The organism is Rhodococcus sp. NPDC003382 (assembly GCF_053589135.1).
In genome coordinates this window covers 55696-113366 of sequence record NZ_JBSFRH010000002.1, presented here as the reverse complement: position 1 = coordinate 113366, position 57671 = coordinate 55696, and the positions used below count along the sequence as shown (strand labels likewise).

Sequence of the window (57671 nt, the reverse complement as noted above, 5' to 3'; positions counted from 1 at the left end):
CCACTGCTGATCTACCGCAACGACGGGGCCTCGTCGCGCGTAGCGAAATCGGTTGCGCTCAAGACCTACTCGTCGGGACCGCGAGGCGGCTTGGAAGGCACCCGGGCGCTGGCCGAAGTCTACGGCCTCAAGCACGTCCTCATGATCGATGTCGGCGGCACGACCACCGACATCGGCACGGTCACCGGCGGCGAGATCCTCACGGACCGAAGAGGTTCCATCGCCGGGATCCCCATCTCCTTCCCGATGTCCAACGTCGAGTCCGCAGGCATCGGCGGCAGCTCCGTCATCGCCGTCACCGACGGTGTCATCACGGTCGGCCCCGAGAGCGTCGGCGCAGCACCGGGACCGGCCTGCTTCGGTTTCGGTGGTACCGCCGCCACCATCACCGACGTCAATTTGCTGCTCGGGGTACTCGATCCGTCCACCTACCTCGACGGCGGCTTCACCCTCGATGCGGACCGGGCCCGCGCGGTCGTCCGCGAGACCGTCGCCGAGCCGCTCGGCCTCACCCTCGACGAGGCGCTGATCGCGATGGAGCAGGCCTACTTCACAGCCATGGGGAGTGCCATCGCCCCGGCAGTCCAGGATGCCGACGAGACCACGATCGCCGCGTTCGGCGGTGCCGGTCCGATGAGTGCGTGTGGTGCTGCCCGGGACGCCGGTGTCCGCACCGTCCTGATCCCCAAGCTCGCCGCCGTCTTCTCGGCGTTCGGGATCGGATTCTCCGACATCGGGCAGAGCTACGAGACCGACCTCGTGGACACGAGCGACGCGACACTCGCCGATGCCACCGCCGACCTGCTCGCCAAGGCCGAACGCGACATGTTCCAGGAGGGGCATTCCCTCGACGAGTGCACTCTGTCGTGGACGGTTGCCTCGGAGGACGAGCACGGCGTCACCGTCGACGAAACCCCCTACCGGCCCGGCGAGCCGGTGGAACTCGTGGCCGGTGCCTCCAGCGCGCTGACCCTCGTCGTCACGCGCCGAATGAATCGAATCGCCCTGCCCGACAGCTCGTTCGCCGAACCCTGCGACCCGCAGGCGACCGGTGTCCGCACCGTGCTCGGTGCCGCGGGACGCGCCGAGGTGCCGGTGTACACGCTCACCGAGCAGCAGCCGGGTGCGACCGCCGAGGGACCTGCCATCGTCGAAGGCCCCTTCTTCACCGCCCGGGTGCAGGACGGCTGGACTTTCCACGTCACCGCCGGCGGCGACCTGCTGCTCACCGACACCCACTGACCGACAGGCGCGACGCCTGCTCCCACCGCTTCGAAGGATGCACGACATGCGAATTCCCATGACCGAATACCTGGTCATCGATCTCGACACCGAACTGTGGCTGTGCCGGGTGTGCCAACACGAATTCGGCAGCGCCCGTGGCAATTACAAGGAAGGGACCCTCGTCTACGACCGCGATCCGCGCGAGATCCATCAGCCGATCATCGACCCGGACCGCTACGAGTTCACATTCTCACCGGACCCGAACTACTGCCGGATCCTCGAGTACTACTGCCCGGGTTGCGGAACCCAGATCGAGACCGAGTACGTCCCGCCGGGCCATCCGCCGACCGTCGACATGGAGTGGGACATCGACGCCCTGCGTGCCCAGTGGCTCGAACGCGGCACCGATCCGGAAGAGGTCATCACCTACGGACCGGGGCAGGACGCCGAAGGCGAGTTCGAAGGCCGCCGCCACCAGCACTGAACATCTTCGACCGCAAGGAATCCGATACCATGAAACGCATCTCCGTCGACATCGGCGGCACCTTCACCGACTGCTTCTTCGCCTGGGACGACAAGTACGTCGAGGCCAAGGCCCTCACCACCCACCACAACCTCGCGCAGGGCTTCAACGAGGCCCTCGACCTTGCCTGCCGACGGGCCAACCTCGACCGCGACGACGTGCTGTCCCAGGTGGATTCGGTACGGTACGCCACCACTCTCGGTACCAATGCGCTCATCGAGCGCAAGGGGCCCCGCGTCGGTGCCATCGTCACCCACGGCTTCGAGGACACCATCCCGCTCTCGCGCGGCCGTGGCTACGGTGAGGGTCTGGACCCGTCGATGCAGCAGAATCTGCCCGCTGCCGAGCGTCCCGAACCACTGGTGCACCGCAGCCTGATCCGCTCGGTGAAGGAGCGCGTCAACTCCGCCGGCAAAATCGTCATCCCGCTCGTCGAACAGAACGTACGCGAGATGGTGCGCGAACTCGTCGACGCCGGCGTCCAGGCGCTGGTGGTGTCGCTGGTCAACTCGACCGAGAATCCGGCGCACGAGCTGCGGATCATGGAGATCATCCAGGAGGAGTACCCCGAGCATCAGCTCGGCGCCATCCCGGTGCTGCTCGGCCACCAGGTGTCCGGCCGCAAGGGCGAGTACGTGCGGGCCACCTCCACCATCGTCGACGGCTTCCTGCACGACATCATGTTCCACGCGATGAGCCAGCTGGCGAACAACCTGCGCGATTCCGGCTACGACAAGCCGATGCTCATCATCCACAACTCCGGCGGCATGGCACAGATGAACTCGACCGATGCGCTGCAGACCATCCACTCGGGACCTGTCGCGGGAGTCAGTGCCGCAGAGCATCTTTCGGAGTCCTCGGGCATCGGCAACATCATCACCACCGACATGGGTGGCACCTCCTTCGACATCGGCCTGGTGCCCGCAGGTGGGGTCAAGCACTACGACTTCCAACCCACCATCGACCGGTGGCTGGTCTCGGTACCGATGATTCACCTCGAAACCCTCGGCGCCGGAGGCGGTTCCATCGCCAGCTACGACCGCATCCACCAGTCCGTGCGGCTCGGACCCGAGTCCGCGGGATCGGACCCCGGCCCGGCGTGCTACGACCGCGGCGGACTGCGCCCGACGGTGACCGACGCCGATCTGCTGCTCGGCTACCTCGACCCCGACAACTACGCGAACGGTTTCATCAAGCTCAACCCCAGGCGCGCGGTGTTCGCCATCGAGGAAAACCTCTGTGACGAACTGGATCTCGACGTCATCGACGTGGCCAAGGTCATCAAGAGTTCCGTCGACGAGCAGATGGCGATCGGCATCGCCAAGGAACTGCGGGTGCGCGGTTACCTGCCCGAGGACTTCACGATGCTCGCCTACGGCGGCAACGGCCCGCTGCACGCGTGCGGCATCGCCGACCACGCCGGTATCCGCCGGATCCTCGCGCCGCCGTTCTCGTCGGTGTTCTCCGCGTGCGGCGCCGGCAACATGAAGCAGCTGCACATCCACGAACGGGGCGTGCACGTGGTGCTCTACAACGCAACCACGCGAGCACTCTACGACCGTTACGAGGAGTTCAACGACATCGTGGCTGCCCTGGAAGCGAAGGGTGCGGAGGATCTGCGTCGGCAGGGCATCACCGACGACGTGATCGAGCATCGCCTCGAAATGGACCTGCGGTACGGCAACCAGCTGGTGACGACCGCGGTGTCCTTCGACATCAACCGGATTCACGGGGTCGGGGACGTCCTGCACCTGATCCGCACCTTCTCCGACATCTACTCGCAACGGTACGGGGAGGGGTCGGCCGCACCCGAGGCGGGGATCCGTGTGCAGACCATCCGTGTCGCGTCGTACGTCAACGGCGACACGGTGGAATTCGACTCGCTGCATCATGGCGGGGAACGAACGCTGCCTGTCCCGATCGGACATCGGGACGCGCACTTCGTCGGGCACCCGCGGGCGATCAGCACCGCGGTCTACGACGCGAAGGCCCTCGATGCCCGGCATGTGATCCCCGGCCCGGCGATCGTCACCACCGAGAACACGACCTATCTCGTCGAGCCGGGCTGGCGCCTCGAACCCTCCCCGCAGGGCGCCGTCTGGTTCCTCAAGGACTAGCGCAGAAACACCAGGAGACAATGTCATGACCGCAGTGCACGACGACCTCGCCAACGCCGCCGCCGAACGCCTCGCGTCGCTCGACGAGCAGGAACAGCAATGGGTCGACGAATTCATGGACGAGACCACGCTGTTCCTCGGCCCCGATCGGGAGATCATGCGTTCGCACCACATCGCCTCGCGCAGCGAGCTCGAGGAGGAATGCATCGCCAAGGGCATCGATCCGCTCGAGGTGGATCGCATCCGTAAACGCCTGGCCGGCGCCCTCGACGAGGGCTTCGAGATGTGCGAGGCGATGGGTGCGGCTCCCGGCGCCAAATGGGGCGACCTCACCACCGCCATCTACACCGCCGCCGGCGATGTGACCTACCTGTCCTGCCACGGCGTGATCGCGTTCTCCGCGATCTTGCACCACCCGATCCGGTACATCATGAAGTACTGGAAGGACGAGCCGACCGTAGGCATCCACCCGGGCGACGGCTTCATCCACAACGACGCCCGCTTCGGCAACGTCCACAACACCGACCAGTCGATGATCATGCCGATCATCCGTGACGACCGGATCATCGCGTGGATCGCGGCCACCATCCACGAGGGCGAGAACGGCGCGTGCGAGCCCGGCGGCATGCCCTCCGGCTCGGAGACGCCCTTCGACGACGGCCTGCGGATGAGCCCGTTCAAGATCGTCGAACGGGGCGAGCTGCGCCGCGACCTGCTCACCTTCCTGCAGCACTCGGTGCGCGACCCGAAGCTGCAGCTCGCCGATCTGAAGGTGAAGATCGGTGCGGTGCAACGTATCCAGGAACGAGTCGACGCGATCATCGACGAGGTCGGAGTGGAAACCTTCGTCGCTGCACTGCGCATCACCGTCGAGGACGTCGAGGCCGAGGTGCGCCGCCGGATCCGCGAGCTGCCCGACGGCACCGTCCGGTTCAACCAGTTCATGGACTCGACGCTCAAGGAGAACATCCTCATCAAGCTCGCCTGTGCGATCACCGTCAAGGGCGACAAGATGACGATCGATCTGCGCGGGAGCGGACCCGAGATTCTCAACCGGGCCATCAATTCGCCGCTGTGCTCGGTCAAGTCGATGATGATGCAGGCCATCCTCGCATTCTGGTGGCCGGATCTGCCGCGCTGCACGTCGGCGATGAGTCCGATCGAGATCATCTCCGATGAGCACACCTGGTCCGACGCCGGCTACGACGCCCCGATGGGCCAGTCCCTGCAGGCCTCGTTCCGCGGGTTCTCGGCGTTGCAGAACCCCTGGGCGAAGCTGCAGTTCTCCAACCCGGAGAAGTTCTCCAACGTCATCGCCCCGTGGTTCAACCAGATCAACACCTTCCTGTGGGGCGGGGTCACCCAGCACGGTGATCAGGTCGGGAATCTGTGCGCCGACCTCAACGGCATGGGCGGTGGCGCGAAGGCGTTCCGCGACGGCGAGGACGCCGTATCGCCCCTGTTCTGCGCGATGGCCGACACCGCCGAACAGGAGGTCATGGAGGAGGAGGTGCCCTTCATGCAGCTGGTGAGCAAGCGGATCGTCCGCGACAATCAGGGCTTCGGCAAGTATCGCGGTGGCATGGGCTACGAGATGATCGTGGCGGCGGAAGGCACCCCGCTGTGGGGCTTCATGACCGTCACCTCGGGTGCGAAGTTCTCGTCCATCACCGGGCAGTTCGGTGGCTACGGCTGCAACACCTATCCGCTCGCGATGGTCAAGGGCGTCAACGTCTACGACGAACTGCGGCGCAACCCGGAACGTTTCGACCTGTCCATCGAGAAGGTGATGAACGAGCAGCCGTTCGAAGGCGCCGAGTACACCACCAGCCACATGGGCCTGCAGTTCGACGTCGCCAAGGACGGTGAGCTGTACATGATTTCGCAGGGCACCGGCGGCGGCTACGGAGACCCGCTCGAACGAGCCCCCGAGGACGTGGTCGCGGATCTCGAGATCGACCGCATCTCACCGAAGGTCGCGCACGACATCTACGGCGTCGTGTACGAGCCGGAGACGTTCGTCGTCGACACCGAAGCCACCGACGAACTGCGCGCGTCGATGCGCCGAGCCCGGATCGCCCGCGGCGTTCCCTACGCGCAGTTCGTCGAGCAGTTCGTCACCCCCGAACCTCCGAAGGACCTCCTCTACTACGGGTCCTGGGGTGACACCCAGGAACTGACCGCCACCCACTTCACCGTCCACGGTGCACAGCGGGTCACCACGACGATCGACAAGATGCCGATCATCATGATGCCCGACCGACGCGAATCGAAGATCGCCGAGCTGACCGCGCGGGTGAAGGAACTCGAGGCCAAGCACGGTGAGGTGGTCCACCGCAAGTCCTGACCACCGTCCGCCCCGTCCACCGGGTGCCCGCACGACGTGCGTGCGGGCACCCCTTCACCCCCCGGAGACCACGATGACCACTTCGAAGCCCGAGTTCCTCGCTGCACCGGCCTCGGGGCGCCGCACCCCCTTGATCATCGACCATCTCGACTACAGTCAGCGGGTCCTGTTGCGCGGCAATCCGATTCCCTGGGGCGACCCGACCGCGCTGTCGAACCTGTTCAACCAGGCACACGGGCTGCTGCGCCCGGACGCCACGCTGCTCGACCTCGGTGCCTACTATCGGATCCTCGCCGGGGACCCCCGCCTGCAGGATGCGATGACCGCACGGTCGCGTCCCGGATACGCGCTGCGCACCCTGCTCGGAGACGCGGAGGCCGGCCGGGCCGCGGTGACGCTGGTTGCCACCGTGGCCGGCACGACACGGCTGCCGCTCGTCCTGCAGATCCCGTCCCCGCGTGCGTGGCTGGCACAGACACACCCCGGAACGACGGACGATCTCGACGCCGACCGGGTGGAGAACGCGGCGATGTACGTCGCCGACTGGCTGCGAGGGTTCGCCGACGTGCCCGTCGCGGCGGTCCTGCTCGACGAGCGCGCGGCCGGAGATGTGCCTGCAGTACCCCCCGAGGCCTATGCGCCGATCGGCAACGTCGCCGTGCACTACCGATGGGAGCTGGGGCTGCGTGACCAGCGAAGCGTGTCGTTCGGTGAAGGCGACGGGGATGTGCTCGGCGACGACTTCTGGCTCGGCGACCGCGCCGCCGTGCCCGCGGAGGCCGGGGCGTTCCGGCTCACCCGGCTCCCCGAGGGTGCGGTGCCGGAAACAGTGCTGGCCCGGCTGGCCGACCTGGACCGAGAGAGCGTTCGCTCGGGGGCGAACTGACACTGGGCCCGGGCATCGCACGGAACCGACCGAACACTCGGTCCGGGCGTCGCACGGAACCGACCGGTAGCCTCGAGTGACGCAGATCACCGCGACGTGGTGGAAGGAACACGATGAAGAACGCAGACCGACGGCTGACGGTGGCGGTCGCCCGCGCCGGGTTCCTCGATTCCGGAGAGCCTGACGAATCCCTGGTGTCGCCGCTCGTGTCCGCCTCGTGGCAGCGGTCGCAGGCAGCGGGGGTGCAGCCTTCCGGTGGGGACGTCGGGTACGTCGGTGACGTGGATCGGGAATCCCGGCTGGTGCAATGCGCAATGTCCGTTTTCGACAGGCTCGCGGCGGACATGGTCGACGTTCCCGTCAGCATCGCACTGACCGACGCGAAGGCACAGGTGCTGATGAGGATCGACGGTGCCCGCGGCATCGGCCGGCTCCTCGACCGGGTCTCGCTCGCGCCCGGCTTCGACTACCGGGAGGCCGAGATCGGCACCAACGGCGTGGGGACCGTGCTCGAATCCGGACAGGCAGTCCAGATCGACGGCGCCGAGCACTTCCACGACCGGTTCCAACCGTTCGCGTGTTCCGGTGCCCCGATCCGCGACCCGTTCAGCGGCCACATCGCCGGTGTCGTCGACCTCAGCTGTCTCTCCGAGCATTCTTCCCCGTTGCTGGCGAGCGTGGCGCGCAGCGCAGCATCCGAGATCGAACTGAACCTGTTTCGCGATCGCAGCGCCCGTCAGCACGCGCTGTTCGACGCGTTCGTCCGCGCCGACGCACGTGGGGGGACGGCGCTGCTGGCCACCGGCAGCGCGATGTCGCTGGCGAATCCGCTCGCCCACGCCATCCTGGCGCCGGAAGATCAGCGCCGCGTCGGCGAGCATGTCGACTACATGATCGGCCATCGCGACCGCATCGACGAGCACGTCGAACTGCCCGACGGTGTCAGCGTCCGGGTGCGGGCCGTCCGGATCCGGGCGGGCGAGGACACTGCCGGGTACCTGATCGAAGTGTCCGAATCCGCCGCTGCGGCGGCCGCGATCCCGGCCGCGGTCCGGCCCACCGCTCCGCCCCGCGTGCCCTCGCATGGGGCGGGACTGGCTGCCGCAGGAACCGGGAAGTTGCGGGCCGGCGGTTCGCCCCTGTGGACCCGGACCTGCAACGAGATCGAGGACGCGGTGCGGACGGGGGAGCGGGTGCTGGTCACCGGCGAGCCGGGCACGGGCAAGGCCTCGCTGGCGTCCGAGATCTTCCACTCGGTGGTGCCCGGCGGGCGCAGCATCCTCGTCGACGGCAGTACCGACCTCTCGGGGCTTACCGACGATTCCCCGACTCCCACCCTGTACGTACTGCGCAACATTCGATCCATGCCCGAACCGGTGGTTGCAACCCTGGCGGCGGCGCTGGCGAAACCCTGTCCCGAGCACGTGTTCGTCGTCGCCACCATGCAGGATTCGGATGAACCGGCGCCGGAGTTCCTCGCTCCGTTGCTCGACGCGCTCGAGCGAACCGTGCACGTGCCCGCGCTGCGGCACCGCACCGACGACATCCCCGGAGTGGTGGCGCAGGTGCTTCGGACGATCACCGGCTCGTCGAGCCGCGAGCTCACGCCCGACGCGATGCGCCTCCTCGTGCGCTACCCGTGGCCGCGCAACATCCACGAGCTGGAGGATGCGCTGCGCAGCGCCGTCGCGCTGCGGCCGGCCGGGCGAATCACGCGCGAGGACCTGCCCGAATGGTGCCATCACGGGCCGGGCCGCAAACTGAGCGCCGTCGAGGCGGTCGAGCGCGACGTGGTGGCCAAAGCGTTGCGGGATGCCGGCGGGAACCGGGCGGAAACCGCTCGCGCACTGGGCATTTCACGGTCGTCGCTGTACCGGAAACTAGCCAAGTTCGGGCTCGCCGACGCTGCGGAGCCGGCCGGTTGACCGAGTGCGATCTTCGGACGGGCTCAGCGTCCCGGAACGGGTGCTTCGCTCAACGTCCGTCGGGTGACGAACCGTCGCGGCACCCCTGACAGTGGATCGGTGAATTCCAGTTCCCGCGCCAGTAATTGGAGGGGGAGGGAATAATCGTCGGGTTCCTCGGCCAAGAGGTCGGGATACCAACGGTCGCCCAGGATCCCGACGCCGAGCGCCGCCAGATGCACCCGCAGTTGGTGCATCCGTCCGGTGTGCGGCCGCAGGAGCGTGTGCAGCACCGCACGTCCCGAGGCGCTCACGCCGGTGCCGAGCACCTCGATCACCGTCTCGGAGTTGGGCTCTCGCGAATCGTCGACGACGACCCGCAGCTCGCCGCGGCGCGACTCGATGTGGTTGCGGTAGACGACGGGCACGGCGTGCCTGGCGAGCGCCGGTGCGGCAGGGTCCCATTCGGACGGAAGCGCCGACACCGCCTCGTAGACCTTCACGACCTGCCGCTTCTCGAACAGCGATTGGTAGGCGCCGCGCGTCTCGGGACGAGTCGAGAACATCACCAGACCTGCGGTTGCTCGATCGAGTCGATGGATCGGCGTCAGATCCGGATTGTCGAGGCGGGTCCGCAGTCGGACGAGCGCGGACTCGCGCAGGTACCGCCCGCCCGGGGTGGTCGGCAGGAAGTGCGGCTTGTCGATCACGACGAGGTCGTCGTCGACGTGGAGAATCTCCTCGTCGAACGGCACCGGTTCCTCGGTCGGCAGATCGCGGTAGTACCAGACGAACCGGTGCGCTCCCAGTTCCGTATCGCGGTCGATCGGACTGCCGTCGGCGCCCACGATCTCGTCGGCGTCGAACCGCCGGTACAGGTCGTCGGCGTCGAGGTGATCGAACCTGGCGACGACGTATTCGGCGATCGTCGACCAGGGGCCGGAGTTCGGGACGCGCAGTCGCGTCGGCCCGACGCCGTTCCTGACAGGTAGTGGTGAGGGCATGGGCACGCCCGTCATCATCTCATCGGCCGCCGGTTCGGCCGCGCATCGGGTCGCGCCGAGGCGCCGGTAGACGGTGATCAACGCCGATGGTCGTCGGGATGGGCTTACCGCACGAACTCGCCGCCCAACCCGAGGGCCCTGGCCTAGAATCGAATGCGCAGTCGGGGGACATTGTTGCACCGGTCGGAATGTGAATGGGTCGGTGTCGTGCAGTTCGGTCGTGGTTGTAGACGCAACGAAGCTCGCGCTACTCACGAAAGGCGGGGACTCGACACTTCTCGGGAGTTCGAAATCGCCCAAGAGGCACAAGGGTGTGTCGGAATATGCTGGGGCCGTTCTGATCTGGGTTCGGCCAATTCTTCATTGATGCCGGCTCGGCGGTGGCAGGTTCGGAAGTGTGATCTCGATCCGAGAATGCCTTCTGGACAAGTCTTTCGGTGAGCGCAGCGTATAGCGATCGGTTGTGGAACCGACAGGGAGGAGGCGGCGACCATGGCCGTGCCAGGTCCGTCGTCGGCGCTGAAACGACTCGATGAATTGCTCGCCGGTACTGAGTCGCGCAAGGTCTGGCAGCGCGACAAGCCGAATCCGAAGGGGCTCGAGCCGGCCGAGTCGCCACCGACGCCCGTGCCGGATCCCCCGGCGACGGGCTATCTCAACCCGAATACTTACTTCGAAAACGACCTGGGCAATCCTGATCTGAATCTCAGCCACGCGGAGGCGGCGGAGACGTTCGCGGACGAGGTCGATAAGTACGGGGACTATTGTCGGCGCAGCACGGATATCACCATGCGCGGCGGCACGACCTCGGGCATCGTCTACCCGCTCGCGGTGTGTGAGATCGCCCGCGCGTTCCGGCTGCGCAACATCGGTGGGACGTCGGCGGGTGCGATCGCCGCGGCCGCAGCTGCCGCCGCGGAGCTGGGGCGCATGCGCGGGGTCGAAGGAAAGAAACTGCCGACAGAGGATTCCTCCCCGGAGTCCGTGCAGCGAGGTTTCGCGGGTCTCGCCGAAGTTGTCCAATGGCTGACACAACTCGATGGACGCCGGCCCGACACGGAAGGTGGGTCGGACGACGAATTTCGGCTGGCCGAGCTCTTCCGTCCGAGCGATCCGGCGCCCGGTACTCCGGGGACTCGCGAGGCGAAGTCGGCGAAGCGCCGGGAGCGGCGACTGTTCGGGTTGCTCGAACCGATCATGCGGCGCCGCAACCGTTACCAGGCGGTCTGGCGGGCCGCGCTGGCGCTCGGATTGCGATGGTGCACCCTCGGCATGCTGATCAGCGCCGGGACCTTCGCACTCCTGGTCGTGGCGATGCGCCGGGCCGTCGACGAAGCGGCCGGTGACGCGCGGGGCCGGTGGGGCTCGGCGTTGGGACTGTCGGTGACCGGGATCCTCACGATCGTGTTGGTGGTCGTGAGCGCGGTCGGTGTATTCCGTCTCCAACGAGCGCGCGGCATGAAACGGGATCTGGATCGTGAGATCGAGAACTGGATCGCCGGCAAGGACGCGAAGGCAACCGCGCTCTACCAGGAGCTGCTGAAGAGCCACACCAGTGCCGAGGAGCCGCGTGCGACGACCGGGGTGCTCGCAGCGACCGTGATCGGGCTGGTGGCCTGCGTCTCGGCCGGTGCGGCATTCGTGTGGATCGCGACGGAACGCTCGACCATGGATTTCGCCGGAACTGCCTCGGCCGCATTGCTCGTACTGGCCTTCACCGGGTTGTGGGCGCTCGTATCCGCGGCGTTCCTGGGCGTCATAGCAATGGACATGAACGCGAAATTCCGGTCGCGGGATCAGTACGGGCTGTTCTCAGGGGATCGCCTGGTGGCATGGATCGACGCTCGGCTCCGGGATCTCGCCGGGCAGGAAAGGCCGTTGACGTTCGGTGACCTGTGGGGCGTCGACGAAAACGATGAGAACAGACGGGGGGAGAAGCTGGCACACCGTGCCCGCGCGCGCCGCGTCAATCTGCAACTGGTCACCACCGATCTGGCGCAGCAGCGGCCGTTCCTGTTTCCGTTCGTCGACAACGCGAGCATGAAGGACTCGCTGGGCAGCCAGTTCTATGTCGACCGTAAGGATCTCGAGGCGATCTTCCCACCGGAGGTCGTCGACTTGGTGGCGCCCGAGTCAGTCGAGGGCGAGCAGAATTCCAGTACGTACAAGTGCTGGGACGAGGAGAAGGGGAAGTGGGAACGGCGCGAACTCTGGGCGCTTCCCGAGCCGTGGGACCTTCCCGTCGTATTCGCGGTCCGGGCTAGCATGGCGCTACCGTTCCTCTTCAAGGCCGTCCGCGTCTACCGGTTGCGAAAGCCGACCACGGTGCGCGACGATATGGGTCGGCCGCTCGAGTTCGAGCCGAAGAAGGCGCTCGAGTCCCCGATGATGAATGCCGATAACGAAATCGCAGAGGAACTGTGGCTGTCGGACGGCGGTATCACTTCGAACTTCCCGGTGCACCTGTTCGACCAGTCTCTGCCGGAATGGCCGACGTTCGGTCTGAACCTGGGGCGGCATCCGCGGGGATTCGAGCATCAGGACGTGTGGTTTCCCGAGGACTGGCAGTCCAGCGTGCCGCCGTACAGCGTAGTTCGCGGGACCGCGGCCGGATTCGTCGCGGCGATCGTGTCCACCGCCCGGACCTGGCGGGATGTCATGCAGACGAACATGCCCAGCACCCGCGGCCGGGTCGCGTGGGTGCGGCAGCGTGCCGAGGAAGGCGGAACCAACCTGTTCATGAGGCGTGAGACGGTCGCGTCGATGGCGTTGCGCGGTGCGCTCGCCGGGGCCAGACTGCGGCACCGCTTCGCAGCCGACGAAAAGCGTTGGAAGCGCCACAAGTGGCTGCGTCTGCGCGCAGCGGTGAGCACCCTCGACGAGGTTTGTGAGACGACCGCGATCGCGCTTCCCGCGTATCGCGACCTGTTCCACGAGGCAGGTGCCACCGAGGCCGCGGGGAAGACGTGGCTGGAGGAAGAAGGCCTGACGGACGAGGTTCAGCTCTTCATTCCGAGTAACGGCCAGTTCTGGGACCCTGCGAAGACGCTGCTGCAGAACGTGGGGAAGGGGCCGGATGTGCCCGACGCCGACCTCCGCAGTGGTGCCCCGACCCCGGCCCCGGAGTTCCGCCAGTCGCCACGCATGTGACGACTCGCCCCGCCGCTACCCCTGCCGCGCCACGTCCGCGCACAGGATACTCGGCCAGCGGGCGAGGTCGTCCGGCGTGCGGGCCACCTCCAGAGTCGAGTCCGGGAGAAGATCCAGCAACGCCTCGGCCGTGGACACCGGGTGCCCGGGATCGTCGATCCAGGCGAGAATCGTTGCGGGAACGTCGATCTTGGCGACCTCGTCGGGGTCGGGCAGGTCGCTCAGCGCGGCTCCTCGGAACAGCGACGGAAGCAGGTGCTCGGCGACGTCCGGCACGGTCTCCGGGGTTCCCGCGGTTGCAGGCGGACGCGACTGCGACAGGTCCGCTCGGAGGAACGCGTCGAGTCCCTGCTCCTCGATGACCCGGGCATTCTGCCGGTAACTCTCTGCCTTGGCCGCGCGCGTTTCCCATGCGGTCGCCGGCACCATCAGGGTGAGGCCACTGAACCGCCCCGGATCCCGGACCGCCGCGTGCAGCAGTGTTCCGGTGCCCATCGACGGGCCGACGCCGTGGACCTGCTCGCCGGGGAACCAGTGGTCGAGCAGTCGCAGCAGGTCGTCGGCGAGGACCTCCCAGCGGTAGTCCTCCGGCACCGCGCGGCCGGTCGAACGGCCGTGCCCGCGCGCGTCGTACCTGAGGAGTCGGGTCCCGCTCAGTCCACGCCCGAGATCGAGATCCATCAGGCGGTCGCGATGGCGGCTGGAGGTGAGGCCGTGGAGTTGCACAACCGGGTGGCCACCCTCGTCGCTCAGCTCCACGTCCAGTTCGGCTCCCGGAACACTGAAGGTCGGCACGGCGGCTCCTTGGTCGGTCGTCGCTGAGGAAGGCGCCTAGGATACCGCCATGCGGCTCACGAACGTCGCGCACCTGCGCCTTCCCTTCGGTCGGCTGCTCGGCTACGACGTGACAGCCGGACAGCCGGGCCGACCCCTGCCCGTCTCCTTCGACCAGGGACGCCACGTCGGTGCGGGCGACCGTGCCGGATCCTGGATGGCCTTGTCCTTCAGGCTCTCCGAGCCGGTGTCACCCGACGATCTCGCGACCGCGTGGCTGGCGGTGATCGCGCGGCACGGCACGTTGCGGTCGGTCTTCGTGCCCGGAGACGACGGTGAGCCGAAGTTGTACGAGGTCGAAATCACACCCGGCCGGTGGGTCGAGCACTCGATCGCGCCCGGCCAGGCGGTCAACGATGCCCTGCGGGACGTGCTCGACCGCGCGTGCTCGCCGTACACCCGTCCGTCGCACCGGCTGTGCATGCTCGAGACAGCGGACGGACCGACGGTGGTGATCGCCGCCGACCACTCGCACGTCGACATGTGGTCGATGCTGGTGCTCGCCCGCGACCTGCTCGCCGCACTCGCAGCGGTCCACGAGGGCCGTGAACCGGCATTGCCGACGGCACCGGCGTTCGCCGAGCACACCAGCGCGCTTCGCGACCGCCCGACCGCACCCGACGACGTACGCCGCCGCTGGGCCGAGGTCCTCGCGGCCAGTGGCGACGTGATGCCGCGGTTCCCGCTGCCGCTGGGCGAGGAGACGCTGCATCGCGAACGCGTGGAGGTGCGCGACGTGCTCGACGTCGACGACAGCGCTGCCTTCGGGGCGCAGGCCAAAGACGACGGCGTCTCGACCCTCGCCCTGGTGGTGGCGGCGATGACCGACGTGACCCTCGAGCTGGCCGGCTCTCCGTTGCGGGCGGTGTTCCCGGTGCACAGCCGGTACGACGCCACGTGGCACGACTCCGTCGGCTGGTTCATCACCAATTCGGTGCTGGAATCGGCCGTCCCCGAGCCCCGCGCCGCCGCGGAGGCGGTCAAGGAAGCGGTGGGGATGGGGTCTTGGCCCCTCGAGGACGTGCTGCGTCCGTGGGGTGGGATGCCCGAGGCGCCGGGGATGTTCGCGATCTCGTGGCTGGATCTGCGCCGGTTACCGGTCCGGGTCGACGCGACCGGGCTGGAGGCGCAGTACGTCGGCGCGACGATCCGCACCGACGGCGTGATGCTGTGGTTCATCCTCGACGAGTCCGGCTTGCACCTGCGCTGCCGCTACCCCGACACCTCCGAGGCCCGGCTGAATGTCGGCAATTGGCTGGACACGCTCATCGCCCGCTTGCGGTCACGAGCGCGGGAATCGGTCGGGGGACGGCTGAGTGTCGGCGACCGGACGTACCGGGTGACGCGCGCCGCCCGCGTGGACGTGCCGGCGCTGGTCGCGCTCCTGTCCGGCGACACCGGCCGTGAAGGCGCCGAGATCGCGCGGTACGAGGAGGCGTACGACGCGGTGACCCGGGACTCCGCGCACTACCTGGCCGCGGTGCGCGACGAGGACGATCGGATCGTCGGCACCATGCAGCTCTCCATCGTTCCGGGGCTTTCCCGCGGCGGTGTCACGCGGATGCAGATCGAAGGGGTCAGAGTGGCGCCGTCCGAACGTTCCCGGGGTGTCGGCACCGCGATGCTCGAGTGGGCGCACGGGCACGGCCGACAGCGTGGGGCGTCGCTCGCTCAGGTCACCGCGGACCGGGTCTGCGAGCGGGTCTGTACGTTCTTCGCGCGGCTCGGTTACGACAGCACTCACGTCGGGCTGACGCGGGAACTGTAGACGTCCGGACCGCGGCGGTACGGCCCCGAGTGAGCGCCGAGTGGCACTCTCGAATCATGTCCACGTCTGCCGCGCCCCCGTCGGTCCTGCTCGTCGAGGACGACGCGCGCCTCGCGGATCTGCTCGTCGAACTGCTCACGGACGAGGGCTACCGCGTCGATGTCGCCGGTGACGCCCAGGCCGGTCTGCAGCTGGGCTTGACCGGCCGGCACGACGTCGTCGTCCTCGACCGGGGCCTGCCGGGACGCGACGGTATCGAGGTGCTGCGTGCGCTGCGGCGGCGCGGGGTGGGCACACCGGTGCTCGTTCTGACCGCCCGGGGCACACTCGGGGATCGCGTCGAGGGACTCGACGCCGGTGCCGAGGACTACCTCGTCAAGCCGTTCGAGATCCCCGAGCTGCTCGCCCGGCTCCGGGCTCTGCGGCGTCGCCGGTTCGACGGGGCCGAACAGTTGCCGGTGGCAGGTCGTCGACTGGATCTCGCGAGCCGGACGGTGATCGGGGACGACGGGGTGGTCGAGCTATCGGCGAGCGAATGTGCGCTGCTGGCAGTGCTCGCCGCGGCTCCCGGTCAGGTCTTCACGCGAGGGCAACTCCTCGACGCCGCGTTCGGTGCCGCCGGTGCGCTGGGGACCGTCGACACCTACGTCCACTACCTGCGTCGCAAGCTCGGACCCGATGTCGTGCGAACCGTGCGCGGCGTCGGATACCGGCTCGGCTCCCGATGAGAACACGACGGCGCGGTCGCCCTCCGACCCTCGCGACGCGACCGGCCGCGGTGATCGGGGACGAGCACCTGCTGCGCCGCGCGGGTCGGCTCGCAGCGCTGCAGTCCGCGATCGCCCTCGCTCTCGTTCTGCTGGTTGTCGGCGTCGCCGTGTTCCTCGTCGACAGCCGCGTGCAATCGCGTCAGATCGACACTCAGCTGCGGTCGATCGTCGCGACCGCCGAGGACGTCGACGATCCTCCGCCCGGCACGGTGATCGTGCTCCGGGACCACGACGGAGCCACCGAGGCCGGCCCCGGCGCCCCGCCGCGGGCCCTGGAGTTGGTGGATGCCCCGAACGGTTTCGTCGAGTTCCGTGACGGCGACCGGCACTTCCGGGTGCTTGTCGCCGACAACTCGTACGGACGCGCCGTCGTCCTTCTCGACCTGGAACCGTTCGAGGCCGGGCGGGATCGACTGCTGACGGCGCTGGCCCTCGCCGAGTTCGCCGGCATCGCGGCCTCGACGCTGGTCGTCTTCCTGCTGACCCGAAGGTCCATCCGGCCGCTCTCGCAGGCGCTTTCGCTGCAGCGTCGATTCGTCGCCGACGCCTCCCACGAGCTGCGGGCGCCGCTCACCGTCCTGCACACCCGGGCGCAGCTGCTGGCGCGCCGGGCCGGCCGCCTCGAGCCGTCCGAGGTGTCCCGGCAGCTCGAGGGGCTGGTGGACGATACCCGAGCACTCTCCGAGCTCGTGGAGGATCTCCTGCTCTCGGCGTCGTTGGAGTCCGGCCCGGACGCCCGCGAACCGGTCGACACGGCGGACATGTGCGAAGAGATCCGCGACAGCGTCTCGGCGCACGCGCAATCCCTCGGTGTCACTGTCGACTTGGAACGAGACACCGCGACGGCAGTGGTGTCGGGATCCCGTCCGGCCCTGCGGCGTGCGGTGCACGGACTCGTCGACAATGCCGTCACTCACGTCCGGCCGGGCGGACGTGTCACCATCCGCGTCGCTGCCGATGCCGAGTATGCCCGAATTACGGTGACAGACACCGGCATCGGCATCCCTCCTCAGCAGATGCAGCGGCTGTTCACGCGGTTCGCGCACGGACCGGACCGGCCCGGGGGGCCGCGCCGATACGGTATCGGCCTCGCCCTCGTCCGAGAGGTGGCGGAGGCTCACGGCGGCCGGGTCCTGGTCGAATCGCGAGAAGGTCACGGAGCCGGCTTCACGCTCGAACTACCTGTCGATTCCCAGAAAGCTCCAAGAATTCGCCCCTAGTCTGGCGCCCGATCGCACACATCTCGACGAAGGCGAGTAAGCATGGGCCCCACAACGTTCAACGGAATGCCGATCCACCCGCTGCTGGTGCATTTCGTGGTGGTGCTGGTTCCGTTGTCGGCGCTGCTCCTGCTGTTGTCGGTATGCTGGCCGGCCGCCCGGCGCAGGCTCGGGGTCATCACGCCGACAGTTGCGTTCGTGTCCCTCGTCCTTGTCCCGCTGACAACTCAGGCGGGCGAGTGGCTCGAGCACCGGACGCCGCGCGATCCGCTGGTGGAGACCCACGCCGAGCTGGGCGACCAGCTCGTCTACTGGTCGGCCGGGCTGTTCCTGGTCTCGTTCGCGTGGTGGGCGATCCACCAGTCCCGGGTCCGCGCGTGGTGGGCGAAGCGCGCGGGTTCCGCACCGACACAGGTGTCCCGGGTGCTTGCGATCGGGTTCGCCGTCGTCGGGATCGTTCTCGCGGTTGGATCCGTCGTCCAGGTCTATCGGGTCGGTGACAGCGGCGCTGTCGCGGTCTGGAACAACCCGGAGGATGCCTCGGCGACGCAGGATCGGTGACCGCGGCGGTTCCACCCCCGTGACGCCGCTGGGCACCGGTTCCCGTTGTGGTCGGCTGCATGTTCGGTCCGGCCCATCTCGGGCGGGTCTTCGCGAAATCGACGCGGAACAGATTGTCGTGGACGGGGAGCATGGAAGTGGACGAACGGTCCCGCGGCGCCCCGAAGGAGCGTCGCCGAGCGGGAGGAGTGGATCTCGATGATGTTCTGGTACGGCGACGGCATGAGCGGCTGGGGCTATGTCCTCATGACCGTCGCGATGGTGCTGTTCTGGGCGCTCGTGATCGCGGGGATCGTCCTGTTGGTGCGAGCATTGAGTCCGGGTCCGCAAGTGGGACCGCCTCCGGTCCCGCCGCCTGTTCCGGAACCGACCCCGGAGAGCATCCTGGCAACACGCTTTGCGCACGGGGAGATCGACGAGGACGAGTTTCGGCGTTGTCTCGAGGTTCTGCACTCGCACCGGCCGGGGCACCCGTCCACGTGACAACCGCCGAGCAGTGTTCAGGGCGTCGACGAGCCGGTCGTTGTGCACGTGCCGGGCGCAGACCACACGCGTCTTGCCGGACGCTCGGGTGATCGGGCTGGTCCCGGCGTAGTTCTTCCGTGCCTTCGCACCGACGTAACGACCGGGGGCGTCCCCGAACTCGGTGAGCACCCGGGCACCGAGAACGACCCCGAGACCGGGCTGGCCGAGCAGGATCTCAGCGTCCGGGTGCCGGCCGAAATGAGTGGCCGCGCACTTCTCGAGGTTCGCGATCTCGCTGTTCAACGTGGCCGAGGTGGCGTACACCTCTCGCACGTGTTGCACGCGTGTTCGCTCGCGGTGCGCCGGATGAAGAACGGTGGCCGCGGCGGCAGCATCGTCAACCTCTCGACCATCGAAGCGCACCGGGCCGCATCGGGTTTCGCCGTCTACTCCGCTACGAAGGCCGCCGTCGAGCAGTTCGCCTGAACACTCGCGGTCGAGGTGGCGCCGGACCGCATCCGCGTGAACAACGTTGCGCCCGACTTCGTTCCGACACCGAACCTCGAGCGGCTCGCGGCGGGGGAGCACGCCCTGGCCGATCCGCGCAGTGCGGCGATCGCGATTCCGATGGGGCGCGTCGGACATGTCCACGACATCTCCAACTGCGTCGTGTTCCTCGCGTCGGGACTGTCGTCGTTCATCACGGCACGACGCTGCATCCGGACGGCGGAACCCTCGCGTCGTCCGGATGGTTCAACTGGCCCGGGCACGGCTGGGCGAACTATGCGCCCGCCGATGTCCTGGAACGGACCCTGGAAGGGGACAGTTAGGGCCGCATCCCGGCCAGCATGATCGACACCAGGCGGGGGACGAGGTCGGGTGCGACGGCGCGGATGGCCGCGGGCTGGGGGCGGGTGATCATGCCGATCCCGAGAACGAGTTCGAGCGCACCCAGATCCGCGCGGACCGCGCCCGCGGACCGGGCGGCGGCGAGCACGTCCTCGACCCCGGCGAGCGTGATTTGCTGCGCCCGGCGCACCGACTCCGGCAGTTCGTGCGCGACGTACTCCGTCAGAGCGCCCGACAACGCCCCGAGATCCAGTTCGACGAGTCGCTGCACGTAGTTCGTCCAGGCGGTGTCGGGCGCCGCATCGAACGCGTCGAGGGCATCGGCCGCCGCTGCTTGCATGTCGCCGAGGATCGCCAGCGCCACCTCGTGGGCAAGCGCGCTGCGTGATTCGAAGTTCCGGTACAGGGTGGCGATGCCGACGCCTGCGGCCTCGGCGATGGTCTCCAACGCGACGTCGCTGCCGTGGGCGGCGAACAACCGTCGTGCCTCCCGGACGATTGCCTGACGACGCTTCGCGGCATCGGAACGCATCTGTAACTCCTCGGGCGCTCGGTCCTGACGGGCGTTCTTGACATCCCATTCTAAACGGAGGATTATTCTCCACATAAGTGGAGGATCTTCATCCGGTTCAACACCGGGGCAGAAGGACGAGGGAATGACACAGATCGACACGGAGTCCCCGGCGGCAGCCGAGGAGGGCGCTTCCGGACGCACCCGAAACCCCGCCGCCATGCTGCTCGCCATGTGTGCCGGCCTCGGCGTGATCCTGGTTCTGCTCCTGATGGTCTTCATCCTGCCGTCGCTCGAGAGCGGCGCCCACGATCTGCAGGTGGGGGTGGTGGGAACCGATACCGCCCAATTCGAGCAGGCCCTCGGCGCGGCCGCCCCGGATGCATACGAGCCGCAGCGTTTCGAGTCGGACGAGGCTCTGCGCGACGCGATCCGCAATCGCGAGGTCGTCGGCGGGTTCGTCGTCGACGGCGGCAACGTCCACGCTCTGGTCGCCAGTGCCGGTTCGTCCGCCATCTCCGGATCGCTCACCGGCACCGCGCAGACCGTGGCCCGCGCGACCGGATCCGCAGTGACGGTCGAGGACGTCGTTCCGCTGCCCGCGTCCGATCCCACCGGCATCGGCATCGGCGGACTCGCGTTCCCGCTCGTCTTCGGCGGCATCGTCCCGGTCGTCGCGTTCCGGAAGATCTTCCCGCGTAGCAATGCGTGGTACCTCGCGGGCCTGATCGGCTTCGCCGCGCTCGGCGGTATCGCAGTTTCCGCCGTGCTCACCCACTGGTTCGGCAGCATCGAATCGAGCATGTGGCCGGTCGCGGCGGCCCTCACGCTGGGTATCGCAGGGCTCGCCCTTCCGCTGGCGGGTCTTCAGAAGGCGTTCGGTGCCAAGGGATTCACGCTCGGCGCCATGACGATGATGTTCCTCGGCAACCCCCTGGCCGGCATCGCCACCACCTCGGCGTGGCTGCCCAGCGGGCTCGGCACGTTCGGCCAGATCCTGCCGCCGGGTGCAGCCGGAACCCTGGTCCGCTCGGCCGCCTACTTCGACTGGGCCGGCGGGGCAACGGCCGCATTGACTCTCGTGACGTGGGTCGTCGTGGGCCTGGCGCTCTACGCCGTGGGCGCGCGTCGCGCACCCGCCGAGGCGCAGGCCTGACACCTGCCCGACCCGGATTCGGCCGGACGCCTCACGGGCGTCCGGCCGAATCCGTTCAGGTTGCGTTCGTCCGTTCGGGCGCTCGCCAGACGTCGCCGACGCCACGAGGTCCCACTCCTCGGTCGAGAGCGACGAGCAGAACCGCGCAGCCGAGACCCGACAGGGCGGCACCCGTGCCGAACAGAGCGGGATAACCGAGCAGTTCACCGACCGCGCCCGCCGTGAAACCGGCGATGCCCTGGACGACCACGATCGCGCACGCCATCAGCGTGTAGTCGCTGCCCGCGTGGTCGCGATCGGCGGCGTCCATCATGAGCGTGAACACCGCCACGGTCGCGGCGCCGCCGAGGACGTGCTCGGCCAGGCTCGCCGAGACGATCAATCCGAATCCGCCGACCCCGAGCGAGGCGACCAGATACAGCGCCACGCTCGCGGTCTGGGTGACGCCACCGATCAGCAGAGCCCTCCGCCGGCCCCACCGTGAGCACATCCACGCACCCAGTGCCGCACCCGCGAGTGCACCGACCGACGACAGGACGCCCTTGATCAGCGCGATCTGCCCGAGGGACAGACCCGCGTCCGACATGAAGGGGCCGACCATCGCCGACCCCATCGAGTCTCCGAACTTGAAGCCGCCGATGAGCAGGATGAAGACGATCATCCCGGGCCAGCGCAGACGCGTCCACCACCCGGCCGCCAGCCGTACCGGGGTCGCCGGCTCCTGAACGCTGCGTACCGACGCCTGCGGCATCGTCCACACGGGGATCGTCGTCAGAAGCAGCAGCACGGCCATCGTGACGAACAGCGCTCGCCATCCCGCGATGGAGAACAGCCACAGCAACGCACCGCCGCCCACGATCATCCCGATTCGGTAGGCGCCCGCCTGAATTCCGTTGCCGACACCGCGCTCTCGAGGGCTCAGCAGCTGCACTGCGAGCCCGTCGGTGGCGATGTCCTGGGTCGCCGACACCGCATTGACGACCGCGATCCCAACCAGGAGCCAGCGCAGCGACGACTCGAGGTCCAGTGCCGCCATCGAGAGGGTCACCGCCGCCGACAGCAACTGCAGCGTCAGCAGCCATCGGCGTCGAGTGCCGTAGTGGTCGACGTACGGCGCCCACAGGAACTTCAGCGCCCACGGTGCGAACAAAACTCCGGTCGCGCTGATCGCGATCAACGAGAATCCGGACTCCCGGAGCACCACGGGCAGAGCCTGGGTGAAGAACCCGAACGGCAGGCCCTGCGCGAAATACAGGGCAGCGAGCAGCACCATCGTGGACACAGGGATCGTGCCCAGCCGGGCCACTGATTTCATGGGCACATCCTGGCAGAGCCGTCGCCGCGGGCGACTCGACGGGCACGTCGCCGTCGCCGATTCGCCCGGGTTGCCAGGCAGTCGCAGCACCCGAGCCGCAAGGTTGCCTCGACGTTACGACTTTCGCCGACCTCCGGCGCGGCCGCAATCGGTCGGATACGGTCGGGGGCACACCGGATATGCGAAGAACGGATGCCGATGCCGCTGTACGAATTCCGATGCGCCGACTGCGGTTCCTTCGATCTCTCGATGTCGATGAGCGAGGTCGGGCCGGCCGCGCCCTGTCCCCGTTGTTCCCGATCGGCTCCGCGTCTGCTCGGCGCGCCGCGCCTCGGTCGTGGCGGATCGGCGGCGATGCGTGCACACGATGCGGCAGCGCGGACGGCGTCCGAACCCGGCGTCGTATCGGGTGCACTGCCGGGGAGCTCGCGGCGACCGCCGCGGCCCGTTACGACGGATCCCCGGCACCGCTTGCTTCCTCGCCCCTGAAGTCGCCGATCAAGGAGGTTTCGTGCCCGACGTCATCTTCCCCCTCGATTCGACCCGCCGCTTCACCGACCAGGACAAGATCGGTCACAACCGCTGGCACCCCGACATCCCGCCCGTCGCGACCGTGAAGCCGGGGGACTCGTTCCGGGTGCACTGCCGGGAATGGTTCGACGGGGCGATCCACAACGACGACTCGGCCGACGACATCCGCAACGCGCCGCTGCACACCGTGCACGCACTCTCGGGTCCGTTTGCCGTGGAGGGCGCGAAACCCGGCGATCTGCTGATCGTCGACATCCTCGACGTCGGCCCGATCCCGCAGGAGGACTCCGGCCCGCTCGCCGGTCAGGGCTGGGGCTACACCGGGATCTTCGCCAAGCCCAACGGCGGCGGCTTCCTCACCGATCAATTCCCGGACGCGTACAAGGCGATCTGGGACTTCTCCGGACAGAAGACGACGAGTCGCCACGTGCCGCACGTGTCGTTCACCGGCATCGTGCATCCCGGGCTGATGGGGACGGCCCCCTCGCACGATCTGCTCTCGACGTGGAACACGCGCGAAGCCGCGCTGATCGCCACGGATCCGGATCGGGTGCCGCCGCTGGCACTACCGCCCGAGCCGGACGCCGCGATCCTCGGCAGCCTCACCGGTGCGGATTTCGACCGGGTCGCAGCAGAGGCGGCACGGACCGCGCCGCCGCGCGAGAACGGCGGCAACCAGGACATCAAGAACCTCACCAAGGGGAGTCGGATCTTCTACCCGGTGTTCGTCGACGGCGCGAACCTGTCGGTCGGCGACCTGCACTTCTCCCAGGGCGACGGCGAGATCACGTTCTGCGGGGCCATCGAGATGGGCGGCTTCATCGATCTGCGCGTCGACCTCATCCGGGGAGGCATGGAGACCTACGGGGTGAGCGAGAATGCGATCTTCATGCCGGGCAACACCGACCCGCAGTTCTCGGAATGGCTCGCGTTCTCCGGCACCTCGGTCACCCTCGACGGCGAACAGCGCTACCTCGATTCCCAATTGGCATACCAGCGGGCATGCCTGCACGCGATCGACTACCTCACGAAATTCGGATACAGCCCGGAACAGGCATATCTGCTGCTCGGCGCGGCACCGATCGAGGGAAGATTGTCGGGGGTCGTCGACATCCCCAACTCCTGTGCGACGGTGTACATTCCGACGACGATCTTCGACTTCCCCGTGAAGCCGACGGCGGACGGCCCGGTGCGGATCGATCCGGGTGTGGGAGCACCGCATTCGCCCGCATGATCGGCGTCGCCGTGCCGGTCAGAGGAAGGCCGGCGGATCGTAGCGCGGTTGGAACAGCAGGATGTCGTCGGCCCCGGGTACCGCAACATCGACGGTGCGGCCGTAGCCGTCGTCGCGTACCTCACGGGTGAATCGTGCACCCTTCGAGGACAATTCGGCCATCGTCGCTTCGAGGTCGTCACACATCAGCGAGATCGAATGCTGCCGCGGCGAGGAGTACTCGACGCCTTCGTGGACGCCCGACGTCGGGTGGACGCCGAGTTCGGACGGTCCGGTGCGGAAGATGAGCCAGCCGCCACCGGTATCGACGGAGAGGAACCCGAGGATGTCGCGGAAGAACGCGCGGGTCGCGTCGGGGTCGTCGGAGTAGACCAGAGTGTGTACGCCGGTGATCATCGGTTCACGGTACGGCCGGAAGCGCGCTCTCGCTGCCGGAATCGTGTATCCGCAGGTCAGGTGTGCGGCGCGGTCAGGTGTGCAGCATGGTCAGTCGACCGGCGACGTGGACCGCGACTTCCACCACGACCACAGCGCGGTCACGATGATCGCGCCGGCGATGGAACCGATGATGCCGCTGGGGCGCAGCGCCAGACCGTCGCCGGCGAGCAGGCTGATGATCAGGCCACCGACGAACGAACCGCCGACACCGGCAACGAACGCCAGGGTCCAGTCGATTCCGGACTTGGACTTGCCCACGACGAGCTGTGCGACCGCGCCGACGAGCAATCCGAACAGGATGATCCCGATGATCAGCATGCCGGGAGTATAGGCAGCAAAACCCGCGCAGGCCCGGTATTGCGGGGCTCGCGGCGTTACTCAGCTTCCGCCCCAGATGTCCTCGAGGAAGCGGTGTTCTGCGCGCATACCGGACAGCCAGGTCTGCGCTTCGTCGACCGAGCAGCCGCGCTTACCTGCCACGATCTGGCTCAGGGCAGCACGAACCCCGGGAGCGAGCGTGCGGGCGTTGCCGCACACGAAGATCGACGCGCCCTGCCCGATCAGATCCCAGATTTCGTCCTGGTGGGCGAGCATCTCGTCCTGCGCGTACCGGCGGCCCTCGCGCGGTTGCCGTGAGTACGCGATGTGCACCCCGACGTCGGCGCTCGACGCGTAGGACTCCAGTTCGTCGGAGTAGATGTCGTCGTATCCGGGGCAGCGGCAACCGAAGAACAACAGCGAACGGGCCACCGAACCACTCCGTGTCTTCTGGGTCGCGCGTTCCTGAAGGAACCCGCGGAACGGTGCCAGCCCGGTCCCGGCCCCGATCATGATCATCGGCACACTCGGATCGGACGGCGGGTAGAACGGGATGGTCGGCCGACGGCGGAAGACGAAGATGGTGCTGTTGGGCGCCATGTCCGCCAGATAGTTCGAGCACACACCCGCGAACGGGCGACCATCACCGCGAGCCGGGGCACGCAGCACCCCGGTGGTGAGGCTGCACGTCTCCGGATCGGTCGCCGGCGACGACGAGATCGAGTAGTACCGCGGCTGCAGCGGTGGCAGCAGATCCAGGTACTTCTCGAATGGCACCGTGCAGGCGGGGAAGCGCTCGAGCAGGTCGAGAACCGACACGTTGGGCAGGGCGACTTCGTCGCGGTACTGCTCGTCGTCGAGGAGGTCCGTCAGTTCGGCGCGTTGTTCCGGATCCTCGGTGTGCTCGGCGAGCACCTCGATGTCGGCGCGGGTGGCGCAGGCCTGCAGTTCGACGCAACTGCCCAGGATTCCCAGCAGCGGGGTGGATTCGTCGACCGGCAGGTGGGTGTGGGTGCCGGGGTCCGCGACGATCGTGAGGTACATCCCGGCATCCAGGCCGAACCGCCACATCACCCGCCGGATCAAGTCGACGCTGTTGCGCGGCAGCACGCCCAGATGATCACCGGCGCGATAGTCCATGCCCTCGGGCAGCGCGACCTCGACGTGCCGGGTGGATCGAGGCTCGGGAACGGTGGCACCATCGCGCACGAGTTCCCGGTTCACACGGACCCGGGCGGGGACGGCTCGATAGGACAGGACGACTGGATTGGCGAGCTGACGGTTGACGATCGAGATCGACATGCCACCGCCGTCCGGAGGTGCGACGGCTGCCGAGGGCAGATCGAGCGCTGTTTCGAAGTCCGACCACAGCTCCGAATGCCACTGCCGGTACTGGGCGTCGAAGTCGCCGTGCGCGTCGCCCGCACCGCGCGGGCGGATGCGTTGCGCGCCGTGCCGTTCGAGTTCCGTGTCGATGAGGGTCGGGACCGCCTGATAGGTGGCGGCCCAGTCGGTGTCGCCGCAGCCGAACACGGTGTACCGCACGGCCGAGTACGCATCGTCGGGCAGCGACGGCTCGCGCAGCGCCGCGACGAATTGTTCGGCGTTCTCCGGTGGCATCCCGTTGTACGACGAGCACACCACGATCAGCGACGACGCCGTACGGGCGGCATCGATGTGGTCGTCGAGCGTGCCGACGGTCACCCGGAATCCGCGTTCGGTGCCTTCCCGGGCGAGTTTGTTCGCAATGCCTTCGGCGGTACCGAGATTCGATCCGAACAGGATCGTCAGCGGTGTGCCGTGCCCGGTGGCGGGTGCTGCCGGCTCGGCGGCAGGTTCCGGGGTGGGCGCGGTGTCAGCGGCGACAGGCGCCGCGGTGCCGAGTGTGTGCCCCGCGCGAGGCCGGACCCGGATGTAGAACTCGTCCGGTTTGACGGTGAGCGCGGTCCGGGTGTGCAGTTGGTAATCGCGGTGATCTTCGAACTCGAAGCGTTGCAGAAGCATTCCGAGGACGAGCGTGGCCTCCTGCATCGCGAACTGCCGTCCGATGCAGGCCCGCATCCCGGTGCCGAAGGGCTTGTAGGCGTTCGGGGGAAGTGCCTGCTTGTGTTCGGGGGTGAAGCGGTCCGGATCGAATGTGTCGGCGTCGTCGCCCCAGACGGCCGGGTCGCGGTGCAACGCTTGGATGATTACGGAAAGTCCTGTGCCGGCGGGGATCGCGTAGCGTCCGGCGAGGATCTCGTCCTGGCGTGGAGCACGCGTGAACATCGGTGCGGTGGGCCACAATCGGAGCGTCTCGTCGAGAATCTGCGTGACGTAGGTGAGGCGGCGGATCTGCTCGTAGGTAGGCCGTGGATTGTCGCCGAGCACCTCGTCGACCTCGGCCCGCGCACGGTCGGCGATCTCGGGGTGTTTCACCAGGAAGTACAGTGCGAACGAGAGCAGGCCGCTGGTCGTCTCGTGCCCGGCGATCAGGAATGTCAGGCACTGGGCGACGATGTTCTCGTCGGGAAGGCCGAGACCGCTCTTCGGATCGACACCCTCGAGCATGCGGCCCAGCAGGTCCGTATTGTCGGCGTCGCTTCCGCGTCGGCGACGTTCCGAAATGAGCCCTTGGACAAGGGTTTGCATGTACTCCTGGTCTTCCTGGGCCCGCCGTTTCGCCTGGATGTCCAGGCGCCGCTGAATCGGCAGCTGGCGGGCGCGTTTCTGGGCCTGGGCCAGTGAGCGGACCATCGCCGCGACGAACGGGTGCGGTGTCTCGCGGTAGAAGGAGTTGAATCGGTAGTCGAACCCGCACAGGGCGATCGTGTCGAGGGTCAGTGCGGTCATGTCGACCGGGACGTTCACCTCGTCGCCGGGATTGAGACGCGACCACTTGTCCATCAGCTGGCCGGCGATGTCCAGCATGCGCGGGACGTAGTCGCGCATCGCCTGCTGGCTGAACGGCGCCATGAGGATGTTGTGGGCGCGATGCCACAACGGGTCGTCGGTTGCGCTGGTGAACAATCCGGATCCGGCGACGCTGTTGCGGAGGGCGCCGAGCCCGGCACCGACTTGTTTGTCGAACCGGGTGTCGTCGCACAGGTCGTCGACGAGATCGGCGCCGGAGACCATCACCCGGGTTCCCATGGGTAGCGACAGCTTGTAGATCGGGCCGTATTCGCGGGCGAGCGCGATGAAGCCGTCGATCGGGCTGTGGGTGTCGATGTCCAGCAGGTTGCCGAGCCACGGGAGTCCGTGGGGGCCGGGAAGGTCGTCGAGTCCGATCGGTGTCGTCATGGGTTGCTCCGAGCGAGGGAAGCCCTGGCTGTCGCGGTCGCGGATGCAGCGGCACCGGTGAGCGCCGGAGCAGGGGAGGACGTCCGCCGCCGGGGTCGGGCCGGGGTGGTGGGATCTGCGGTCCGATCGGATCTCGGCATCGACAATCCTCACCGTTGCAGGCAGAACGGGAACGATCGAGCGAAATTTTACTCGGTCTCGCGCGCCGATTCCGGGCCCTCGGATACCGGACGGAGTCACTACGTGAGCAACGACCAGGTGGATGCGATCGCGCCGCCGTCCCACCCGCCGCCGCAGGCTCCGCCCGATCGCGCTGGGTAGGCTGCCCGAGGGCGCGCCCGGTGCCGCCGCGCAACCCCGCGCGCTCGAGGCGCTCGGCAGCGGGTTCTCCACGGCCTTCCTCGTGGTCGCGGCCGCCGCCCCTGGCCCCCGCGCTGCTCAGCTGCTTCGGGCTGCGTGGAGTCCGCGAGGTTCGGTCCGGTCGCGGCTGCGGACCGAGTCTGCTGCGGTCTCCGACAGCGAACCTGGTGGGGAAAGCAGAGTCGGCGCCGGTTGTGGGTCAGTTCCGCTCGGTGAGACGGATGACGGGAAGTTCGCGGTCGGTCTTCTTCTCGTAATCGGCGAACCCCGGGCTCGCGCTGACGATCTGTTCCCAGGCGCGCTCTCGTTCGGCGTCGTGAAGCTGCTCGGCGTCGACGGCGACGGTGCGTCCTTCGACCTCGATGCGCACCTTGTCGGGGTTGGCCGCGATGTTGTAGTACCAGCCGGGATTGCCGGCGGCGCCGGCGGCCGAGGCGACGATGAGCCGGCTGCCGTCCGGACCGGGGAACCAGTTGACCGGCGTCGAACGTTCCTGCCCCGTCTTGCGGCCCACAGTGGTGAGGATGAGGGCATTGCTCCCGCGGAAGCGGCCACTGCGCCGGATGCGCCCGGCCATCAGTTTGTTGACCAGACGGAACAGGGGACCGGACGGCTGGCGGGCACCACGAGTTCCCGCGGGGGTGTCGAAGCTCATGGCCGTGTCCTTTGTTCGGGTGTCGGTCGCGGCACGGATCAGCCGCCTGCGCGAGCGCGGAGTTCGCGTCGACGTGCCGAGCGCCGACCCCGCAGCCGCAGCCGACTGTAGGCGAACAGCGCGAGCACGACTCCGACCAGCACCAGCATCCCGATGTTGAACAGCCACGCCGACGAGGTGTGCTGCCACAGCGCATCGGCCTCGGCCGTCGGATCCTTCGCGCGAAGGTCGACGGTCGAGGCCGATGCGGCGTATCCCCAGCGTGCCGAGAACAGCCACGACAACTGTTCGAGCACGACGCGGCCGGTGATCGGGATCAGGCCCCCGCTCATCACCAGCTGCACCATCACCGCCACAACGAGCATCGGCATGACCTGCTCACTCGACCGGGCCACCGCGGACAGGGCCAAGCCGAGGACGACGCACGAGCACGTGGTCAGCGCGATGTCCACCATCAGTTCCACGGCGCCGACCGGAATCAGGGAGCCGGGGCCCGGAGCGCCCTTGCCGGCCATGACCACCAGCACCAATACGACGGACTGGACGATCGCCGCCGCACAGAACACCAGGATCTTGGCCCACAGATAAGCGGAGGGTTGCAGTCCCGCGGCGCGTTCCCGGAAGTAGATCTGCCGTTCGCCGACGAGATCGCGCACCGTCAGCGACAGGCCCATGAAGCAGGCGCCGAGGATCAGCAGGATGAGGATGAACGACAGCTCTCCGGGTTCTTCGCCGGGGGACGGGAATCCGAAACCGTCGTCGCCCGGCACGAGAATCGTCAGGCCACCGAGGACGAACGGCAGCACCGACAGGAAGATCAGATATCCGCGGTCCGCGCGGATCAGTCGCAGCTGCCGCCGCGCCACCGTGCCGAGCTGCTTCGTCCGCGACGTCTGGGCCGGTTGCGGCAGCGGACCGGGCTCGGTCGCCGGTGGCTGCTCGACCAGGGTGCTGCGCGCCAGGTGATCGGCGTACACGGCGTCGGGTTCGGCCGCGACCCGGGCGAAGATCTCCGCCCAGTCGGTACTGCCCAGCGCCGAACCCACCTGCGCGGGCGGGCCGACGTAGGCGGTCTTGCCGCCTGGTGCCAGGAGCAGCACCTGATCGCACATCTCCAGATAGGACAGCGAATGCGTGATCACGAGGATCACCCGGCCCAGGTCCGCGAGGCGCCGCAGGGTGGCCATGATCTGCCGGTCCAGGGCCGGGTCCAGCCCGGACGTGGGCTCGTCGAGGATCAGCAGTGACGGACCGGTGAGCAGCTCCAGGGCCACCGACGCCCGCTTGCGCTGCCCGCCGGACAGATGATCGACACGGGTGTCGGCGTGCTCGGTGAGCTGCAGCTCCGCCAGCACATTCGCAATGGCCTCGTCCCGGTCCGAACGCGTCGTGTCCGGCGGCAGCCGCAGTTCCGCCGCATAGCCGAGTGCCTGCCGCACGGTGAGCTGCCGGTGCACCACGTCGTCCTGCGGGACGAGTCCGATCCGCGACCGCAACGCCTCGTACTCCGAGTGCACGTCGTGGCCCTCGAATTCGACGACACCGTCGGTCGGGCCGGTGGTTCCGGAAATGATCCTCGCGACCGTCGACTTGCCCGCCCCGGACGGGCCGATCACGGCGGTGAGCGTACCGAGCGGGGCGGACAGGCTGACGTCGTCCAGAAGTCGCTGCCCACCGGAGATCGTCAGACCGACGCCGTGCACACGCAGCCCGACCGTGGGTGACGGCTCCTCCTGCCGTGGCACGAGGCGATCGCCGTGCACCACCAGATCGGTGTTGCCGATGGTGACGACGTCGCCGTCGCGCAGGGGTGTGCGGGTCACCGCTTTCCCGTCGACGTACGTGCCGTTGACGCTGCCCAGATCCTCGATCTCGAGGCCCGACGGGCCGGTGTGCAACGCCGCATGGACGCGGGAGACGAGGACGTCGTTCACGACGATGTCGCAGGTCCGGTCGCGTCCGATCGAACGTGCGCCGGCTTCCAGGGGGCGTCGCTTGCGGCGCGGTGCGGGCCGCATATCGTCGGCGCGCATCGTCCGCCACTGCTCGATCATGCCCTTCCGGGTCCGTGTCGCGGACGGGTCGGCCACGCTGATCTTCAGCGACGGCGCGGTGAAGGGACCGCCGCAGCGCACCACGACGGAGTCGGTCACCGCGATCCGATCCACGCGGTGGCCGTCGACGAACGTGCCGTTCTTGCTGTCCGAGTCCGTGACGTACCAGCCGTCGTCCCACAGCACGCGGGCATGCTCGCGGGAGACCATCGGATCGGCGATCGTGATGTCCATTGCCTCGTCCCGGCCGATCCGCACCTGGTCGGGCGCGTCCACGACGGTGCGGCCGCCCTCCCACTCGATCACTACCCGGCCGTTTCCGATGTCCATCGCGTCGGCATCCCGTTCAGTTGTCGGGACGCAGCACCAGGCGGGTGCCGCGCGCCTCTCCGGCCTCGAGGCGGCGGTGGGCCTCGCCGGCGGCGCTCAGCGGTAGCTCCTCGATGTGCCGGGGGCGCAGCACCCCGTCGGCGAGCAACGTGGTGACGTGCCGTGCGGCTTCGGCCAGCTCGTCGGTGGTGGCGTTGCTGATCGCGAAGCCGAGCAGACTGCGGTCGCGGGGGTACAGATCGCCTGCCCGGCACTCGAGTTTCCGGTCCATCCCGGCCATCACCACGATCCGGCCACGCAGCGCGAGCAGCTCCAGGGCGTCGGAGAGATCGAGCCGGCCGGACGTGTCGACGAGCACGTCGACACCGTTCGGAGCGGCGGCGCACAGTTGTTCGATCAGGTCGGGAGCTGCATAGTCGAACACCTGCGCCGCGCCCGCCGAACGGCACCATTCGTGGTCCTGCGCGCGCGCCGACGCCAGGACGCTCGCACCGGAGCGCGCAGCCATGGCGGTCAACGCCGAGCCCACATGCCCGGCGCCGCCGGCGACGAACACCGTGTCGACCGCCCGCAGACCGGCATGGGTGTACAGGGCGAGATGCGCGGTCGCCGCGGGGTGCGCGACCGCGACCGCGACGACCGGATCCACCCCTTCGGGCAGCGAATACACCCGTTCGACCGGAGCGGTCGTGTATTCCGAGGTCGGGCCCTGCCGGCCGTCGTGCCCCAGGCTGTTGCACCACACGCGGTCGCCGATGTTCGGGGCCGTCACGTCGGCGCCCCGGTCGACGACGGTGCCGACGACGTCACGTCCGATCACGAACGGGAACGTCACCTCGGTTCGGAATCGTCCGGACCGGACGAAGGTGTCGACGTTGTCGACCGCGACCGCCTCGACCCGCAGGAGCACATCACCGGGGCCGCATCGCGGAACGGGCAACAGGCCGTAGCGAATCGCGTCGACGCCGCCGAGCGATTCGACGTAGGCCGCGTGCATGTGTTCCGGGGCGGGCACGAATCCGATGGTACCGACCGGGCCGGTCCTCTCCGGGTGGTTCGCGAGGGTTCGCGGGCGCCCGATCCGGGCGCGGCGGGATACTCGGACCGTGACCGCTCCGCTGTTCGCCGCCGAGCCCCTGGCCGGGATCGCCCTGGTCGTGGCGCTGGCAGCGTGGATCGTCTCCGAGGTTCTCATCGGGCGGCGGCATCCGCCGTCCGGGACGAACCCGGTCGGCCGCGGAATCGGTGTCGCCGTCGGGCTGGGCCTGGTCGCCGTCTACGTCGGCGGTCCCGTTCTGAGCCTGACCGTCACGGAAACGACGATCACCACCGCGCAGCTGCTCCTTTTCGTTGCCGGACTGGCGATTGCGTTGGCGGGGCAGGGATTCCGGCTGCGCGCGGTGCGGGAACTCGGTGCGTCGTTCACCTTCGAACTGCAGACGGTCGCGGGTCAGCGGGTGATCGACACCGGGCCGTACGCGCGGATCCGGCATCCGTCGTACACGGGAGCTCTGATCTGTGCGCTGGGATTCACTCTCGCATATACGAATTGGCTGGCGCCCCTCACGGTGCTCGCGCTGGCCGCCGCCTATGTGGTGCGGATACCGGCGGAGGAACGCATGCTCGTCGACGCGCTCGGCGACCCCTACCGCCGCTACATCGCCTGCACGTGGCGGCTGATTCCGCACGTGCTCTGATCACGGTGGGCAGAGCGCGGCCACGACCGTTCGCGCCACCCAGTCCGCATACCGGTCGAGTGTCCAACCCCGTTCGAGGACCAGTCGCTCGTAGGTGTCGATCGCCAGATAGTTCCACAGAACATCGCGAACCTCGTCGAGGTCGACGCCGGCACGAAGCTGTCCGGTGGCCAGGAAGTGCCCCCCGAGCATCGTCGCTGCGGTCAGTCCCTCCTCGCTCAGTTGCCGCCACACCGGGGTGAGCGAGTCGTCCACGTGCCGTCCGTCGCGAATGAGGATCTGCACCTTCGCCGATCGTTGCTGCCGGCGGGCCAGGGCGTGGACGAATATCTCGATCTTGCGGCGCACGTCCGGTTCGGCGAACATCGCCTGCTGCTCCGGACGTTCGGCGACCGGCACCGGTTCGTCGTCACCGGCGATCACGAAGTCGAAGACCGCTTTCGCCAGCGCCGCCTTGCTGCCGAAACTCTTGTACAGGCCTTTGACCGAGACACCCGCCCGGTCCGCGATCCCGGCGAGGGTGGTGGCCCGAAAGCCGTCGCGTTCGAACAACTCTTTCGCGGCCACGACCACGGCGCGACGTCGCGCGCGGGCCTGTTCCTGCCTGCCGGAGGAGTCGTATCGCCTCTTGACTTCGGCCATCACCGCTCCGATAATTTGGGTACAACCTGATTGAACTCAATATATCAGGTCCGCCACCGCGAACTCCGCCACCGCATCCCTGAACATCGGAGCAATTTGTCGAGCCTTTGCAGAAGAGGCGTAATCCGTTGTGCGGCAGAAGACTTCCGTGAATTCGAGGGGCTGAGCGGACGAAGGAAAGGAGAGAGCCATGGACATGGAGCGTCATGAGCCCGCCGATACCCGAAGCATGGGAATCGTCCACAGCGCTCTGCGTCGCGATCTGGAACGAACCCGGCTGGTACTGGTGTCCGAATCACCACCCGACGAGCGACGCCGACGAGAGCTCGCCGACCACATCGTGTGGATGATGCGTGCCCTGCACTTGCACCACACCGCCGAGGATGCCGGACTGTGGCCGCTGATCCGGGCCAGGAGTCCCTCCGCGAGTGCACTGCTCGACGAGATGGCGACCGACCATCGGCGGATCGCTCCCGCGATCACCGCTGTGGAGGACGCTGCCCGGGCCTACCGCGTAGATGGGGGCGCGCGGGAACGGTTGCTCGGCGCGCTGGCCGGGCTCAACGAGGTCCTGTTGCCGCACCTTCGGCGTGAAGAACTCGAGATGATGCCGGTCGTCGGCGCCACCCTCACCACAGCCGAGTACCTCGCCGTCGAGAACGAGTACTTCGTCAAACCGAAGGGCATCGTCGAGCTGGGAGCCGAAGGACCTTGGATCGTCGACGGCGCCACCCCGGAGGACCGCGATGTGATCCTGCACGTCATCCCCGCCGTCCCGCGCTTCGTTCTCATGCAGACCTTCGGCCGGAGATACCGCCGCAAGGCTGCGAGGTTGTGGAGCGATGGACCGGCGGCGGCTGTACGCCCGCTGAAGGTCTCACCGGGGCGGGACGATGTCGCTTCGGTGGAGCCGAGCCCCCTGCGGGACGGAACCGGCCGGATCGGCAGCCGAAATCTCGCCGATTAGTTCGATCAGTTCGATTGGATTGTGTCGGAAAGTGATTCGGACTCACCTCCACGTGGGGGAGCGGCGCCGCTACGCGGCGAACCTTACCGGGCGTCTGTGCCCGGACCGTAGAGCCGCGCCACGTCGGGGGAGTCGAGCCACTTGGAGTAGGTGGGCGATTGCGGCCATCCCTCGGGGGAGTCCTGCCATTCCTCCTGCCGGCCCCACGGCAGGATGTCGAGCAGGGCGAAGGTGTAGCTGAGCTGTTCGGTGCCGCGGCCGGTGGTGTGCCAGGTGCGGTAGACCTTGTCGCCGTCGCGGAGGAACACGTTGACCGCGAAGTCGCCGCCGGGCGGCGCGTCGACGTCGGCGCCGAACGAACTCTCCGAGGACGAGTACCAGTCCATCCTGTTGCCGACCTTGGCCTTGTAGGCCAGGGCCTCGTCGATGGGCCCGTTGGTGACGATGACCATGCGGGCGTCGTAGTTGTCGAGGATGCCCAGCCGGGTCCACTGCGTGGAGAGGCTCGTGCATCCGCCGCACTGCCACTCCGCGCCGTCGGACCACATGTGGTGGTAGACGATGAGTTGCGAGTGGCCCTGGAACACGTCGACGAGGCGAATCGGGCCGTCCGGGCCGATCAGCGTGTAATCGGGCAGTTCGACCATCGGCAGCCTGCGGCGCTGCGCCGCGATGGCGTCGAGTTCACGGGTGGCGGCCTTCTCCCGTCTGCGCAGGTCGTCGAGCGCTTCCCGCCAGGTCTGCCGGTCGACGATCGGAGGTAGGGCACGGGCGGTCTGCTGGGTCATGATCTCTCCCCAGGGGTCGAATGGATCTCTTCTCCAGTGTCGACCGGTTTCGGACCCGAAAGTCATCGCGGCGCCCGTCGAGACCCGACGCAGGCCGGGGAGGTGGCCGGCACGACCACTCGTGCCGGCCACCCTCGAGTGCTATTGCGCGGTGTATCCGCCGTCCACGACGAACTCGCCACCCGTGATGAACGATGCCTCGTCGCTCGCCAGGAAGGCAACGAGTCCGGCCACTTCGTCCGAGGTGCCGAGCCTGCCCATCGGGGTCACCGCGACCATGTGCTCGTGTCCCTGGTCCCCGAGGGTGGGAGTGTCGATGAATCCGGGATGTACCGAGTTCACGCGGACACCTTCCTTGGCCCACGCGATCGCGGTGTTCTTGGACAAGGTCCGCACGGCGCCCTTCGCGGCCGCGTACGCCGGTGCGGACCCGAAGCCTCCGACGATGCCGAACATCGAACTGACGTTGACGACCGAACCGTAGCCGGACGACTTCAGAGCGGAGCTTGCCGCACGCTGACCGAGGAAGACGCTGGTCTGCGTCACCGCGATGACACGGTTGTAGAGCTCCGTAGCGGTGCCCTCGATCAGGTCCGGATGGGCGATACCCGCGTTGTTCACCAGGATTCCCAGGGAACCGAAGGTGTCGACCGTCTCGGCGATTGCCCCGTCCCATTCGGCTTCGGACGAGACATCCAGGTGTCGGTACACGGCACGGCCGCCGCCGGCCACGATCGACTGCGCAACAGCGGAACCCAGGTCGTCCTGGATGTCGGCGACGACGACGGTGCCTCCCTCGGCGGCGAACCGTTCCGCAACCGCACGGCCGATGCCGCTCGCGGCGCCGGTCACCAATGCCACCTTGTTCTCGAACCGATTCATCGACTCGCTTCCTTCTCGCGGAGTTTCTTCCGGGGCTGTGTCAGATTCCGACTGCGACTCGGCCCGCGGTGGCGCCTCCGTCGACGATCAGATCGTGCCCGGTGACGTAGTTGGCGTCGTCCGAGGCGAGGTACAGGATTCCCGTGGCCATCTGGGACGGATTCGCGGCGTATCCGATGGGCTGGAGCTTGTCGAGGACCTCGACGATGCCCTCCACGTCCGGAACCATGCCGCTCAGCATCGTCCCGGGCGAAATCGTGTTCACCCGAACACCCTTGGGTGCGAGTTCGAGGGCGCAGGCCTTGGACATTGCTACCACGGCCGCCTTCGTACCGCAGTAGACGGCCATGCCCTCGGTGGGCAGGTACCCGCCGTTCGAGGCCGTGTTGACGATGACACCGGAACCTTTTTCCGCCATCACACGGCCTGCCGCCCGCGTCCCGTAGAAGATCCCCCCGAAGTTCACGGCAACCACGCGTTCGAAATCCTCGTTCGTCGTGTCGAGAAGCGGTGCGGCGGAGTGGACTCCGGCGTTGTTGCACATCACGTCGAGTCGCCCGTACTTGGCGACGGTGCCGGAGACCAGCGCCTCGACCTCGGCCGGGTTGCCGACGTCGGTGCGGACGAATTCGGCGCCGATCGCCTGCGCTGCCGCCTCACCCGCCTCCTGGTTGACGTCCGCCATCACCACGCGAGCGCCCTCGGCGACCATCAGTTCGGCGGTCGCTCGGCCGAGGCCGGAGGAAGCACCGGTGACGATGACGATCTTGTCCTGCATGCGGTTTGCCATATGTCGGCCTTTCGAGTGGTCGTGCGGTGGGGTGATCGGCGTCTGCGTCACACGGACTGCGGGTCGAGGCGGCGCTCGGCGAAGACCGCCTCGCTGCGCTTCTTCAGCGCGACAGCGGTGTCGTCGAAGGCGCGCTTCACCCACGCACCGCTGTCGGCCATGATCTGGTGTGCTTCCTCGCCGAGGAAAGCGTCGGTGGAGTAGTAACGGCACCGGGTCTCGTCGATCGGCTCGATGACCTGATCGCGCCGAGCGGCCTGCGCGGAGACCTCGGTGGGTCGCAGTTCCCACGACAGCAGACGCTCCGGCACCACCGCGCAGACGTATTCGGTGTACGGGAAGGTCTCCGTGGCTCCCGAGTAGTCGGCCAGTGTCATGTTCACCGGCGCACCGATTTCCAGTGTCGATTCCACCGCGATGCAGAAGGGGTTCCAGTTCGGGTAGTTGCCGAGGTCGGTGAGGACCTCCCAGACGACACTCGCGGGGGCGTCGATCTCGACCTCGACGGAGCGAACAGTGGTAGCGGAATCGTATTGGGGGATAGGCAGTTCGGTCATCGGTCCTCCGATAGTCAGCGAATGAGGGTTCCCAGGTCGACCGGAATCTGGGCTCCGGTGATGTGACGGGCTTCGTCGGACAGCAGCCAGGCGACGGTTCCGGCGATGTCCTCCGCGTCGGTTGCCGCGTCCGGAAGGGCGTTCATGAAGATCGGGCCGAGGGTGTCGGCGTGCTCGGCGATCATCTGCTGCATCTCGACGGGCTGCATGTCGGTGGTCACCCCGGCGGGGTGAACGGTGTTGACGCGGATGCGGTGCTGCCCGAGTTCGTTCGCGAGCGTCTTGCACAGGCCGACGACGCCGTGCTTGCTGGCCGAATAGGCGGCGACGAACGGCAGTCCGCGCAGGCCTGCCACCGAACTGGTCATGACGATGGCACCGCCGCGGCCCCGCTCGAGCAGGATCGGCACGGCCGCTTTGACGGTGTGGAAGACCCCGGTCAGGTTGATGTCGATGGTCTCCTTCCACTGCTCGAGGGCGTGCTCCCAGGTGGTGGCGGCGGTGCAGACACCTGCGTTGGCGACGACGACGTCGAGACCGCCGAGTTCGGCAACGCCCGCGGAGAGCGCCTGCTGGAGTGCGTCGAAGTCACGGACGTCGACCTCGCGGGCGACGATGCGCCGGCCGAGTGCTTCGACCTCCTTGACGGTCACGGCCAGATCGTCCGGCGTGGCGCCTGGATATGCGGGGTATTCGAGCGGCTTGCAGATGTCGACGGCGATGATGTCGGCGCCTTCACTTGCCAGTCGCACGGCTTCGGCGCGGCCCTGCCCGCGGGCGGCTCCGGTGATGAACGCGATCTTGCCTTCGAAGCGGCGTGTGCTCGTCATGATGTTCCTTCGGTAGTGATTGTGGTCGGTATCAGGCGAAGGACGCGTGGCCACCGGTCAGGACGGCACCGCCGTCGGTCGTGACGTCGAAGCGCGCGTCGGTCGCATCGCCCCACGCGCGGACCTGTGCGATGTCGCCGGGGAAGACGGGTGCCGCGAAGCGGCCGGACAGGGATTTCAGATCGGCCGGGTGGGTGCCGAGCATCTCCGCGAGAGGCAGCGTGGTCGCGGCGAGCGTGCACATCCCGTGCAGGATGGGGCGCGGCTGTCCGATGCGCGCTGCGGCGTCGGGATCGATGTGGATGTGGTGCCGGTCGCCGGTGAGCCGGTAGAGCGCGGCTTGATCGGGGCTGGTGGTGAAGGTGCCGACCACGGTCGGTTCTCCCTCGGGCGCAGACGGCGCCGAGGGACCGCGGTCGCCACCGAAGCCGCCGGCGCCGGGCGCGAACAGCGACCAGGTCGCGACGAAGTGGTCGCTTTCGACGACGACTTCGAACACCGCCGCGCGACCCTTGTCCCAGACCTCTCCGACTCGCGCCGACATGGTGATCTCCCCGGACCGAGGCAGCGGGGCGAGGACGTCGAGGCTCTGCGAGCCGTGCAGAGCGGTCTTCGTGTCGAACGCACCGAGAGCGCCCAGCGCATCGGGTGCCCACTGTGCCAGGGTCAGGGCGAAGGTGGGCAGGACGCGGAGTCGGTCCTCGAAGACCAGGTCGAGGTCGGTGGCGTGGGCGCCGACCGCCAGCGCGTACAGGATGGCGTCGCGCTCGTCGTAGCCGACCACTCGGGTGCCCAGGTCGTGGCCACGCCACCGGGTGGGGGTCGACGTCGTTTCGGTCATCGATGGAGGTCCCTTCTGGTGTTGGCGGCGCGCGTGTGCCCGGTCTGTCGGGTCACACGGTCGCCGGGGTGAATCGCGGGTAGTCGAGGTAGCCCTCGGCACCCCCGCCGTAGTAGGTGTTCGGGTCCGGTGCCGTCAGCGGCCACCCGTTCTGCAGGCGTGCGACGAGATCGGGGTTCGCGATGAACGGTTGCCCGAAGGCGGCGAGGTCGATCAGGTCCCGCTCGATCAGTTCGTCGGCGTACTCCTGGGTCATTCCCCCAGCGAGGATGATCGTTCCGCGGAACCGGGCACGGAAGGTGGTGAGGAAGTCGGTGTCGAGAAGCCGACCGCCGGCGGGACGCTGGTCGATGAGGTGAATGTAGGCGAGGTCGCGGCGCGACAGTTCCGCGGCCAGGTACAGATAGGTCTCTGCTGCTTCGGGATAGGCGGGCATGTCGAACAGTTCGCTGAACGGCGAGAGGCGGATCCCGACTCGGGCGGAACCGAGTACGTCGATCACGGCGTCGACCGTCTCGAGCAGGAAACGGGCGCGATCGGTGTAGGAGCCGCCGTATCGGTCGGATCGGGTGTTGGTCGCGGGGTTGAGGAACTGTTCGAACAGGTAGCCGTTGGCTCCGTGCAACTCGACACCGTCGAAGCCGGCCACCTCGGCATTGGTTGCCGCACTTGCGAAATCGTCGACCACGCGACCGACTTCCACGGTGCTCAGCGGGCGGGGATCGCTGACGTCGACGAAGCCGACGTTCCCGTCGTCGTCGAACGCGAAGATCTTGCTCTCCGGAGCGGGCACGGCGCCTGCACTGACGGGTTGTTCGCCTTCCGGCTGGAGGGAGGCGTGCGACAACCGGCCGACGTGCCAGAGCTGGGCGAAGATCCGCCCACCCTCGCTGTGGACGGCGTCGGTGACCGAGTGCCATCCGGCGACCTGCGCCGGCGACCAGATACCCGGGACGTACACGTAGCCTTGCGCTTCCGGGGAGATCGGTGTGCCTTCGGTGACGATCAGTCCGGCGGTCGCCCGCTGGCGGTAGTACTCCGCCGTCTCCGCGTTGGGGATGGTGTCGACGCACCGTGCCCGCGTCATGGGCGCCATCACGAGACGATTGTCGAGGACGAGTTCACCGAGCCGATGGGTGTCGAACAACCGAGTCAACGCTGTCTCTTTTCTGGAGGAGGTCTACCGCGGCGCAGAACGCGATCGGGTCGTGATTCCCGGATACCGATGCGCGACGAAATGATCACGAAAATGGTTGGAGCAAAACATATTTCGCTCGACGGGCCGTGATGGAGATCACTGTAGCCGCTGGCCATGTCAGCGTCAATACATGCGGCCCGCCGAGCGAACGGCGTCAGAACTCGATCTCGATCGGGCCCGAGTCGGGGCGCGCCTGGCATCCGAGGATGTAACCCTCGGCGATATCGGAGGGATCGAGGATGTCCGACTTCTCCATCACGACCTTGCCCGAAACCACCGTGCACGCGCAGGATCCGCACTCACCCGATCGGCAGGAGAACGGGACGTCGACACCGCGGTCCAGCAATACGTCGACGAGGGTGTTGCCGCTCGGCCACTCGAACCGATGCGACTCGCCGTCCAGGTGTACGACCGTCTCGACCGCCGAAGCCGGATCGCCGTCGACGATCGGCCGGGGAGCTTCGAAGGGATCGCCCGAGATCGAGACGAATACCTCCTGATGGAAGCGCTCTGCCGGAATATCGGCCGCGCGCACTCCTTCGGCCACACTGTCCATGAACGGACCGGGGCCGCAGACGAACACCTCGCGCGAGGAATGGTCCGTCGCCAGTGCCGCGAACCTCTCCCGGGTCGGGATGCCGTGGACGTCGTCGAACCAGTAGTGGATCGCCAGACGATTGCCGAACTTCGCGGCGTAGTCCTCGAGTTCGCTGTGGAAGATCACCGAGTTGCGGTCGCGATTGGCGTAGAACAGTACGACCGAACGATCGGACCGGAGCAGGGCGGTCTTCAGGATCGAGATGATCGGTGTGATGCCACTTCCTGCCGCGAACAGCAGGAAGTCGTTCGTGAAGTCCGCCGGCGTGAAACGGCCCGAGGGTGGCAGGACGGTGAGGAAGTTCCCGGGCTCCACGTTGTCGCACAACCAGTTCGACCCGTATCCGTCGGCGGTGCGTTTGACGGTGACCTTCAACTCGTCGTCGATGCCGGGGGCGCTGGACAGCGAATACGACCGGGCCACATGTCCGGTGCGCTCGCTCGGTATCCGGACGGTCAGGAACTGCCCGGGCCGGTACGCGAAGAGTTCACAAGAGGTCTCCGGCGTGCGCAGGACGATCGACTTCGAATCCGGGGTCTCTTCGATGACGTCGGTGACGGTCAGCTCGTAACCGACACCGACGGTCTGCAAGGTGCTCACTTTCGGTCGCCTGCGCTCTCCGTTGACTACTTGTGTTCGTGAATCTACCTGTGGGGCCGATGGTTCGACTCAGGTCAGGGGTACCCGCTGCTTCTTCTCGAATCCGGTGTACCCCTCGTCCGCGGCGCGGGTGCACCAATCGGAATAGCTCTGGAAACCGCCGACGTACATCAGCAGCACGCGCGGCTTGCCGGGGATGTTCGCACCCGTGTACCAGGAGTCGGTACGGGCATGCATCGTACGCGAGGCCGCGGTGTCGACTTCGGCCGCCCACTCGCTCTCCTGTGCGGGGGTGGCGCCGAAACGGGAGATCCCGTTCTCCTCGACGTGATCGATGGTCCGCAGGATCCAATCGACCTGCCACTCACCGGTGGTGATCATCTGCGCCAGAACGGACGGGCTCCCGGGGCCGTGCACCATGAACAGGTTCGGGAAACCGGCGGTCATCAGGCCGAAGACGGTCCTCGGTCCGTCGGCCCAGTGGTCGGCGAGCCGTGCTCCGTCGACGCCGGTCACGTTCATCCGCAGCATCGAACCGGTCATCGCGTCGAATCCGGTCGCGAAGATGATCACGTCGAGTTCGTACTCGGACTCGGTGGTCCGAAGCCCCGACTCGGTGATCTCCTCGATGGGGTGGGTCCTCACGTCGATCAGGGTCACGTTGTCCCGGTTGAACGTCTCGTAATAGCCGGAGTCGATGCAGATCCGCTTGCCGCCGATCGGATAGGTCTTCGGGCACAGGAGTTCTGCGGTTTCCCGGTCGCGGACGATGGCCCGGATCTTGTTGCGCACGAACTCGGCGAGAATTGCGTTCGCTTCCGGATTGCTGGAGGTGTCGGTGAACGTCCGGATGAAGTCGAGTCCGTTCCGAGCGTTCCACGCGCGCTCCATGACTTCTTCGCGCTCCTCTTCGGTGTAGTCGAAGATCGAACGCTGCTCGGCGACATTGCTCATGAGCACTGCGCCGTGGGTGTCGAGGATCTGCTTGCGTCGCTCGGGATAGTTGGCCTTCCATTCCTGCTGGTATTCCGGATCCAGTTTCCGGTTGCGTGAGGGAAGGCTGAAGTTCGGGGTCCGTTGGAAGACCGTGAGGTGCTCGGCGACCGCAGCGACCTCGGGGGTGATCTGGATGCCGGTGGAACCGGTGCCGATCAGACCCACTCGCTTACCTGCGAGCTCGACGCCCTCCTTGGGCCACCGCGAGGTGTGGTACGCCTGACCGCGGAAACGGTCCAGGCCGGGCCAGTCGGGGACGTTGGAGACGTCGAGACTGCCGGTGGCCGCGATCACGTACTTGGCGACGAAGCGGTCGCCCGATGCGGTACCGACATGCCATTCGTCCGTGGACTCGTCGAAGGTCAGTGCGTCGACACGGGTCTCGAAACGGATGTCCTCGCGCAGGTCGAAGCGATCGGCGACGTGATTCGCGTATGCCTCGAGATCCGGCTGCGGCGAGAAGTGCTCCGACCACGACCATTCCTGCTGGAGATCGTCGTCGAAGGAGTACGAGTACTGCATGGACTCGATGTCCACGCGGGCGCCGGGGTAGCGGTTCCAGTACCAGGTGCCGCCCACACCGTCGCCTGCTTCCAGGCAGACGACCCGACGGCCCTGCTGACGGAGACGGTGCAGCGCGTACATTCCGCTGAATCCCGCGCCGATGACGACGACGTCGAAGCGTTCGGCGGTGCGGCCGGCTTCCGGGGTCGAGGTGGACATGTTCCTCCAAGGATCGGATCTGCTGCAGCGGCGCGGCGGGGCGCCTTGCTGAGGAGTTTGGGAGTGGAGACTGCTACCCGAGCAGGGAGCCGCCATCCGCGACGACGTCGGTGCCGTTGACGAAGGACGCGTCGTCCGAGGCGAGGAAGACCACGACGTTCGCGGTCTCCTGTGGGTCGGCCTGACGCTTGAGGCCGGTCGGGGTCTCGGCGGAGGCGGTCGTCGGCGACATGTCGGTGCGAATGTTGCCGGGCAGCACGGCATTCACCCGGATCTTCGACGGTTCGAGCTCGATCGCGGCGGTCCTCGTCAGTCCGCGCAGAGCCCACTTGGACATGCTGTACGCGCCGTGTCCTGCGTAGGACGTAGTTCCGGCGAGCGACGACACGTTGACGATCGATCCGCCACCTCGGGCACGCATCGCGGGGGTGACGGCCTGGATGCCGAGGAACGGTCCGTGCAGGTTGACGGCGAGGACCTTGTCGAGGTCGGCAACTGTCTCGTCCTCCAGCAACTGCTTGCGGTAGATCGCCGCATTGTTGACGAGGACGTCGAGCCCGCCGAACGTCGATTCGGCCAGCGCCACAGCGTCGGCCCAGTCTGCCTCGACCGTCACGTCGAGATGTGTGTAGACGACGGACTCGCCGAGGTCGTCGGCGACGGTCTTTCCCAGGTCGTCGAGAACGTCGCCGATCACGAGCGAGCAGCCTTCGCGTGCCAGGGTCCGAACGATCTGTTCGCCCTGTCCGCGTGCGCCACCGGTGACGATCGCGACCTTTCCTTCGAAGCGGTGCGGCATGATTCTCCGATTCCGGGATGCTCGTGGTTCAGCTGTTCAGTGCTCGCCGGATGGCGGCTGTGTAGTCGGCGTCGATCCGCTGGGAGATCGCAGCCTGCGGGAACACTCCGGACGATCCGTGGAACGTTCCGGGGTAGAGATGCAGCTCGGTCGCCACGCCTGCCTGCGTCAACCGCTGGGCGTAGTCGATCCCTTCGTCGCGGAGCGGATCGAAGGAGGTGACCGCGATGTAGGCCGGGGGCAACCCGCTGAGGTCGGTGGCCCGCGCGGGGGCGGCGTATGCCGAGGTGGCGGTCCGGTCGGCGTCGGCTCCCAAGTAGTGGCGCCAGCTGTCGATTCCGTTCTGCCGGTTCCACAACGGGGAATCGATGTATTCGGTGGCAGAGGTCGTGAGCAGGCGGTCGTCGAGGACGGGGGAGTCCAGCGCCTGGAAGATCACAGCAGGTCCACCGGTGTCGCGGGCCTTGAGTGCAACTGCCGCGGCGAGTCCGGCGCCGGCGCTGATTCCGGCGAGGACGATCCGGGTCGGGTCGATCCCCAGGTCGTTGTCGCCGGCGACCCAGGTCAGAGCGTCGAACGCGTCGTCGAACGGTGTGGGGAAGGCGTGTTCCGGAGCGAGTCGATAGTTGACGGAGACCACCACCGCGTCCAGGCTCGCGGCGAGGGCCGACGGAACCCGGACGTCGGTTGTGGCGTCGCCGAAGACGAACCCGCCGCCGTGGAAGTAGACGACGCACGGGAGTGGTTGCGCGGTGCGCTCTTCCGGTTCGAACACGACGAGGCCGATGTCGGAGCCGTCGGCTGCGGGTGCGGTTCGGTGGTGCACTGCGACGCCTGCGGGTACGGCCGTCATCGGATCTTCGGTCCTCATGGACCGGATGACTGCGCGCGCCTTCTCGGCGTCGGCGACGTCGAGTTCGGGGAGGAATCCCATCATCGGCCGGTATTCGGGATCGACGGCGTAGGACATCGATTCCTCTCCTTGTGCGCTAGGAACGAGTGCTCCGGTCGACCGCGACCGGAACTGTGTGACGTGACTGCGATCACTGCGGCTGAGAGAACTGTAGCCATTGGCTACTTTCTCGTCAACCATCAATCGTGATGTTTCCCGGAGCAGGCTCGCTTCGACTCAGAAACCCGACATGTCGTAGGGGTATTTGTTGGTGGCTCCGCCGTCCACGACCATCACCTGGCCGGTGATCGTCCGGGCGAGGTCACTCACGAGGAAGGTCAGGGCGCTCGCGACGTCGGCCGGCAGCGTCAACCGCTGGAGCGGAATCTGGGTGCGGGTGTTCTCGAGTGCCTCGGAGTCGAGCACTGCCGAGATCCGCGGTGTGACGACGAATCCGGGGGCCACCGCATTGACGCGAACACCGAACGGCCCCAATTCGATCGATGCGGACCTGACCAGTGAGCCGAGCGCCGCCTTGTAGACGCCGTAGGCGGCGTGCACCGGAGAGCTGCCGATACCGGAGACCGACGAGACGAACGTGACGGACCCTTCGCCGCGGTCGCGCAGCCGGCGACCGAAATGCCGCAGCGTGAGCACCGCGTGACGCAGGACGATGGACTCTTCCCAATGCCAGTCGTCGTCGCTGATGTCGAGCAAGGGTCCGTAGCGAGCCATGCCGATGACGTCCACGACGCCGTCGATCTCACCCACCCGCTCGGCCAACGCGGCCATGTCGGAGTTGTCGGTGGCATCGACCTGCTCCGAGGTGGCCCGGGAACCGAGCTCGGCGCACACCGCGTCGGCGCGGTCCCGGTCCACGTCGACGACGATCACCTCGGCACCGAGCTGGGCGAGGGCGTGGGAGACCTGTCGTCCCATTCCCTGCCCGCCACCGAGTACGAGGTAGCGGCGTTGTGAGAGATCGAATCGACTGCGGTAATCGATGATCCGGTCGCTCTCGGCGGGACCGTGCGGCGGCGCGGAATCCTGGGACATGGGTACTCCGATCGGGAGAACGGGAGGCCTCGGGGCCGTGGTGTGATGGGCGTGGCCCCGATGCGTGCGGGTGCATCGGGGCCACGATCGGTACGTGTCAGACCATCTTCGGAGCCGGGGAAGGCTCCTCGACCGGCTCCGCGTCGACGGATTCGGTGTCGCCCGTGATGAGCGAGGCCTCGGGTGCTGCGCTGCTGTTGCTGTTCGGCATGGTGGCAATCACCACGATGCCCAGAAGTGCTGCAGCGCCGACGACGCCGGAGGCGGCGTAGGGATTGCCCGTGATCGCGGTGAACTTCCCTGCGAGATAGGGGCCGAGGCCTCCACCGATCGCCGAGCCGAGACCGAATCCGATGGCAGCGCCCGTGTAGCGGACCGCGGCAGGGAAGGCCGACGTGAGCGTCGCGTAGACGGGGACGGCGGAGGCTCCGGCCAGTCCGACGAGGAGCATGTGACCGGCAGCGGTGACGATCAGGTTTCCGCCGGTGGCCTTCATGAAGTACATGATCGGGAACATCGTGACCAGAATCGTGCCCAGCCCGATGATCATGGTGTTCCTGCGGCCGGTCCTGTCGATCAGGAAGCCGGCGCCGAAGCCGATGACGATCGCGAAGGTCGATCCGGCGGTGGCGATCCAGGCGGTGACGCCCGGGGCCATATCGACCTCCTGCTGCAGGAACAGCGGCATGTATGCCGGAACCACGTACCCGATCGCGAGTACCGAGGTGCTGAGTGCGATCACTCGGAGCAACGTCGCGGGGTACCGCGTGACAACCGAACGCACGGGGGAGGACTGAACCTTGTGCGTACCGGCGAGTTCCTGGAAATCGGGCGATTCCTCCAGTCGCTTGCGCAGATACAGCACGTACAGCATCAACGGCAGCGACATCAGGAGCGGGATCCGCCAGCCCCAGTCGGCCATCGTCTCTTCGGAAGTCAGGGAGGTGGTGAGGGCGACGGCCAGGGGAGCGAGGGCACTGCCGAATGCGAATCCCACCGGGGTCATCGCACTCAGGATGCCGTAGTTCTTGGCGGAAGCGTGTTCGGTGACGAACGTGGCCGAACCCATCTGTTCGCCGCCGGCGAAGAATCCCTGCAGCATACGAGTGAGTACGAGCAGGACCGGGGCCACGATTCCGACGCCGGCGTGCGTCGGCAGGAGACCCATGAGGATGGTGGCACCGCCCATGCCGGAGATCGTGAGGATCAGCGCGAAGCGACGACCGTATCGGTCACCGATCCGGCCGAAGACGACGCCGCCGATGGGGCGTGCGAGGAATCCGGTGCCGAGAACCGCGAGCGAGCTCAGGATTCCGGCCGCGGGGTTGTCGCTGGGAAAGAACAGCGGCGACAGATAGGCGATGAGAAAAGTGAAGACCATGAAGTCGTAGGCTTCGACGGCAGTTCCGAAGAAGCCTGCGAGCGACGCCTTGCGGACCAGGTTTCGCGCAGGCGCGATCTCGGGTGAGTTCATATCGATCCTGTTCGGTTGTGTCCTCCGGTGTACTCACCGAGGAAAGTTCGGTTCCGACTCGTTGCAGGCGGGTCTCGTGAGCGGACCGCGCAGATGTCGAGGCCTCCGCGACGACGGAGGCGCATGTACTTCCGATTCACGTTCGACGGACCTCGGCGACCGCCTGCAGTCGTGCCGGGCCACCGCCGACCCAGTGACTGTCGTCACAGTAGCCATTGGCTACGTCTGCGTCAATATGGGTGCGCGAGTTGTTCGACCCGATGGGATGACACGGCCTGGGAGATCCGCAAGGATGGGATGCGACATCGGAACACCGATCCGTCACCGCCGGTGCCGGCATTCGGATTCGCCACGCGAATCTTCCTGTCGCCGATCATGATAGGGTCTGCGTCATATGGAGCACCTCAGTAAGGCCGCCGCCCTCGCCGACGACGTCTGGACCACGCCGCAGGTGGCGAGCTTCCTGGGTATCAGTCGTCAGGCGATCAACAAGCGTGTCCGGAGCCGGAAGATGCTCGGATATGCGGGCGACGGGGTGACGCTCTTTCCGGTGTGGCAGTTCGACACGGAGAATCACAGGATCCACCCCGAGGTCCCGGAGCTCCTCGCGGCTTTCGACGAGAAGATCGAACCTGCTGCCATCGCCCTGTGGGCGATCACGAAGGTCGACGGATTCGATCTGACGCCGGCCGAGCTGCTGCTGGACCCTGACACCGAGGACGACGTGCTGCGGTTGGCCGGCACCTACACGGCCGACTCGATCGAGGAGAATCCGGCGCTGCAGGTCGAGACCGACTCCGAGTCTGCGAAGAAGGTCGCAGAGTGGAGGCCGACCCGCCCGGGTACGTCCGGAGCGCAGGAGGCCATCCTTCTCGCCGCCGCGGACCTCTTCGCACGCAAGGGTCCTGCGAAGGTGACGCTCCGGGAGGTCGCCGCTGCCGCGGATGTGTCGTACGGGCTGATCCACCGGTTCTATCGCACCAAGGAGAACCTGCTGGTGGCGGTGATGGAACTGCTGGTCGGCTACGGCGGCGAGCGTCTGTCCGGGGAGAAGGACGTGTACGACGCCATCGACAACTCCATCGGCGCCGATCTCGATTCCGGCCAGTTCGGCCGGATGCTGATGTGGTCGATCTTCGAAGGAATCGAGCCGGATCGATTGCTCGGAGAAGCGCGTGCGAGAGGCTACCGCACGCACATCGACGCACTCTGGAAGGACCCGGTCGAGCCGCACGTGCGTGCCGAGTTCGATTCGAGCGTGGTGGCGGCACTGATCGGTGTCGTCGGGTCGGCGTGGGATCTGTACGAGCCGTACATGATCGAGCTCGCCGACAGGCGGTGGCGTAGCCGGGAGGATCTGCGGCAGGAAGTCACCGAGCTGCTCAAGCTCCTCGTGTACGCGGCCCGACCCAACCGCTGACCCCAGAAGACACGAAAACAGGCGGAAGACCCCGAAGGGGCCTTCCGCCTGTGTCGTCGAGGGGGTGCCGATTCAGGACGGCATCAGCAGCACGCCACGATCGAGCCTGCCGGCACGGGCATCGTCCACGAGGGTGGCGAAGTCGTCGAGTTCGTAGGTCTTGGTGACGAGTTCGTCGAGGAGGAGCCGCCCGGAGCGGTACATCTCCACGTACTTCGGGATGTCGGCTCCCGGCCGGGACGAGCCGTAGCGGCATCCCAGCACCGAACGGTCCATGTAGAAGGTGGTCGCCGGGACCGACAGCTTGGCCTCGGGGCCCGCGACACCGAGCATGATCAGCTGCCCGCCCCAGTCGAGCATCTCCATCGCCTGGCTGGTGATGGCCTCACCACCGACGCAGTCGAAGACGTGCGCGGCACCGCCGTCGGTGAGCTCCCGGATCGCGGCGACGGTGTCGCCGACGGTCGCATCGACGAAGTGCGTGGCACCGAACAGGCTGGTCTTCGCTTCCTTGTCCGGGTTCGTGTCGATGGCGACGATTGGCGTGGCCCCCGCGATGCGGGCGGCCTGGATGACGTTGAGGCCGATGCCGCCGGCGCCGATGACGACCACCGAGTCGCCGGGCGCGACCCGGGCACGGTTGAACACCGCTCCCGCGCCGGTCAGCACCGCGCAACCGATCAGGCACGCCGTCGACAGTGGGACGTCCTTCGAGATCGGCACCGCCTGACCGGCCTTGACGACGAGGCGTTCGGCGAAGGTCGACAGTGCCGCGTAGTTGTAGATCGGCGTGCCGTCGAGTTCGAAGGGGGTCTCGCGGTTGCCGAACGATTCGCGGCACATCGTCGGGCGGCCGGCGGTGCACGCGGCGCACTGTCCGCAGGTCGCCAGCGTGGACAGCACGACATGGTCGCCGACGGCGGGCGTGCTGACGCCCGGCCCGACGGCCTCGACGATGCCGGCACCCTCGTGGCCGAGGATGACGGGGGTGGGGAACGGGATCTTGCCGTTGACGACGCTCAGGTCGCTCTGGCACAGGCCGCTCGCGACGATGCGGACCTGGACTTCACCGGGGCCGGGGTCGCGGACGGTGACACCGTCGACCAGCTTGTTGTCGGTGCCGTCGTAGACGATCGCTTTCACTTTCGACCTCGCTGTCCTGGGGGATCCCGCGCCGTGCGGTGCGCGCGGGCGCAGCGAATGACGGGCGGGAAACGAAGGGGTGCTGGGAGAATCCGGTCGCCGCGGTGGCGCCGGTATCGACGCTGGTGATGCTAGGGGCGGTGGGCTCCGAGCGTCAAGCATGCGAGTGGTCGATGGGGCAGGGCCGCAGCGCGCCGGTGTCGGGCCGGGGGCGGACATCCAGGATGAGGAGACGCACTGTAGCCACTGGCCACAGACAGTCCTCCTCGGAGTTTGGCCGTACCCGTTCTCACCTGCGGAAAAAGAGAAGTGTCGAGGGGCTGTTGACGTCAACGTAGCCGGTGGCTACAGTGATGCCAGTCACGACGCGGAATCGCGGTGAACCGGGTCTCCCGGGTACGGCGCCCCGCGTCGAACCCTGACGAAGGGGCGTGCCGACGCATGCCTGCCGGTGTGCGATCCACGAAAACCCTTGTTGTCGAACGTCTTCTGCGCAGGTGCCGAAAGCGCTTCTGTTGCAACAGTTCAGGAGGATGAATTGTCACCCATGGCGTTATCGATGAAACCGACGGGGTGGTTCCAGATCGGATGGTCCACCGAGCTCGACGCCGGTGACGTGAAGCCACTGCGTTACTTCGGTCAGGACCTGGTCGCCTACCGCACCCGGAGCGGCCGCCTGGTCGTGCTCAACGCCTACTGTGAGCACCTCGGCGCCCACCTCGGCCACGGCGGCACCGTCTCCGGCGACGACATCCGTTGCCCCTTCCACGGCTGGGAATGGAGCCCCGAGGGCCGCAACACCTGCATCCCGTACCAGAAGGCCACCAACCGCGTCCGCAAGATCGGTACCTGGACCGCCGCCGAACGCGACGGCATCATGTACCTCTGGCACGATGCCGAAGGCCGCGCCCCGTCGTACGACGTGCCCAGCCTCTTCGACCTGTTCCCCGGCTGCGGCTCCGCCGACGACTACCACGAACCGGGCGAGACCGGCCGCTTCGAGAGCGCCGCGCTGCCGATCCACCCGCAGTACGCCTCCGAGAACGGCGTCGACTTCGCCCACTTCAAGTACGTCCACCGCGCCGACGAGATCCCCACCGTCGTCCACCGCGAATTCGGTGACAACACCTTCCGCACCGAACTGGCCCTGAACTTCAAGCGCCGCAACGCCGACGGCTCCTTCGAGCTCGTCGAAGGACGCACCCGCGCGACACTGCTGGGCGTCGGGCTCGGCTACTCCTACGCCGACGGCGTCGGCGCCATCTGCTCGCTGACCGCGGTCACGCCCGTCGACGACGAAACCTCGATCCTCCGGTTCACCGCCTGGGCCAGCAAGGAAGACGGTGAGGGCGCCGACCGCGTCGCCAAGCGCCAGCGCAGCGCCGTGGGTCAGCTGAAGGCCGACATCGCCATCTGGGAGCACCAGCGCTACACCGAGCCGCCCGGACTCGCGACCGCCGAAGCCGCAGGCTTCCGCGACATCCGCAAGTGGGCCCGCCGCTTCTATCCCGAAGGTCACCTCGGAAACGGTGCTGCCGAGCAGACCGCGGGCACCGACGAACTCCAGGCAGGAACCACCTCATGAGACCGACTCTGACCGAAGAACACGAGGCCTGGCGCGCCGAGATCCGAGAATTCCTCGACGCCGAGCTGCCGAAGGAACACGCCTTCAACCCGGAGTTCGACGACGCACCCGAACAGTGGGCCATCGCAGTCGAATTCAGCAAGAAGATCGCCGCCAAGGGATGGATCGGCCTGACCTGGCCGAAGGAGTACGGCGGCAAGGGGCTGTCCCCGATCTGGAATCAGATATTCCTCGAGGAGCTGTACGCGGCCGACGCGCCCCTGATCAACTCCGTCGGGATCTTCCTCGCCGCCGGCACCATCCTGGTGGGCGGCACCGAGGAGCAGAAGAAGCGGCTGCTGCCCGACATCGCGAACATGCGCACCCTCTGGGCCGAGGGCCTGACCGAACCCGGCGCCGGCTCCGATCTCGGCTCCCTGCGGACCAAGGCCGTCAAGGACGGCGACGAGTGGGTCATCACCGGCGAGAAGGCATTCACCTCCTGGGGACCGATGTCGGACGTGCTGTACGTGGCCGCCCGCACCGACCCCGAGGCGAGCCTGAGTGCCGGCGTCAGCATCTTCGTCGTCGACCTGAACAGCCCCGGCGTCACCTTGCACCCGATGCGCAACTACGGCGGCGGCGTCCAGTCCAGCACCTTCCTCGACCACGTCCGTGTGCCGGCGTCCTCGCTGATCGGTGAAGAGGGCAAGGGCTGGCAGTACATCATGCGCGCCTTCTACGCGTCGGGGACCGTCGAGCCGATCTACGCGATGCAGGAAGCCCGGCTCCGCGATCTGATCGAGTACTGCAAGGCGATCCCGGGCAAGCTCGACGACCCGCACGTGAAGGCCGACCTGGCCGAACTCGCCGGCATCGTCCAGACCCAGCGTCTGCTCGCCTACGAGATCATCGGCGACAACGCCCACGGCCGCCAGACCCCCTGGGGCGGTGGCGTGCAGCAGGTCGCCGCCAAGGAGTACGAACCGCTGTTCGCCCAGATCTACGACCGGGTGCTCGGCCCGACCAGTCAACTGCGGTCGGGATCGTCGTACGCCCCCCTCAACGGAAAGCCCGAGGCGTGGTACCGGCAGTCCTTCGCCAACCACGCCGGAGGAACGTCCCAACTCAAGCGGATGGTGCTCGCGACGCGGGGCCTCGGCCTGCCCCGATAGGAGCTGAAGATGGAATTGGCATGGGGCGAGGACTTCGCAGCCCTCGCAGATGTGAGCAAGTCGGTGTTCGCGCGGTACTCGCCGCTGGAGGACCGATCCAACACTGTTCCGTTCGCGGACCAGGTCGCACAGTTCGCCGAACTCGGCTGGCTGCAACTCGGTGATCCGACCGGCGCCGACGCCGACAGCCCGTCGCTCGCGACGATCGCCGGCATCTTCGTCGAGGCGGGACGGGCGCTGGCCGACACGCCGCTGCTCGAGCTGACGATGTCCCGCGACGCCGCACTGGTGATCGGCACCGATGAGGCGACGAGCCTCGCCAAGCGCATCGGCAACGGTGAGGCCGTGGTGGTCCCGGTGTTCCAGTCCCCCGAGTGGGGCTCGGCGGTGACGTACGAGAACGGCACGCTCGACGGCGTCGCACTGGCAGTGGACCACGCCGGCGACGCCGACAGCTTCCTCGTGTACGCATCCGGTTCGGAAAGTGTTGTGGCGGTGGTGGAGGCGAGCTCCGCGGCTACTGTCGAGGCGATGCCGAACATGGGCGGGTACCCGATGTTCGCGGTGACCTTCGACAAGGTGCCGGTGGCCGACGGTGCCGTGCTGGCCCGCGGCGCCGACGCCGACCGTGCCGTCGAGGTCGCAGAGCAGCGCGGCGCGGTGCTGCGCGCGGCACAGCTCTACGGTGCCGGGCTGAAGCTGCTCGACATCACCGTGCTGTACGCGCAGCAGCGGCACCAGTTCGGTGGACCGATCGGACGCTTCCAGGCGGTGCAGTACCTGTGCACCGACCTCGCGATCGCTGCGCACTTCACCTCGGTGCACGCGCGGTCGGCCGCCGCCGCCCTCGACGCCGCCCTCGATCCGCAACCCCACGTCGGCCTGATGCGCAAGCAGGCGGCGAAGGCCGCGCAGGAGATCGTCCACTCGGCGCACGAGGTTCACGCCGGCATCGGGTACATGATCGAGTCGAACGTGCACCTGTTCACCGACGCCGCCAAGCGCTGGCAGTTCGATTTCGGTTCTGCGGCAGGCAACGACGCCGACATCGTCGAGGCACTCGACCGTATCTACACCGGGACCGGCCGATGACCTACATCGACTACCGCGTCGACGACGCCGTCGCCGTCATCAGCCTGAACCGTCCGGAGCAGCACAACGCACAGGACGCATCGCTGTTGCAGGACCTCGACGCCAGCTGGCAGGAGGCTGCCCGCGACGACGACGTCAAGGTGATCGTCGTGCGTGCCAACGGCGACAACTTCTCCGCCGGCCACGACCTGAAGACCGTGGCCCCGGGGTACTTCAAGGAGAGTAAGACGACCCTCGAGAGCGCCTACGGGTGGGAGACCGAGCACTATCTCGGTTTCTCCCGCAAGTGGCGCGACGTGCCGAAGCCGTCGATCGCAGCAGTCCAGGGCGCCTGCGTCGCCGGGGCTCTCAACGTCATCTGGCCGTGCGACCTGATCGTCGCGGCCGACAACACCTATTTCAGCGACCCCGTCGTGAAATTCGGTGTCGGTGGCGTCGAATACCACGCGCACACCTGGGAACTCGGTGCCCGCCGCGCCAAGGAGATGCTTTTCACCGCCCGGAAGCTCACCGCGGTGGAGGCGTTCGACGCCGGCATGGTGAACCGCGTCGTCCCGCTCGACGAACTCGACACGCAGACCATGGACCTCGCGCGGGAGATCGCGCAGATGGACCCCTGGGGACTGGCCACCGCCAAGCGTGCCGTCAACCAGACCCTCGACATCATGGGTCAGCAGGCGGCCCTGCAGTCGGCCTTCGACATCCACTGGCACGGGCACGCGAATGCCCTGTTGCGCACCGGATATCCGCTCCTGACGCCCGGCCCGCTTTCCTCGAAGACGAAGACGAAGGAGGAGAACTCGTGAACTCGGACATCGCGCCGAACGACGCAGTCTCCCTGTGGGATCTGCTGGCCCTGCGGGCCGGGTCCACCGGCGACGCCGTCGCCCTCATCGACGAGCACGATCGCCGCATGACCTTCGCCGAGGTCGTCTCCGTGGCCGAACGTGTCGCGGCCGGCCTGCTGGCCCGCGGCATCGACCCCGGTTCCACGGTGAGCTGGCAGCTGCCCACCCGCATCGAGACCGTCGTGCTCAGTCTGGCATTGTCGCGTCTCGGCGTGACCCAGAACCCGATCATCCCGCTCTACCGGGCACGCGAGGTCGGGGCGATGGTCGCCCAGTGCGAGTCGGAATGGCTGATCACCCTGGCAGAGTTCCGCGGCTTCGACCACGGCGCCATGGCCGAGGAGCTGCGCGCGGCGAGCGGTGACCGCCTGAACCTGCTGATCGTCTCCTCCGAGCTGCCCGACGGCGACCCGGCCACCCTTCCTCCCGCGCCGGTCGGCCGCGACGAGGTGCGCTGGATCTACACGACCTCCGGAACGACGTCGGCGCCGAAGGGTGTCTGCCACACCGACGGCACGCTCATCGCCGGCGGCGTCTCCCTCGCCGACGCCATCGGTGCGACTGCCGAGGACGTCGGCACCATCTTCTTCCCGTACGCGCACATCGGCGGCCCCGACCTGCTGATCGCCTCGCTGACCACCGGTATGTCGCTGGCCCTCATGGAGGTCTACGAGCCGCGTGCCGCGGTGGACCTGATGCGTCGTGCGGGCGTGACCATCACTGGTGGCTCGACCCCGCACTACGCCATGCTGCTCGAGGAACAGCGGAAGAATCCGGGCGCACGGGTGGTCCCGAGCCTGCGCATGCTGACCGGCGGCGGAGCTCCCATGCCGGAGAAGCTGTTCCGGGACGTGCTCATCGAGATGGGTATCCCGATTCTGCACGCCTACGGCATGACCGAGTGCCCGATGATCACCTCGGCGCGGATGAGCGACAGCATCGAGCAACTGGCCACCACCTCCGGACGTCCCGTGCTCGGCTGCGAGGTACAGATCCGCACCGAGGACGACGCCGTGCTGCCCACCGGCGAGGTCGGCCGGGTGTGGCTGCGAGGCCCGATGTTGTTCAAGGAGTACCGCGCCGACGGCGAGATCATCCGTCCCTTCGACGGCGACGGCTGGATGTTCACCGGTGACACCGGAAAGCTCGAGTCGGAGGGTCACCTGGTCCTCGTCGGCCGGGAGAAGGACCTGATCATCCGCAAGGGCGAATCGATCAGCCCCACCGAGATCGAAGAGGTGCTCGCCGCGCACACCGCGGTCGCGGATGTCGCCGTGATCGGCCTGCCCGACGACAGGTCGGGTGAGCGCATCTGCGCAGTACTGCAGTTGCACGAGGGCGCAGCCGATCCCGACGTCGACGAGGTCCGCGCGTACTGCCGGGAGGCCGGCATCTCGCCGGCGAAGTTCCCCGAGGACGTCGTGATCGTCTCGGAGATGCCGAAGACCCCGACCATGAAGATCCGTAAGCAGCACCTCCGGCAGGCCGTCATCGACCAGCGGGCCCTGTCCGGCGCGGCCGTCGACTGACACGGCCCCCGTGCCCGCCCCCGAAACCGAGAATTGGAAGTTCCCATGCCAGGACGTAGCTTCATAGAGCGCGCCGTCGAGTGCGCCGACCCCAACGCGTTGCGGATGGCGCTGTACCAGGCGACCCGCGACGCGGAGATCGCCGCGATCGCTCCCGAACGCGTCTTCGGTCCGACCACCGACGCGATCGTGTTCTCCGACGAGGACACCGCGCTCATCCGGGCGAAGGCCGTCGAATACCTGCTCACCGAACCGGACGAGTCGACGCTGCCGGTCCCGTCCCGGGACGAGATCGTCGAGCTGCTCGGGATGGCGGAAGCCCGCACCCTCGGGCCCGACGACCTGATCATGCGACACAAGATCCCGGCCTTCTCCGACCTGCCCTATCAGGCGGAATGGCACGGGGAGAAGGTGATTCCCGAGGGCTACCACGTCGCGATCGTCGGTGCCGGTTTCGCCGGTGTCGCCATGGGTGTGCAGCTGGCCAACCTCGGCGTCCCGTTCACGATCTACGAGCGTCGCGCCGAGGTCGGTGGGGTGTGGAGCATCAACACCTACCCCGACGTCCGTGTCGACACCGTGAGCTTCACCTACGAATACGCCTTCGAGAAGAAGTACCCGTGGACCGAATACTTCGCCCGTCAGTCCGACGTGCGCGCATACATCGATCACGTGGCACGCAAATACGGTGTGTACGAGCACATCCGGTTCGGGTCCGACGTCACGGAGGCCCGTTTCGACGAGGCGACGCAGCGCTGGACACT

The 57671-nt window shown here is 67.5% G+C and carries 49 protein-coding genes and 2 pseudogenes (2 of these 51 only partly in view); 25 read left to right on the top strand and 26 right to left on the bottom strand.

Annotation, left to right across the window (positions count from 1 at the left end; translation table 11 throughout):
• The 6 genes from ACWDUD_RS02455 to ACWDUD_RS02430 form a co-directional block, all read left to right on the top strand.
• Window positions 1-1242: the 3' portion of a hydantoinase/oxoprolinase family protein gene (locus ACWDUD_RS02455; protein ID WP_197257936.1), read on the top strand. It extends 678 nt beyond the left edge of the window; 1242 of the gene's 1920 nt are visible here — the last part of the coding sequence; its start codon lies off the left edge, out of view; its stop codon occupies window positions 1240-1242.
• A 46-nt stretch (window positions 1243-1288) separates the two neighbouring features.
• Complete coding sequence (locus ACWDUD_RS02450; RefSeq protein ID WP_197257938.1) at window positions 1289-1708, top strand: acetone carboxylase subunit gamma; 420 nt, start codon at window positions 1289-1291, stop codon at window positions 1706-1708.
• A gap of 29 nt (window positions 1709-1737) precedes the next feature.
• A complete protein-coding gene (locus ACWDUD_RS02445; RefSeq protein ID WP_197257940.1) occupies window positions 1738-3864 on the top strand; it encodes a hydantoinase/oxoprolinase family protein in 2127 nt (708 codons plus the stop codon).
• Window positions 3865-3889: 25 nt separating this feature from the next.
• A complete protein-coding gene (locus ACWDUD_RS02440) occupies window positions 3890-6211 on the top strand; it encodes a hydantoinase B/oxoprolinase family protein (RefSeq protein ID WP_450108219.1) in 2322 nt (773 codons plus the stop codon).
• A 73-nt stretch (window positions 6212-6284) separates the two neighbouring features.
• The gene (locus tag ACWDUD_RS02435) at window positions 6285-7097 is read left to right on the top strand and encodes a hypothetical protein (protein WP_450108218.1); all 813 of its coding nucleotides are present in this window, start codon (window positions 6285-6287) and stop codon (window positions 7095-7097) included.
• A 113-nt stretch (window positions 7098-7210) separates the two neighbouring features.
• Window positions 7211-9022 (top strand): sigma-54-dependent Fis family transcriptional regulator, encoded by a 1812-nt coding sequence (locus ACWDUD_RS02430; RefSeq protein ID WP_450108217.1) that lies wholly within the window; start codon window positions 7211-7213, stop codon window positions 9020-9022.
• A gap of 23 nt (window positions 9023-9045) precedes the next feature.
• Here the strand turns inward: ACWDUD_RS02430 and ACWDUD_RS02425 are convergent, their stop codons facing one another.
• A complete protein-coding gene (locus ACWDUD_RS02425) occupies window positions 9046-10023 on the bottom strand; it encodes a pseudouridine synthase (protein ID WP_197258018.1) in 978 nt (325 codons plus the stop codon).
• A gap of 474 nt (window positions 10024-10497) precedes the next feature.
• Here ACWDUD_RS02425 and ACWDUD_RS02420 point away from each other — a divergent pair, with 474 nt between their 5' ends.
• Window positions 10498-13155, top strand: a complete 2658-nt coding sequence (locus tag ACWDUD_RS02420) for a hypothetical protein (RefSeq protein WP_450108216.1) — start codon at window positions 10498-10500, stop codon at window positions 13153-13155.
• 15 nt (window positions 13156-13170) lie between these two features.
• Here ACWDUD_RS02420 and ACWDUD_RS02415 read toward each other — a convergent pair whose 3' ends face one another.
• Window positions 13171-13950 carry an alpha/beta fold hydrolase gene (locus ACWDUD_RS02415; protein WP_450108215.1) on the bottom strand — a complete coding sequence of 260 codons (780 nt, stop codon included), beginning with the start codon at window positions 13948-13950 and terminating at the stop codon, window positions 13171-13173.
• 49 nt (window positions 13951-13999) lie between these two features.
• Here ACWDUD_RS02415 and ACWDUD_RS02410 point away from each other — a divergent pair, with 49 nt between their 5' ends.
• The 5 genes from ACWDUD_RS02410 (at window position 14000) to ACWDUD_RS02390 (ending at window position 18791) form a co-directional block, all read left to right on the top strand.
• Window positions 14000-15757, top strand: coding sequence for a GNAT family N-acetyltransferase (locus ACWDUD_RS02410; protein WP_197257950.1), 1758 nt, complete (start codon window positions 14000-14002; stop codon window positions 15755-15757).
• A 56-nt stretch (window positions 15758-15813) separates the two neighbouring features.
• The gene (locus tag ACWDUD_RS02405) at window positions 15814-16485 is read left to right on the top strand and encodes a response regulator transcription factor (RefSeq protein ID WP_197257952.1); all 672 of its coding nucleotides are present in this window, start codon (window positions 15814-15816) and stop codon (window positions 16483-16485) included.
• Window positions 16482-17747 carry a sensor histidine kinase gene (locus ACWDUD_RS02400; RefSeq protein ID WP_450108214.1) on the top strand — a complete coding sequence of 422 codons (1266 nt, stop codon included), beginning with the start codon at window positions 16482-16484 and terminating at the stop codon, window positions 17745-17747. The genes ACWDUD_RS02405 and ACWDUD_RS02400 overlap by 4 nt, the downstream gene beginning before the upstream one ends.
• Before the next feature lie 42 nt (window positions 17748-17789).
• Window positions 17790-18308, top strand: coding sequence for a DUF2231 domain-containing protein (locus ACWDUD_RS02395; RefSeq protein WP_450108213.1), 519 nt, complete (start codon window positions 17790-17792; stop codon window positions 18306-18308).
• Window positions 18309-18506: 198 nt separating this feature from the next.
• The gene (locus ACWDUD_RS02390) at window positions 18507-18791 is read left to right on the top strand and encodes an SHOCT domain-containing protein (protein ID WP_197257958.1); all 285 of its coding nucleotides are present in this window, start codon (window positions 18507-18509) and stop codon (window positions 18789-18791) included.
• A gap of 15 nt (window positions 18792-18806) precedes the next feature.
• Here ACWDUD_RS02390 and ACWDUD_RS02385 read toward each other — a convergent pair.
• Window positions 18807-19082: pseudogene (locus tag ACWDUD_RS02385) on the bottom strand (transposase); the annotation flags it as partial.
• Here ACWDUD_RS02385 and ACWDUD_RS02380 point away from each other — a divergent pair.
• Window positions 19032-19625 (top strand): annotated as a pseudogene (locus tag ACWDUD_RS02380) (SDR family NAD(P)-dependent oxidoreductase). The pseudogenes ACWDUD_RS02385 and ACWDUD_RS02380 sit on opposite strands and share 51 nt — an antisense overlap.
• Here the strand turns inward: ACWDUD_RS02380 and ACWDUD_RS02375 are convergent.
• Window positions 19600-20154, bottom strand: coding sequence for a TetR/AcrR family transcriptional regulator (locus ACWDUD_RS02375; protein ID WP_197257960.1), 555 nt, complete (start codon window positions 20152-20154; stop codon window positions 19600-19602). The pseudogene ACWDUD_RS02380 and the gene ACWDUD_RS02375 overlap by 26 nt on opposite strands.
• Window positions 20155-20278: 124 nt before the next feature.
• Here ACWDUD_RS02375 and ACWDUD_RS02370 point away from each other — a divergent pair, with 124 nt between their 5' ends.
• The gene (locus ACWDUD_RS02370; protein WP_197257962.1) at window positions 20279-21289 is read left to right on the top strand and encodes an ABC transporter permease; all 1011 of its coding nucleotides are present in this window, start codon (window positions 20279-20281) and stop codon (window positions 21287-21289) included.
• A 55-nt stretch (window positions 21290-21344) separates the two neighbouring features.
• Here ACWDUD_RS02370 and ACWDUD_RS02365 read toward each other — a convergent pair whose 3' ends face one another.
• On the bottom strand, window positions 21345-22604 hold the full coding sequence (locus ACWDUD_RS02365) for an MFS transporter (protein WP_450108212.1): 1260 nt from the start codon (window positions 22602-22604) through the stop codon (window positions 21345-21347).
• 192 nt (window positions 22605-22796) lie between these two features.
• On the opposite strand from ACWDUD_RS02365, the gene ACWDUD_RS02360 reads away from it, so the two are divergent.
• Together ACWDUD_RS02360 and fmdA are read left to right on the top strand one after the other, a co-directional pair.
• Entirely contained in the window at window positions 22797-23093 is a 297-nt protein-coding gene (locus tag ACWDUD_RS02360) for an FmdB family zinc ribbon protein (protein WP_450108211.1), read from the top strand.
• A gap of 22 nt (window positions 23094-23115) precedes the next feature.
• The gene (gene fmdA / locus ACWDUD_RS02355) at window positions 23116-24369 is read left to right on the top strand and encodes a formamidase (RefSeq protein WP_450108210.1); all 1254 of its coding nucleotides are present in this window, start codon (window positions 23116-23118) and stop codon (window positions 24367-24369) included.
• Window positions 24370-24387: 18 nt separating this feature from the next.
• On the opposite strand, the gene ACWDUD_RS02350 is transcribed toward fmdA, so the two are convergent.
• The 6 genes from ACWDUD_RS02350 to ACWDUD_RS02325 all read right to left on the bottom strand — a co-directional run bounded on the left by ACWDUD_RS02350 (window position 24388) and on the right by ACWDUD_RS02325 (window position 32821).
• Window positions 24388-24765 (bottom strand): VOC family protein, encoded by a 378-nt coding sequence (locus ACWDUD_RS02350; protein ID WP_450108209.1) that lies wholly within the window; start codon window positions 24763-24765, stop codon window positions 24388-24390.
• 90 nt (window positions 24766-24855) lie between these two features.
• Window positions 24856-25125: a GlsB/YeaQ/YmgE family stress response membrane protein gene (locus ACWDUD_RS02345; RefSeq protein ID WP_450106536.1), complete on the bottom strand. Its 270-nt coding sequence runs from the start codon at window positions 25123-25125 to the stop codon at window positions 24856-24858.
• A gap of 60 nt (window positions 25126-25185) precedes the next feature.
• The gene (locus ACWDUD_RS02340; protein ID WP_450108208.1) at window positions 25186-28407 is read right to left on the bottom strand and encodes a bifunctional cytochrome P450/NADPH--P450 reductase; all 3222 of its coding nucleotides are present in this window, start codon (window positions 28405-28407) and stop codon (window positions 25186-25188) included.
• 559 nt (window positions 28408-28966) lie between these two features.
• Complete coding sequence (locus ACWDUD_RS02335; RefSeq protein WP_197257981.1) at window positions 28967-29422, bottom strand: nitroreductase/quinone reductase family protein; 456 nt, start codon at window positions 29420-29422, stop codon at window positions 28967-28969.
• 38 nt (window positions 29423-29460) lie between these two features.
• On the bottom strand, window positions 29461-31806 hold the full coding sequence (locus tag ACWDUD_RS02330; protein WP_248673871.1) for an FHA domain-containing protein: 2346 nt from the start codon (window positions 31804-31806) through the stop codon (window positions 29461-29463).
• Window positions 31807-31822: 16 nt separating this feature from the next.
• Complete coding sequence (locus ACWDUD_RS02325; RefSeq protein ID WP_248673872.1) at window positions 31823-32821, bottom strand: NADPH:quinone reductase; 999 nt, start codon at window positions 32819-32821, stop codon at window positions 31823-31825.
• Between the two features lie 91 nt (window positions 32822-32912).
• Between ACWDUD_RS02325 and ACWDUD_RS02320 the strand changes: the two genes are divergently transcribed.
• Window positions 32913-33503 carry a methyltransferase family protein gene (locus ACWDUD_RS02320; protein WP_248673873.1) on the top strand — a complete coding sequence of 197 codons (591 nt, stop codon included), beginning with the start codon at window positions 32913-32915 and terminating at the stop codon, window positions 33501-33503.
• Here ACWDUD_RS02320 and ACWDUD_RS02315 read toward each other — a convergent pair whose 3' ends face one another.
• The gene (locus ACWDUD_RS02315; protein ID WP_197257993.1) at window positions 33504-34145 is read right to left on the bottom strand and encodes a TetR/AcrR family transcriptional regulator; all 642 of its coding nucleotides are present in this window, start codon (window positions 34143-34145) and stop codon (window positions 33504-33506) included.
• Window positions 34146-34335: 190 nt separating this feature from the next.
• Between ACWDUD_RS02315 and ACWDUD_RS02310 the strand changes: the two genes are divergently transcribed.
• Window positions 34336-35112, top strand: a complete 777-nt coding sequence (locus ACWDUD_RS02310) for a hemerythrin domain-containing protein (RefSeq protein WP_450108207.1) — start codon at window positions 34336-34338, stop codon at window positions 35110-35112.
• 83 nt (window positions 35113-35195) lie between these two features.
• Here the strand turns inward: ACWDUD_RS02310 and ACWDUD_RS02305 are convergent, their stop codons facing one another.
• From ACWDUD_RS02305 to ACWDUD_RS02245, 13 genes are all read right to left on the bottom strand, one after another.
• Window positions 35196-35900: a DUF899 domain-containing protein gene (locus ACWDUD_RS02305; RefSeq protein WP_450108206.1), complete on the bottom strand. Its 705-nt coding sequence runs from the start codon at window positions 35898-35900 to the stop codon at window positions 35196-35198.
• 141 nt (window positions 35901-36041) lie between these two features.
• Complete coding sequence (locus ACWDUD_RS02300) at window positions 36042-36782, bottom strand: SDR family NAD(P)-dependent oxidoreductase (RefSeq protein ID WP_450108205.1); 741 nt, start codon at window positions 36780-36782, stop codon at window positions 36042-36044.
• 40 nt (window positions 36783-36822) lie between these two features.
• On the bottom strand, window positions 36823-37560 hold the full coding sequence (locus tag ACWDUD_RS02295; protein WP_450108204.1) for an SDR family NAD(P)-dependent oxidoreductase: 738 nt from the start codon (window positions 37558-37560) through the stop codon (window positions 36823-36825).
• Between the two features lie 59 nt (window positions 37561-37619).
• Window positions 37620-38129: an SRPBCC domain-containing protein gene (locus ACWDUD_RS02290; RefSeq protein ID WP_450108203.1), complete on the bottom strand. Its 510-nt coding sequence runs from the start codon at window positions 38127-38129 to the stop codon at window positions 37620-37622.
• A 14-nt stretch (window positions 38130-38143) separates the two neighbouring features.
• Window positions 38144-38959 (bottom strand): mycofactocin-coupled SDR family oxidoreductase, encoded by an 816-nt coding sequence (locus ACWDUD_RS02285; protein ID WP_450108202.1) that lies wholly within the window; start codon window positions 38957-38959, stop codon window positions 38144-38146.
• 31 nt (window positions 38960-38990) lie between these two features.
• Window positions 38991-39800 carry a MaoC/PaaZ C-terminal domain-containing protein gene (locus tag ACWDUD_RS02280; protein WP_450108201.1) on the bottom strand — a complete coding sequence of 270 codons (810 nt, stop codon included), beginning with the start codon at window positions 39798-39800 and terminating at the stop codon, window positions 38991-38993.
• 52 nt (window positions 39801-39852) lie between these two features.
• Window positions 39853-40956 (bottom strand): alkene reductase, encoded by a 1104-nt coding sequence (locus ACWDUD_RS02275; RefSeq protein WP_450108200.1) that lies wholly within the window; start codon window positions 40954-40956, stop codon window positions 39853-39855.
• A gap of 196 nt (window positions 40957-41152) precedes the next feature.
• A complete protein-coding gene (locus ACWDUD_RS02270) occupies window positions 41153-42196 on the bottom strand; it encodes a 2Fe-2S iron-sulfur cluster-binding protein (protein ID WP_450108199.1) in 1044 nt (347 codons plus the stop codon).
• A gap of 69 nt (window positions 42197-42265) precedes the next feature.
• Window positions 42266-43915 (bottom strand): flavin-containing monooxygenase, encoded by a 1650-nt coding sequence (locus tag ACWDUD_RS02265; protein ID WP_450108198.1) that lies wholly within the window; start codon window positions 43913-43915, stop codon window positions 42266-42268.
• Window positions 43916-43988: 73 nt separating this feature from the next.
• Window positions 43989-44714: an SDR family NAD(P)-dependent oxidoreductase gene (locus ACWDUD_RS02260; protein WP_450108197.1), complete on the bottom strand. Its 726-nt coding sequence runs from the start codon at window positions 44712-44714 to the stop codon at window positions 43989-43991.
• Between the two features lie 28 nt (window positions 44715-44742).
• The gene (locus tag ACWDUD_RS02255) at window positions 44743-45684 is read right to left on the bottom strand and encodes an alpha/beta hydrolase (protein WP_450108196.1); all 942 of its coding nucleotides are present in this window, start codon (window positions 45682-45684) and stop codon (window positions 44743-44745) included.
• A 159-nt stretch (window positions 45685-45843) separates the two neighbouring features.
• A complete protein-coding gene (locus ACWDUD_RS02250; protein WP_450108195.1) occupies window positions 45844-46662 on the bottom strand; it encodes an SDR family NAD(P)-dependent oxidoreductase in 819 nt (272 codons plus the stop codon).
• Between the two features lie 97 nt (window positions 46663-46759).
• Window positions 46760-48136 carry an MFS transporter gene (locus tag ACWDUD_RS02245; protein WP_450108194.1) on the bottom strand — a complete coding sequence of 459 codons (1377 nt, stop codon included), beginning with the start codon at window positions 48134-48136 and terminating at the stop codon, window positions 46760-46762.
• A gap of 394 nt (window positions 48137-48530) precedes the next feature.
• Here ACWDUD_RS02245 and ACWDUD_RS02240 point away from each other — a divergent pair, with 394 nt between their 5' ends.
• Window positions 48531-49556 (top strand): TetR/AcrR family transcriptional regulator, encoded by a 1026-nt coding sequence (locus ACWDUD_RS02240; protein WP_450108193.1) that lies wholly within the window; start codon window positions 48531-48533, stop codon window positions 49554-49556.
• 72 nt (window positions 49557-49628) lie between these two features.
• Here the strand turns inward: ACWDUD_RS02240 and ACWDUD_RS02235 are convergent, their stop codons facing one another.
• Window positions 49629-50699: a Zn-dependent alcohol dehydrogenase gene (locus tag ACWDUD_RS02235; RefSeq protein ID WP_450108192.1), complete on the bottom strand. Its 1071-nt coding sequence runs from the start codon at window positions 50697-50699 to the stop codon at window positions 49629-49631.
• A 559-nt stretch (window positions 50700-51258) separates the two neighbouring features.
• Between ACWDUD_RS02235 and ACWDUD_RS02230 the strand changes: the two genes are divergently transcribed.
• The 6 genes in view from ACWDUD_RS02230 to ACWDUD_RS02205 are tightly spaced (at most 45 nt apart) and all read left to right on the top strand, a layout consistent with a single transcriptional unit that may run on beyond the window.
• Window positions 51259-52284, top strand: coding sequence for a Rieske 2Fe-2S domain-containing protein (locus ACWDUD_RS02230; RefSeq protein ID WP_450108191.1), 1026 nt, complete (start codon window positions 51259-51261; stop codon window positions 52282-52284).
• Window positions 52281-53438 carry an acyl-CoA dehydrogenase family protein gene (locus ACWDUD_RS02225; protein WP_450108190.1) on the top strand — a complete coding sequence of 386 codons (1158 nt, stop codon included), beginning with the start codon at window positions 52281-52283 and terminating at the stop codon, window positions 53436-53438. Before ACWDUD_RS02230 ends, ACWDUD_RS02225 begins: the two co-directional genes overlap by 4 nt.
• 9 nt (window positions 53439-53447) lie before the next feature.
• Window positions 53448-54530: an acyl-CoA dehydrogenase family protein gene (locus ACWDUD_RS02220; protein WP_450108189.1), complete on the top strand. Its 1083-nt coding sequence runs from the start codon at window positions 53448-53450 to the stop codon at window positions 54528-54530.
• Window positions 54527-55336, top strand: coding sequence for an enoyl-CoA hydratase (locus ACWDUD_RS02215; RefSeq protein ID WP_450108188.1), 810 nt, complete (start codon window positions 54527-54529; stop codon window positions 55334-55336). The genes ACWDUD_RS02220 and ACWDUD_RS02215 overlap by 4 nt, the downstream gene beginning before the upstream one ends.
• Window positions 55333-56907, top strand: a complete 1575-nt coding sequence (locus tag ACWDUD_RS02210) for a class I adenylate-forming enzyme family protein (RefSeq protein ID WP_450108187.1) — start codon at window positions 55333-55335, stop codon at window positions 56905-56907. The genes ACWDUD_RS02215 and ACWDUD_RS02210 overlap by 4 nt, the downstream gene beginning before the upstream one ends.
• Before the next feature lie 45 nt (window positions 56908-56952).
• Window positions 56953-57671 carry the start of a flavin-containing monooxygenase gene (locus ACWDUD_RS02205; RefSeq protein WP_450108186.1) on the top strand. 1180 nt of this gene lie beyond the right edge of the window, so the window shows 719 of its 1899 coding nt (coding positions 1-719); the start codon lies at window positions 56953-56955; the stop codon falls past the right edge of the window.

Excerpts from the sequence above, each read along its gene's own strand:
- ACWDUD_RS02410 (WP_197257950.1), top strand. The coding sequence starts at position 14,000 with ATGCGGCTCACGAACGTCGCGCACCTGCGCCTTCCCTTCGGTCGGCTG.
- ACWDUD_RS02420 (WP_450108216.1), top strand. The coding sequence starts at position 10,498 with ATGGCCGTGCCAGGTCCGTCGTCGGCGCTGAAACGACTCGATGAATTG.
- ACWDUD_RS02335 (WP_197257981.1), bottom strand. The coding sequence starts at position 29,422 with ATGAGCTTCGACACCCCCGCGGGAACTCGTGGTGCCCGCCAGCCGTCC.
- ACWDUD_RS02215 (WP_450108188.1), top strand. The coding sequence starts at position 54,527 with ATGACCTACATCGACTACCGCGTCGACGACGCCGTCGCCGTCATCAGC.
- ACWDUD_RS02315 (WP_197257993.1), bottom strand. The coding sequence starts at position 34,145 with ATGGCCGAAGTCAAGAGGCGATACGACTCCTCCGGCAGGCAGGAACAG.
- ACWDUD_RS02390 (WP_197257958.1), top strand. The coding sequence starts at position 18,507 with ATGATGTTCTGGTACGGCGACGGCATGAGCGGCTGGGGCTATGTCCTC.
- ACWDUD_RS02265 (WP_450108198.1), bottom strand. The coding sequence starts at position 43,915 with ATGTCCACCTCGACCCCGGAAGCCGGCCGCACCGCCGAACGCTTCGAC.
- ACWDUD_RS02240 (WP_450108193.1), top strand. The coding sequence starts at position 48,531 with ATGGAGCACCTCAGTAAGGCCGCCGCCCTCGCCGACGACGTCTGGACC.
- ACWDUD_RS02255 (WP_450108196.1), bottom strand. The coding sequence starts at position 45,684 with ATGTCCTACGCCGTCGATCCCGAATACCGGCCGATGATGGGATTCCTC.
- ACWDUD_RS02400 (WP_450108214.1), top strand. The coding sequence starts at position 16,482 with ATGAGAACACGACGGCGCGGTCGCCCTCCGACCCTCGCGACGCGACCG.
- ACWDUD_RS02425 (WP_197258018.1), bottom strand. The coding sequence starts at position 10,023 with ATGATGACGGGCGTGCCCATGCCCTCACCACTACCTGTCAGGAACGGC.
- ACWDUD_RS02330 (WP_248673871.1), bottom strand. The coding sequence starts at position 31,806 with ATGGACATCGGAAACGGCCGGGTAGTGATCGAGTGGGAGGGCGGCCGC.
- ACWDUD_RS02365 (WP_450108212.1), bottom strand. The coding sequence starts at position 22,604 with ATGAAATCAGTGGCCCGGCTGGGCACGATCCCTGTGTCCACGATGGTG.
- ACWDUD_RS02440 (WP_450108219.1), top strand. The coding sequence starts at position 3,890 with ATGACCGCAGTGCACGACGACCTCGCCAACGCCGCCGCCGAACGCCTC.
- ACWDUD_RS02405 (WP_197257952.1), top strand. The coding sequence starts at position 15,814 with ATGTCCACGTCTGCCGCGCCCCCGTCGGTCCTGCTCGTCGAGGACGAC.
- ACWDUD_RS02395 (WP_450108213.1), top strand. The coding sequence starts at position 17,790 with ATGGGCCCCACAACGTTCAACGGAATGCCGATCCACCCGCTGCTGGTG.
- ACWDUD_RS02220 (WP_450108189.1), top strand. The coding sequence starts at position 53,448 with ATGGAATTGGCATGGGGCGAGGACTTCGCAGCCCTCGCAGATGTGAGC.
- ACWDUD_RS02280 (WP_450108201.1), bottom strand. The coding sequence starts at position 39,800 with ATGACCGAAACGACGTCGACCCCCACCCGGTGGCGTGGCCACGACCTG.
- ACWDUD_RS02225 (WP_450108190.1), top strand. The coding sequence starts at position 52,281 with ATGAGACCGACTCTGACCGAAGAACACGAGGCCTGGCGCGCCGAGATC.
- ACWDUD_RS02360 (WP_450108211.1), top strand. The coding sequence starts at position 22,797 with ATGCCGATGCCGCTGTACGAATTCCGATGCGCCGACTGCGGTTCCTTC.
- ACWDUD_RS02260 (WP_450108197.1), bottom strand. The coding sequence starts at position 44,714 with ATGCCGCACCGCTTCGAAGGAAAGGTCGCGATCGTCACCGGTGGCGCA.
- ACWDUD_RS02435 (WP_450108218.1), top strand. The coding sequence starts at position 6,285 with ATGACCACTTCGAAGCCCGAGTTCCTCGCTGCACCGGCCTCGGGGCGC.
- ACWDUD_RS02445 (WP_197257940.1), top strand. The coding sequence starts at position 1,738 with ATGAAACGCATCTCCGTCGACATCGGCGGCACCTTCACCGACTGCTTC.
- ACWDUD_RS02245 (WP_450108194.1), bottom strand. The coding sequence starts at position 48,136 with ATGAACTCACCCGAGATCGCGCCTGCGCGAAACCTGGTCCGCAAGGCG.
- ACWDUD_RS02305 (WP_450108206.1), bottom strand. The coding sequence starts at position 35,900 with ATGACCCAGCAGACCGCCCGTGCCCTACCTCCGATCGTCGACCGGCAG.
- ACWDUD_RS02370 (WP_197257962.1), top strand. The coding sequence starts at position 20,279 with ATGACACAGATCGACACGGAGTCCCCGGCGGCAGCCGAGGAGGGCGCT.
- ACWDUD_RS02340 (WP_450108208.1), bottom strand. The coding sequence starts at position 28,407 with ATGACGACACCGATCGGACTCGACGACCTTCCCGGCCCCCACGGACTC.
- ACWDUD_RS02310 (WP_450108207.1), top strand. The coding sequence starts at position 34,336 with ATGGACATGGAGCGTCATGAGCCCGCCGATACCCGAAGCATGGGAATC.
- ACWDUD_RS02230 (WP_450108191.1), top strand. The coding sequence starts at position 51,259 with ATGAAACCGACGGGGTGGTTCCAGATCGGATGGTCCACCGAGCTCGAC.
- ACWDUD_RS02295 (WP_450108204.1), bottom strand. The coding sequence starts at position 37,560 with ATGCAGGACAAGATCGTCATCGTCACCGGTGCTTCCTCCGGCCTCGGC.
- ACWDUD_RS02285 (WP_450108202.1), bottom strand. The coding sequence starts at position 38,959 with ATGACGAGCACACGCCGCTTCGAAGGCAAGATCGCGTTCATCACCGGA.
- ACWDUD_RS02350 (WP_450108209.1), bottom strand. The coding sequence starts at position 24,765 with ATGATCACCGGCGTACACACTCTGGTCTACTCCGACGACCCCGACGCG.
- ACWDUD_RS02250 (WP_450108195.1), bottom strand. The coding sequence starts at position 46,662 with ATGTCCCAGGATTCCGCGCCGCCGCACGGTCCCGCCGAGAGCGACCGG.
- ACWDUD_RS02430 (WP_450108217.1), top strand. The coding sequence starts at position 7,211 with ATGAAGAACGCAGACCGACGGCTGACGGTGGCGGTCGCCCGCGCCGGG.
- ACWDUD_RS02345 (WP_450106536.1), bottom strand. The coding sequence starts at position 25,125 with ATGCTGATCATCGGGATCATCCTGTTCGGATTGCTCGTCGGCGCGGTC.
- ACWDUD_RS02290 (WP_450108203.1), bottom strand. The coding sequence starts at position 38,129 with ATGACCGAACTGCCTATCCCCCAATACGATTCCGCTACCACTGTTCGC.
- ACWDUD_RS02375 (WP_197257960.1), bottom strand. The coding sequence starts at position 20,154 with ATGCGTTCCGATGCCGCGAAGCGTCGTCAGGCAATCGTCCGGGAGGCA.
- ACWDUD_RS02450 (WP_197257938.1), top strand. The coding sequence starts at position 1,289 with ATGCGAATTCCCATGACCGAATACCTGGTCATCGATCTCGACACCGAA.
- ACWDUD_RS02300 (WP_450108205.1), bottom strand. The coding sequence starts at position 36,782 with ATGAATCGGTTCGAGAACAAGGTGGCATTGGTGACCGGCGCCGCGAGC.